The following is a 53,398-nucleotide window of genomic DNA, read 5'->3' as shown; positions in this document are numbered from 1 at the left end:
CGATGCGGGAACATCGCCAAGCCTGACGTAAGGTGCGCGGTCTCTAGCAAACCAATTTTCGTTCGACAACTTCCCGTTAAGATTCCTATTTGCGCGATTGATGGAAGAAACGGCAGCCTTTGACCGAATAGGAAGCAGCGGCCAAGCCCCCGAACGCCTTCCATGAGGGGCGCCGAGAAACCATATGACCGTGAAGAGCCTTGTCCTCGGCAGCAAAAGCATGGAAGAGGCTAATCCGAAATATCATGTTGAAGTCTCAGGCCTCTCCCGATTCAGCCATCACAGGCGCCAGTGGTCCCGATGCCCTTCTCTTCCGGGAGGGCATGAGCCGGGTCGCGGCGGCCGTGCACGTGGTCACGACTGACGGTACGGCAGGCCGGGCCGGGTTCACGGCGACGGCGGTGACCCCGGTGACGGACAGCCCGGCCTCGCTTCTCGTCTGCGTGAATACGGCCTCCCGGTCGGCACAGGCGCTGCTGGCGAACCGCGTCTTTTGCGTAAACGCCCTGAGCGCCGCGGACCGCGCCCTCGCGGACATCTTCTCGGGGCGCACGGGAGTTCAGGGGCAGGAGCGCTTTCTCGCAGGCGCATGGGAGCGGCTCGAAACCGGCTCTCCGGCCCTGACCACAAGCCTTGTTTCCTTCGATTGCCGGATCAGCGATGCCAGGGTGGTGGCGACCCATCATGTGATCATCGGCGAGATCGTCAGGATCCGCCTCGGTGAAGCGCAGCCGGCCCTGATCTACCAGGGACGGCATTACCAGGAACTCTGAGTCGGGAGACGCCCCTCGCCAATTGCAGCTTGGCGGGAACGCCATCGGGCAAGAAAAAGCCCTCCACCGAGGGTGAAGGGCTTTGAGGGTCTCGAAGACCTGGGGGCATTGGCCTTCGTGATACTCCAATGCCGTTGCGAGAGCTTGGTTCCCGACGAGTTTGCATAATCGCCCCGGACATCAGGGTCACTTGCGAACAGGAGCCTTGGCCTCGTTCCCTTGATCGCGCTCCCTCGCGCCTTATGCTCTTGTGCCACATCGAAACGCGATCAGCCGATCCAAGAGGCACGGAATGTCTGGCAGACCGAACAGATCCATGGCTATCTTGGCTTTATTCCTGAACATTGGCGACGCGGCGGGAACTCGTCCGCGGATGCCCGTGCGATGAACGAGATCGCCTTGAAGGACGCGCCGGACCGGCATCAGGGATTTCCAAGGGGAGCCTCCGAAGCCGCGCCCGAGACGGTGAAATGCCATCCTGATGCTCCCTGTCGCGCGATCCTCGAGGTGATCGACCAGGGTTTCTGCGTCGTCGATGTCGTTCTCGATGATGACGGCAGGGCGATCGACTACGTTTTCGTTGAGGTCAATCCGGCCTTCGAGGCCCAGACCGGCCTGCATGAGCCGGTCGGCAGGAGCATGCGCTCCCTCCATCCCGAGCACGAAAATCATTGGTTCGATGCCTATGGTCACGTCGCATTGACCGGCGAGTCGATGCGGTTCGAGCATGAGGCCGCGGCGCTCGGGCGCTGGTACAACGTCTTCGCCTGCCGCGTCGGTGCGCCTGAACACCGCCGGGTGGCGATCCTTTTCAGCGACATCACCGCCAGCAAGCGCGCCGAGGCGGCGAGCCGCGAAAGCGAGGAACGGCTCCGGCAGGTGCAGGAGGCGGCGAGGATCGGCAGCTTCGAATTCGACCGCGCCAGCAATACGGCGATCACATCGCCGGAATACCTGGAGCTCTACGGATTGCCGGAAGACATGTCCGGCTTCTTCTCCTACGACGACTGGGTCGCCCTGGTGCACCCGGAGGATCGGCACAGGATCGAGGCCGAGACGCGGGCCGCCGTCGCGAACCCGGACCGCGCGCAGCTCGATTACGAGTTCCGGATCGTTCGTGCCGACAACGGCGAGATTCGGTGGATAACGGCGCGCACCAAGCTGATCCGCAGCGACAAGGGCCGCTTCCTCCGCTCCCTCGGCGCGCAGTGGGACGTCACCGCGGAAAAGCATGCGGAGGCGGCGCTGCGGAAAAGCGAGGAGCGTTACCGCTCCTTCATCGCGCACAGCACCGAGGGTATCTGGCTCCTGGAATTCGATCCGCCGCTCGACACCTCGCTGCCGGTGGACGAGCAGGTCGAGCAGGCCTACCGAAACGGCCGCTTCGTCGAATGCAACGACGCCATGGCCGAAATGTACGGGCTTGCCCGCGCGGAAGACCTGATCGGCAAGACTCTCGAATTTCCGCTGCCGTCGTCCGATCCCGAGGCGCGCGCCTATCTCGCCGAGGTCGTCCGCAGCGGATACAACCAGGCAGGCGTGGAATCGGCCGAACAGGATTTTGCCGGAAACCGCAAATACTTCGACAACAGCATGACCGGTCTCGTCGAAGGCGGCGTGCTGCGCCGTCTATGGGGCATTCAGCGCGACGTCACCGAGCGCAAGCAGGCGGAAGAGCAGCGCACGCTGCTCATTCACGAGCTGAATCATCGGGTGAAGAACACCCTCGCCACGGTCCAGTCCCTCGCGACGCAGACCCTGCGCACGGCGCCGACCATGCGCGACGCGAAGGACGCGCTGGAGGGCCGGTTGATTGCGCTTGCGCGCGCCCATGACGTGCTGACGAGGGAAAGCTGGGAAGGGGCGGAACTGAGAGAGATCGTCACGCAGACCCTCGCTCCGTATTCGGTGCGGGGAGAGGACCGACTACGGATGCACGGGCCCGAGGTCCGGCTGTCGCCGCGCATGGCGCTTGCCCTGTCGATGGCGCTTCAGGAGCTTGCAACAAATGCCGTGAAATATGGTGCCCTGTCGAATGCGACAGGAACCGTCGACATCGTTTGGGACGTCAAAGCGGCGGAGCCTTCGGACATGCTGCTTCTGCGCTGGGAGGAGCGCGACGGACCGGTCGTGCATCCGCCGGCACGTCGCGGTTTCGGCTCGCGGCTGATCGAGCGCAGCCTCGCCCGTGAACTGAACGGTTCGGCGCATATCGAATTCGGGCCGTCCGGCGTCGTGTGCAGCCTTGAAGCGCCGCTCGCCTGAGCGATTGTTTAGAGCTGTTTCCACTGGCGTGGAATCACCTCTCTTCTTTGCTTTGCCGCATTTTTTGACGGCGAACCGGATCCACTTCGCCGAAAAATGCTCTAGCGTCCCCGCGCCGGTCCCGGTGCATAGGGGCTCCATCCGGTGATCTGGACGAAGCCGTCGCGGGCCGCGACCACCATGTGCTTGCGATGTCTGTGGACGAGAGCGCCGGGATGGAAGCCGTGCGGCTCTTCCCAGCCGCTGGCCTCCCAGACATAGAGATAGCGCGATTCCACCTGGGCGAAGGCCTCGATGGAGCCGAAGGCGCGGATGGTGCGCAGCGCGTCGCGGACGCTTCCGGTCCAGTCGACCGTTCGCTGCGCCTGCGTCACCCGCGGCCAGTAGGTGCCGTTTCCCTGTGGCCGTGCATCGGCATAGAGGCAGGGCAGGTCGGCAGCGAGGTTAGCGGCGACCGCCTTCGCCGCCATCTGACACTTGGCGAGCAGGGTGTCGTGCGTTTCCGCGCCGCTGAGCGGGAAGAGTTCCTGCGCCACGATGGCGCCGGTATCGAAGGATGGTTCGAGGATGTGGGCGGTCATGCCCCATTGCGAAACGTCGTCCAGGACCGCCTGGAAGAGCGGGTAGGGACCGCGTCCGAGGGGCAGGGGGGAGGGATGGAAGTTGACGGCGTAGGGCAGGTGCCGTTCCCAGCCCGTGATCAGCCAGGGATAACCGGCCACGATCAAGGCCTCGCAACCTTGCGCCTTCAGGCCCGCAAGATCGGCGGGGAGGATGCGCGCCATCTGCACCGGCAGGCGCAGGGAGCGGGCGCGTGCGATCGTCGCTTCGTTGAAATCGTAGATCCCGTCGCAGGGCCGGCTGAAGAGCTTGACCGGCTCCCAGCCCCTGGCGAGAAGCGTCTCGAAGACATCTCCGAGAAAGTCGATTCCGGCGAAGGCAAAGCGCATTCCCGGCGATCCCCTTGCTCGATGTTCCGCTGAAAGCTTTCCTGCGAGCAATCAACGCAAGATCGCCCGGATGCGCAACCCCGCGCTTTCGTCTTTCATCCGGAAAAGTGACCTGATGCCTCGCCCGGCGCGCTTGCCGGAACCGGCGGATACCCGCAAGATTTAGCTTCGAGCATAGGGCAGGAAACCGCCTGTGCCATTGGGGCGAACACCTGCCTTCAAACTCGTCCGAGCTTGAGAGAAGGAGTTCGCATGGCATCCAGGGATTTCATCCGGCAGATGGAAGGCTACGGGCTGACGACCGCCAAGATTCTCTACCGGATGCCGGACTATCCAGCCTTCCTGCAGACCTATATCTGGCAGGAATACGATCTCGCGCCCCGATTTCCCGTGCTGATCGACTTCCTCGATTTCTGGAAGCGCGAGCTCGCCGGGCCGCTGCACTCGGTCACGGTGACCCACGCACGGCTGATCAAGCCGGCGGAATTCCGCGCCGTTCAGGGTGAGATCAACATTCATTGAAGCGCGGCGCCGCAAAGCCTTGGCCCGAGCCCCTAACTCGGGTAGAGAGGGCGCCCTGAGCATCCCCGAACCCACCAGGGCTCCTTGTTTTCCAACGCGCGCACCTCCCAGATCCTGCTCGCCCTTGCCTCCCAGCCCGGCGAGCGCCTGACCGTGCGCCAGATCATGGCGGTGCTCCAGGACCGGGCCTTCGCGCTGCTCATCGTCCTGCTCGGGCTGCCGAACTGCCTGCCCATGCCGCCGCCGATCCCGCTCGTCTGCGGTCTGCTTCTGGCCCTTGTCGCCATCCAGATCGCCTCCGGCCGGGACGCGCCCTGGCTGCCGCGCCAGCTCCTGAACCGCTCGGTGGCGCGCACGGATGTGGAGCGGGCCGTGGGACGGGCGATCCCGGCCTTCCGCCGCCTGGAGCGCATTTCCCGCCCGCGGATGACCTTTCTCGACACCCCGCTCTCCATGCGGCTCATGGGCGTGGTGATCCTCGTTCTTTCCCTCGGGCTGCTCTTCGCGCCGCCCTTCGTCGGGCAGATCCCGCTGGGGCTCGCCGTATGCCTCGTCGGCCTGGGGCTGGTCGAGCGCGATGGTCTCGTGATCATCGGCGGCATGGTCATCGGTGCGATGGGCATGACACTCAGCCTCGGCTTCGTCTACGCGATATTTGCCGGGCTTGAGTCGCTGATCTAGATCAGCCGTAGGCCTTTCAGGCTCGCATGGCCCTCGCGGCCGACGATGATGTGGTCGTGGACGGCGATCCCCAAGGGCTTGGCCACCTCGATGATCTCGCGGGTCATCTTCACGTCGGCGGAAGACGGCGTCGGGTCGCCGGACGGGTGATTGTGCACCAGAATGAGCGCCGAGGCCGAGAGTTCGAGGGCCCGCTTGACCACCTCGCGCGGGTAGACCGGCGTATGGTCGATCGTTCCGGATTGCTGCACCTCGTCGGCGATGAGGGCGTTGCGCTTGTCGAGGAAGAGCAGCCGGAACTGCTCCTTGTCCATGAACGCCATGGCGGTCCGGCAATAATCGATCACCGAGGTCCAGGAGGACAGGACCGGCCGCTTGGCCACCTCGCCCTTGGCCAGGCGCCGGGCCGAGGCTTCCAGGATCTTGAGGTCCGTGATCACGCTCTCGCCGATGCCGTCCACTTCCGCCAGCCGGGCCGGGGAGGCTGCCAGAACTTCGGCGAAGGTTCCGAAGCGCTTCAAAAGCTCCTTGGCGATGGGCTTCACGTCCCGACGCGGGATCGAGCGGAAGAGGGCGAGTTCGAGAAGCTCGTAATCGGGCAGCGCCTCGCCGCCCACCTCCATGAAGCGGGCGCGCAGCCTGTCGCGATGGCCGTGATAATGGGGATTGTCGTCGCTCATGCCGGCCCGCCGCCCGTCGCCCGTGACAAAGCTTCGGATCGATCCCGAAGCATCATTGTTACGTTGTAGGCTTGAAGCGGCGCGTTAGGCTAGTGTCAAGCCGCCGCGTAGGGCGGCTTGTCCAGGCCCATCGGCGAGAAGGTGAAGACCTCGACGCCGGTCTCGGTCACGCCGACCGTATGCTCGAACTGTGCCGAGAGGGAGCGGTCGCGGGTCACGGCGGTCCAGCCGTCGGCGAGCACCTTTACCTGCGGGCGGCCGAGATTGATCATGGGCTCGATGGTGAAGAGCATGCCGGGCTTCAGCTCGACGTTGTAGGCGGGCTCCACGTAATGGAGGATCGTCGGCGAATCGTGGAACACGCGCCCGAGGCCGTGGCCGCAGAAGTCCCGCACCACCGAGCAGCGCTCCGCCTCGGCATAGGACTGGATCGCCGCGCCGATGTCGTTGGTGGTGGCGCCGGGCTTCACCGCGGCGATGCCGCGCATCAGGCATTCATAGGTGATTTCGCACAGGCGCTGGGCCCGACGGGGCACTTCGCCCACATAGTACATGCGGCTCGAATCCCCGTGCCACCCGTCGAGGATCAGGGTGACGTCGATGTTCATGATGTCCCCGTCGCGCAGGGGCTTGTCGTTCGGGATGCCGTGACAGACCACGTGGTTGATCGAGGTGCAGATCGTCTTGGTGTAGCCGCGATAATTCAGGCACGCCGGATAGGCGCCATGGTCGCGGATGAAATCGAAGGCGAGCTTGTCCAGAAATTCCGTCGTGACCCCGGGCTTCACGTAGTCGGTCAGCATGTCGAGGCATTCGGCGGTCATGCGGCACACACGGCGCATGGCCTCGAAGGCCTCCGGCCCGTGAAGCGGGATCTCCGCTGCGCGCTTGCGCTCGACGATGTCGGTTTCGGTCATTGTCCGTCCTTGATCTGATGCCCGGAATGTAAGGATCGCCGCGCCTGACGCAAGCAAAGACCTCATGCCCCGCTTGCGATTGGCGCCCGAGGGTGTCATGAGCAACCCTGTTCATCCAATTCGCGGGTTCGGATTCCTCGGTAATGAATGATTCTCGCCCCTTCGGGGACTTTGCGCCTTCAGGCCTCACCCGCTGGGTGATCGACCGCACGCGCGGGTTGCCCGAGGGGTGGGCGGGCCGCCGGGTAGCCCTGATGCTGCGTCACCTGGCGATGAAGATGCTCAACGGCCTGCCGCTCGACCTGGAAACCTTCGGCGTGCGCATGCGGCTCTATCCGTACAAGAACGTATGCGAGCGGCGCATCCTGTTCACGCCGCAATATTTCGACGCCGACGAGCTCAAGGTTCTGACCGACCGGGTCCGCCCGGGCTTCACCTTCATCGATGTGGGCTCGAATGTAGGCTGGTATGCCCTGTTCCTGGCGAAGGAGGCAGGCCCCACGGTCGCCACCCAAATTCTGGCCGTGGAACCGCAGCCGGAGATCTTCGACCGCCTGATCTACAATATCCGCCAGAACCCCTCGAGCACGATCAAGGCGGTTGACTGCGCTATCGCCGACAAGACCGGCGAGCTCACCCTGTTCCTCGATCCGCGCAACCGCGGCGAGGCGAGCCTGAAGATCGTCAATTCGAGCCAGACCGACGCGATCCGCGTGCCGGCCGTGACCCTGATCGAGCTCCTGAATCGGGAGGGGCTCACCCATGTGGATGCCATCAAGCTCGACGTGGAAGGGGCGGAGGATCTGGTGCTCGATCCCTTTTTCCGAGATGCTCCGGCCACGCTTTATCCCACTCTCTTCATCGTCGCCAACGTGCCCGAGCGCTGGCAGATCGACGTCATCGCCCTGCTCACCGGCAAGGGCTACCGGCAGGTGCTCGAGACCAAGATGAACCTTGTGTTCGAGCGGCCCTGACAGGCGGTCATCGCGGGGTCACGATCTCCACCGGCCGATCGATGACGACCTCTTCGGGCGTGATGCGGCAGACGTAAGCGTAGGACTCGACCCCGGCGGCGAGGGCATGCCGGAAGGCCTTGTCGTAGGCCGGATCGATGTCGCGGGCCACGTCGAACCGTTCAGCGTCCATCTGGATCACGTAGACGAGGGCTGCTCTCGCACCCGCCGCCACCATGTCCGCGAGCTCATAGAGATGCTTGGCGCTTCTCGCCGCGACGCAGTCCGGAAACTCGGCGAAGCCTGCCTCGCGCATGAGGTGGCAGTTCTTCACCTCGAGATAGCAGGGCCTTTCCCCATCCGTTTCGAGCAGGAAGTCGACCCGGCTGTTCCGGCCGTATTTCACCTCCGGCCGCACCCGGTCAAAACCGGCGAAAGGGGCGAGCCGCCCCTCGCGCAGGGCCTCGGCGACTAGGAGATTGGGGCGGGAGGTGTTGATCCCGATGAGCTGGAGCGGACCTCCGCCCGCAGGCACCTCCACGAATTCCCAATTGTACTTGAGCTTGCGGTTGGGGTTCGTGGCCCGGGAGAGAAAGACCCGGCTGCCGGGGTCCTTCAATCCGAGCATGGCTCCGGGATTGGCGCAATGGGCGGTGACCACCTCTCCCGTATCGAGCTCGATATCGGCCAGAAATCGCTTGTAGCGCTCGATGAGACGGCCCTCGAGCAGGGTTTCCTGAAAACGCATTCACATCCCGAAAGATTGCAAAAATCCCTGGTAGCAGGCGAGGAGGCTGGGGTTCAACCCGATGCAAATTCCGCGTCATCACCTCCCCGGACTTGGTCCGGGGATCGGTGCCGGTGATCTCGATGAAGAGAAGCGCCGCGCTTCACAGGACCGGGATGGCCGGACGAGCCCGGCCATGACGTGGGAGGGTGTCATCCCCGGCGGCCGCAGGCCGGAAAGGGGATCCAGCAGTGAGGCTCCGCGGTTATTGGATTCCCTTCCCCTCCGCTGCGCTCCGGCCGGGAATGACAAACGGACCCCCTTGCTTGCGCTTGAGAATTGCCGTCCCAGAGGCTAAAGGCCGTGAAAAGGATCGCTGCATGGCCATTTCCGTCACAGCCGCTCTTCTCATCATCGGCGATGAGATCCTCACGGGCCGCACCAAGGACAAGAACATCGGCTACATCGCCGAATACCTGACCGGGATCGGCATCGACCTGCGCGAGGTCCGCGTCGTGCCGGATGTCGAGGAGGAGATCGTGGCGGCGGTCAATGCCCTGCGCAGCCGCTACACCTATCTTTTCACCACCGGCGGCATCGGCCCGACCCATGACGACATCACGGCGGATTCCGTCGCCAAGGCGCTCGGGGTTCCCATCGGCGTCGATCCGAGGGCCGTCGCCCTGCTGCGGGAGCGCTATCAGCCGCACGAGCTGAACGAGGCGCGCCTGCGCATGGCGCGCATTCCCGAAGGGGCGGACCTGATCGAGAACCAGATCTCCAAGGCGCCCGGCTTCCGCATCGGCAATGTCTTCGTCATGGCCGGCGTGCCCTCGATCATGCAGGCCATGCTCGACAACATCGCGTCGGGCCTGCAGACCGGCGCGCGCATGATCATCGAGACCATCGAGGCGGAAGGGCTGGCCGAGGGTATCTATGCCGAGGGTCTGGGCCAGATCGCGTCGTCTTTCCCAAACGTTTCCATCGGCTCCTACCCGTCCTTCTCGACAAGCGGCTTCCGCAACCAGATCGTCGTGCGCGGCAAGGACCCGGAGGCCGTCGCCAGCGCCTCCGCCGCCGTCCGCGATCTTCTCGGCCGCCTCAAGGGCGACCGGGCACCCTTGTAAGTGTTATCCTCGCACCTCGAGCCTCAAGAAGAGCAAGCCCATGTCTCCGACCTCTCCCAAAGCCTTCCCCGTCTCCTGGGATCAGTTCCATCGCGATTGCCGTGCGCTCGCCTGGCGGCTTGCCTCCGCCGGTCCCTTCGAGGCGATCGTCTGCATCACCCGCGGCGGTCTCGTACCGGCCGCCATCGTGGCCCGCGAGCTTGATCTGCGCCTCATCGAGAGCGTCTGCATCGCGAGCTATCATGACTACAAGAACCAGGGCGATCTCCAGGTCCTCAAGGACATCGCTCCGTCGATCAAGGCCATCGGCGACGGCCAGGGCAAGGGCGTGCTGGTAATCGACGACCTGACCGATACAGGCAAGACCGCGAAGATCGTGCGCGACATGCTGCCGAACGCGCATTTCGCGGCCGTCTACGCCAAGCCCGCGGGCCGGCCCCTGATCGATACCTTCGTGACGGAAGTCAGCCAGGACACCTGGATCTATTTCCCCTGGGATATGGGCTTGGCCTATCAGGCGCCGATCCGCGAGGGATCGGCCGGCTAACGAAACAGGGGGCGCCCGTGGCGGAGTTCGATATCGCGCGGACGCGCAAGACGCTCTTCGGGGCGCTTCTCGACGCAAGGGACAGGTTCGGCCGCAACAAGGAGGCGCTCGAGGATCTGGAGCGCCAGCCGATCACCTTCGGGCGCCTCGTCCTCGGCTCCCTGGTGCTGGGCCGCAAGCTGGCGAGCCTGACGCAGGAGCGCGAATATGTCGGCGTGCTGCTCCCGAACGTGCAGGCCATCGCGGTGACGCTGTTCGGGCTCAACGCCTTCGGCCGCGTGCCGGCCTTCCTGAACTTCACCGCCGGCCTCAAGAACCTGAAGGCCGCCTGCGATCTCGCCGAGATGCGGACGATCGTCACTTCCCGCCGCTTCGTCGAGCAGGGCAAGCTCGACGAGATCGTCGAGGCCTTAGGCGAGGGGCGGCGGATCCTGTGGCTCGAGGATGTGCGCGGCGACCTGACGAGCTTCGACAAGCTGCGCGGGCTGTTGGATTCCTGGTTCGCGCGGCGCGTCCATGCCGGGGCGAAGGTCCAGCCCGACGATCCGGCCGTTCTGCTCTTCACCTCGGGGTCCGAGGGCGTGCCGAAAGGCGTCGCCCTGTCGAATGCCAATCTCGTCGCCAACGCCTATCAGGTCAAAGCCCTCGCCGGCGATGTGCTGCGCGACGACGACGTGTTCTTCGATCCGCTGCCGATCTTCCATTCCTTCGGCCTGACGGCAGGGCTCCTGACGGCCGTTCTCAACGGCATGAAGTCGGTGCTCTATCCGAGCCCGCTGCATTACCGGCAGATCCCGAAGCTCGTTGCCGGCACGCGCGCCACGATCATGCTCGCGACGGACACCTTCCTGCAGGGCTATGCCCGCGCCGCCGGCGAGAACGATCTCGCGAGCGTCCGCTACGTGATCGCCGGGGCGGAGCGGGTGAAGGACGAAACCCGCAAGCTCTGGGCGAAATACGGTACGGTGATCCTGGAAGGCTATGGCGCCACCGAATGCTCGCCGGTGATCGCCGTCAGCCTGCCGGACCGCAACAGGCCCGGTTCCGTCGGGCCGCTCCTGCCGGGAATCGAGTGGCGGCTCGAACCGGTCGAGGGCATTCCTGAGGGCGGGCGCCTTCATGTGCGCGGCCCGAACGTCATGAAGGGCTATCTCGATCCCTCGGCGCCGGGCCACATCAGCCCGCCGCCGGACGGCTGGCACGACACGGGCGACATCGTGACCGTCGAGGACGGGATCGTCACCATCCGCGGGCGGGCCAAGCGCTTCGCCAAGATCGGCGGCGAGATGGTGTCGCTCGCCGCCATCGAGGCGACGGTGCAGGCGCTCTGGCCGGACAACAGCCATGTGGTCGTCGCGATTCCGGATTCGCGCAAGGGCGAGCAGATCGTGCTCATCACCGATCGTGCGGAGGCAGACCGGGAGGTGCTGCTGGCGCATGCCCAGAATCAGGGCTTTCCTGAGCTCTGGGTGCCGCGTTCCATCCTGGTTTCGGGCATCCCCGTGCTGGGCTCCGGCAAGACCGATTATGCCGGCGCCGTCGAAATGGCCCGTCGCCTGCAGCCGATGCTTTAGACTTCGAGACGAGGCCCCGGTTCTCTCAATTCTTTGAAGGACGTATCCAGCCAGCGCCCGTAACCAAGCTCGGCTTTCCACGTTGTCTCCAGGTGCCTGACGGAGGAATCGGAAGGTGAAGAAGGCTGCTCTTGTTCTGTTCGCGTGCGCCTTCACGACAAGTGTACAGGCTCAGTCCCGGCCCTCGACGCCCAGCATGACCTGCAATCAGGCTCGGCAGATCGTCGCCTCGCGCGGCGCGGTCGTGCTCGGAACGGGCACCTATACCTATGACCGCTATGTCCGGGACCGCGCATATTGCGAGATCAACGAGACCATACAGGTCGGTGTCGTGCCAACGCGGGATACGTCGCAATGCCCGGTCGGATATCTCTGCCGCGACGCCGACTTCTTGTTCGGCGATTGAGCCGTACGAGCCGAGTCGAGCGGCTTGAAAACATGACGTTTCGTAACGCGTGCACTGCCGTATGGAGAGGGGCCATCAGCGCTGTTGGAATTTTGTCACACTGTCCCAAATTATCCGATGCTGCTCCTGAAAATGCTTATCTTTTCAGCAGATTGCGCACCGGTTGAGCGTGCTGTGCGTTTGCTGCGGTTGCGTGAAACTTCGGCCTGACTATGGTCACGTTTGTACACGGGTCCTCGTCGGACTCAGGCATTTTTGGAGACAACCATGAAGCTCGTTAAGAGCCTCTTCCTCGGATCGGTCGCGGGTCTCGCGGCTGCCGCAGGGGCACAGGCCGCCGACCTTCCCGCGAAGAAGGCCGCTGCCGTCGAATACGTTCGCGTCTGCTCCACCTACGGTTCAGGCTTCTTCTACGTCCCCGGCACTGAAACCTGCCTCCGCATCGGCGGCCGTGTTCGCGCCGAGTTCCAGTACCTCGAGCCGAACACCCGCTTGGACGACGCGATCGGCTTTCGCGCTCGCGGCCGCATCCAGCTCGACGCTCGTACGGCGACTGCTTACGGTCTGCTCCGCACCTTCGTGCGCTTCGAGTTGACCCGCAACACCGGCGTCTACGGCTTCAGCTCGACGAGCCCGGACGTTGCCCAGGCCTTCATCCAGTTCGGCGGCCTCACCGCCGGCCGCGTCACCTCGTTCTTCATGAACAGCGATCTCCCGAATGAGAACTGGGGCACGCTCCGCTTCTACGACGCTCCCGACGTCAACCTGTTCGCCTACACCTTCTCGTTCGGCAACGGCTTCTCGGCCACCCTGTCGCTCGAAGAGGGCGTCTTCCTCGGCACGGAATTCGACGGCGCATCGGCTTTCGTAAACGCCGGCCAGACGATGCCTGACATTGTCGGCAACGTGAAGTACGCAGGCACCTGGGGTTCGGTGCAGCTCGGCGGTGCCCTGCACCAGCTGCGCAGCGCGAACCTCTTCCAGGTCGCCCCTGGCGTCTTCGAGTATCCGGACACCGAGCTCGGCTGGGCTGCGACGGCTCAGGGCACCTTCTCCCTGCCGATGCTGGCCGAGGGTGATGCCCTCTGGCTTGCCGCGACCTATGCCGACGGCGCTCTTGGCTATCTCGGCTTCGATCCGAATGTCACGGGCGGCGCGACCAGCCGTGACGTCGTCGATGCCTTCATCGGTCCCGATGGCGACATCGAGACCGGCCGCGGTTGGTCCATCGCCGGTGGTCTGAACCACTACTGGACCCCGACGATCCGCCAGAGCGTGTTCGGTTCGTATGCCCGCGTCGAATACGGCTCCGGCATCCCGTCCCTCTTCGACTTCACCGAATGGCGCGCCGGTTCGAACCTGATCTGGTCGCCGGTGTCCGGTCTCGACATCGGTGTCGAGGTTCTCTACTCGAACCTCGATCCGCGCGGCCCCAATCTCGGCCTCGACAACGACACGATCGAAGGCCGTCTGCGCGTTCAGCGCGACTTCTAATCGGTCGACCGATCGAAACGGAAAACCCCGGTGGCGACACCGGGGTTTTTCTTTTGCGCCATACCTTATCGTTCGCGTCATACCTTGGCCTGATTGGCTTGCGAGGCGCATATCAACCTGGGTGATCGAGAGGTAGCGATGCAGAGAAAATGCAGAAGGATGGTGGCCCTCGCGCTGCTGGCTCCGTGGCTTGGCGGTTGCGTCGGCACGGCCGGCGTTTCCACCTGGCAGTACCAGTCCGGCCCTGGCTACGAAACCGAGCGCGTCTCCGGGGGCAGCGTCCAAGCCGATACCGAGCAGGGGCTCAGCAGCGAAGCGTGCACAAGCGTCGTCAGACGACAGGTCGAAGCACGCGGCAGCGTTTCAAGTCAGGAGACGACATCCTGCGGGCCCAATTAGCCGCTCGCAGCTTGACGGGAGGAACGAAGGCTCACCTTGACCGTTGGCATGAGGTCAAATCCACGTCAGGAGAGCAACATCATGAATAACATCATCTGGCTGATCGGAGCGATCGTCGTCGTCCTCGCGATCCTGTCCTTCCTCGGCTTGAGGTAAGGACTGTCGGAGAACCTGCAGGGCTTTGCGCTTGAGATGCGCTGCCCTGCAGTTCACCGTCCCGGCAGGTCGGGACGTGGGTCAGAACTCTATCAGAGCGAGCACGACCGACGCGACATTCAGCGCGGCCAAAGCGCCGAGCAGCGTCGGAAAGAACGGAATACAGAACCGACGCGCCGCCCCCAGCTCGGCTTCGGCGCGCGTTCTCGACTGAGAAGCATTCATCGCCATAGCGCATCCTCTTTTCAGATGACCTTACGTCATGCACGCACCATGAACCTGATATGCGTTTTATGAGGTGCGCTTTCACACACGGACCGGCACACGCGGCAATTTCCATGTGAATCCGCTTGGTGATCGCCCTGAGTCAGTGTCGCGTCGCAGTCTTCTGGATCTGCAGCAACTGTCCCTCGATCGCGCGCATTCGCGTCATCAGACGGTCGAGTTCCGTCAGAAGCTGCCGTTCATCCTGCCGGGCTTGTTCGACCAGATCTTCGGAGGAACCATGACGGATCCGGTGGAGAGCGTCCGACAGCCGCCTGTCGAGGAGCCTCATATGCTGCTCCAGATCCAAGAATTCCTGGTGAAGCTGGGTCTCCTTGAACACGGGAGGGGATCTCACTTCAGAACAGCGGTTCTTGCCTAAGCTACAGCCTCCGAAGGGGTTCCACCAAGGTAAAAAATGGAGCTTGGAAAAATTTCTGAATGGCCAAGCTGAAACACAGACCCGTGTTCACCGTTCTGTGATGAGGGCCTCCGCACATTTTGTCGCGGGTCCGTGAGTTTTGCACCGCCGCCGAGCGAAGGATCCCGAGAGACGGCGGTGTTTTTCTGTTTCGTCGCGCTGGCTCGTTTTGCGTCTTCGAGCCGGCTTTCAACTCAGCCGAGCCTTGATCGCCACCGCGCTACTGCAGGGGCTCAAAAGCCGTAAAGGTAAAGGGAGACGACCGAATGGGACAGAAGATGGAGCCTTATCGTGTAGCCCTGATCGTCGAGGATGATTTCGAAGTCAGAGGCTTAGCGGCCGCTCTCCTCGAGGAGACCGATCTCAAGGTCGTAGAGACCTCCAGCGCGGAAGAAGCCTTGGATTATCTGCGGCACCATTCGGAGGAGGTTGCCTTCCTGTTCGCCGATGTCCGCTTGCCCTGCCTGATGGACGGTCTCGATCTCGTCAGGACGGTGCGCCTGAAATGGCCCTGGGTGCGCACGGTGCTCACATCCGGCCGGCCGCTCGAGCAGCAATTTGTCGACGTCCCTCGCGAGGTCCGTTTCATGCCGAAGCCGTGGCGGGCTCTCGACGTCCTGATGGAGGCGGAGAAGGCGGCTCAAGCCTATCGGCGCAATTGAGCGGGGCGATCTCGCTTCGTCCGCCAATGCTGCGCGCGGTTCATTGGAACCTTGGCGCTTGCCGGGAATTGGCCTCAGCAGTTTCACGAGGATTGACTGATGCCAAACAGCTCTATCGCCACAGGATCGTTTCCGTCTCGCAAGGAGGCCAACCTCGCCGTTCAGCGCCTGCTCGCCAACGGCTTCGCCCGTAACAGCATCGAGCTGCACAGAGATGAGGATGGCGACGGGTACGCGGTCGAAATCCATACCCGCCGGGAGAATCTGCGGCGCGCGGAACGGCTGATCCATGCGGGCGAACCGCTCTATGTGGTGAAGCAGACTGCCTCGGGCGCATTTGAAACGGCGAAGTCGTATCCGCTCGTCCTGCTCGGTGCCGGCATTCTGGCAGGGTTCCTGATCTACAATCTGCTCCCGCGGGAAGACGTTCGCTCCTCGCATCATCGGACCCGCGGACGCTGATAACCAGCCGTAGATATCTGGCGATCACAAGGAGCCTTCGTCTTCGGGACGTTGGCTCCTTTCCAGCTTTTCCAGCAACTGCTTGATGCGGTCCGTCGCGGGTTCCTTCAGAACGTCGCCGTAGCTTTGCTGCAATTGCCGCCCGAGATCCTTGAGCAGTTCGGAGCGTCCCGCCGCTGTCAGATTGTTGGAGCCGATGCTCCAATTTCCATGGCTGCCTGCGGCGTGCGGATGGTGGTGCCGCTTTGGCATCCTCACGGTCCCTCCATTGCTTCCCCCTGAGCCGAAGAACGGGCGAGGCGGCGATGAGTTGCGGTCAAGTTTGTAGAAAAGAACCTGGCCTCATCCATCGCCGAACTCCGCTATCGGTCGTTTTTCCCACCACCGCTGCACGTCCCATCGCCCTGTGAGGCGACCGCCGGTCGCATTGGATTTGTCTGGGGCTTGGTCCAAAGCTCGACGTTGGTGGAGGCTGGGCCGGGTGATGCGTGAAGTTTTGATGGTCTATCTGTGTGGTGTCATCCTGCTGCTGGCGGTCTCGACCATGATCGATGGGGAGGAGGACGTCGGCCTGGACCACATCCTGATCGCCGGTTTCGGCTGGCCGATCCTGACCCCGATCCTCGCCCTGCGGGCCTGGAACAGCCGCTGAACCGCCGGCGGTCCTTCGGGCATTCCCTGTCGCGGCCTTCATTGCTAACGTGAAGGACAAAATTCGCCGGATGACTCCATGGCCCGATCGATCCTAACCGCTGCCATTCTCCTCGCAGGTCTCGGCGCAGCCCAGGCTCAGACAACCTGCTACCCCCGCATCGGCGCGTTCAGCGGCCAATATGAGGGGCAATGCCCGAATTCGAGTCTGAAGTGGACCGCGTTCGAGAACACGGTCGGAGCGTTCGGCCGCAATTGCAGCGATGAGCCCTGGTCCTTCAACCGGACCGAGAAGGTGTTCTACAATCCGAAGGCCAACGATAGCTTCGCCATGCAGGATTGCTACGTCGTCGGCCGCGATCAGAATACGAACGCGCTGAAAGCCGGCCTCGGGTCGGAAGCGGTACGCCGGTTCCATGAAAACAGGATCCAGCGTCCGGAGACGGCAGCTCGCTGAGGCCGGTTTTGCGGCAAGCCTTCAGTTCCGTGACGGGAAGTTGCGGGAGGCGCAGCGATAGCCGATCGGGCACTGGGCCGAATCCGCGGTCGGGACCCAGGCCGGCTCTATCACTTCGCCGAGTGCACAGGCGCTGCTCGTTCTCACATAGCGGTCATAGGTGAGGGGGCCGGTGCTGAGCACGATCGCTCCTTGCGCGGCCACCAACCCTTTGGCCTGTGAACAGGACATCCTCGTGGTCAGGGGACGGCTTTGAGCGAAAGCTTCCGCACTCAGGGTGACGAAGGCGACCGCCGTGAACAGGCTGATCCAGTATAAGACGAACGAACCGGACGTCATTAGCCTCTCCTCGATCGTGCAATGGACGTCATCGAGACTATGCACAAATCCTGTCGAACGAGGTGCGTCGCTGCACATCGACTTCAGCCGTCGCGGTCCCGAACAATGCTCCGATCTCTAAAGAGCGCATCGTTCGGAGCGACCCGAAGGGCCGCGTCAGCGAATAACCCGATCCACTCTTCGTACGATGCGCTAGACGATCTGGAAATCGGCGTGCGTCATGCGCAAACCGGCTGCGATCTTCGTGAAGGCAACCTGTTCTATCGCACCGGTACCGTCCTGATCGTAATAGAGAATGCCGTCGGCGCGATCGTAGACGATGCGGTCCGTCGCGTCATGCGCCGTGGTTCCCGTCCAGAAGGCCGACGATTTCAGCAGGCCCGCCGACCCCAGCGCCGTGAAGACCTTGTTCTCCATCCAGATCGTGTCGTCGCGAACGGAGAAATCGCGGATCGTGTCGATGTTGGTGCTGCTCGGGTTCGAATAGAACACGAAAGCGTCCTTGCCTGAGCCTCCGCGCAGAATGTCATTGCCCCAGCCGCTATAGAGCCGGTCGTTCCCGTTCCCTCCGGACAAGTTGTCGTCGCCGGAGCTGCCCCAGAGAATGTCGTTGCCGTCTTCGCCGTAGATCGAGTCATTCTGTAGCCCACTCCTGATCGTATCGTTGCCGACGCCGCCGAGAATGCGATCGGCATTTGCCGTTCCCGACAGCTTGTCGTCCACATCCATGAACTGAAGCTGGCCGTAGAGCGGCGCCTCGGAGCGGCTGACGCCGACCGGAAGGCTCGTGGCAAGGCTGAGGCCTGCGGTGTGAAGCACCGACGCGATGACGGAATTGCTGTTCAGATCGTCGCCCGGGGCCTGCCGGAAGATGTCGATGCTGTATTGAAGATCTGCTCTATCGATGTTGACGGCGTGCTGAACCATCACCTTCCAGACGTCGTCGGCACTTCTCGCGCCGAGGTCGAGAACGGTACGGTGCCGTTCCTCCGGCGTGTCCGAGCCGCGCCTGTCGGGAGAGGATGCCAGACTTCCGCCGGCAAGCGTGCCGAGGTCGCCACCGCCCTCCAACGATCCCCGGATCACCTTTTCCGAGATCACCTTTCCGTTGTCATCGGTCTGCGTCTTGACGAGATAGAGATGAAAGAAGCCGCTGTTGATATCTTCAAATTCCAGAGGCTTGGCCTCAATGGCAATCACGGTCGGCATGGACATCTCCTCGCGCAGGTCGGGCAGACCCGACGGCGTCGTTGTGGTGTCCGTCAACTGCGCTGCCGGCTTTGCTGTTCCACGGGATGTCGAAAGATCGGGACTATGCGTCCCCGTGCCAGGTATTGGAAAAATGATCCTATGCTGGCCTTTCATCCAAAAGAGGTATTTGGCTCAGCAAAATCAATGACTTGATAGGGCACCCAATGCAGTACCTCCAAAGAGAAGGGAACCAATACCTGTCCCGGCACGTATCCGGCACGAGGATGCAGGGAGACTTGCATGACGCCGGATCAGGTTGAACTTGTCGCCGAGGCCTTTTACGCCGCGGAGTATTCAGGCTTCTGGAAGGACGCTCCGGAGCCGCTCCGAGCCCGGTTCAGGAATTTGGCACGCCTGGCGATCGCGCTGCTTGGGGAGCAGATGGCCCAATGCCGTTCGTCGGCCGTAGCCGCGCCGACGGTCTCGTCGCAACGCGAGCACTGGGAGAAAGCGGTTGCGGCGATCGGAATTCACTGAGGACCGGCGCGAAGGCTTGAATCGGCCTTCGATGCTGCCGAGAATTCCAAGCAGCTGTGATCGACCAAACCTGGATTCGAGGGCGTCTCATGCCGCGCTACTTCTTCAACGTCCATATCGGAGGCGACGTCGTCCGCGATCCTGACGGTCAGGACCTGCGAGACCCCGATCGCGCCTGGGAAACCGCCCGCGCCATGGCTCGAAGCCTCATGTCGACCCGCTTCGAGAAGCCCGTCGACTGGACGGCGTCCCATATCGAGGTGTCGGACGACGCCGGCGACATCGTCCTCGAGTTTCCGTTTGTCGAGGCAATGCTCGACGATGAGGGAGGCGAGCGGGCCTAAGATCGCCTGCGGGACATCGTCATCCCTGGATCGCCGCAAGCAACGACAGGATGGTCGCCGTGACGTTGATCCCCACAATGACGAGCAGCAGGGCAACTGACGTGGGAAAGGAGCGTACCTTCGGTTCGCGTTCGGAGAAGTAATCCATCTTCTTCATTGCACCCTCTCGGTGACCGCATTGGATAGGGCACAGGATGGTGCAATCGCGCCGCGAGCGCTGTGAAATGCGTCACAGGCGTCTCGTCGGTCGGTGGTGATCAAATGCCCAAGCTTGCACAGCTAAGCTGTCAGGAATTTGAAGGTTGGAACTGACGATGCCTCATGAACCCTCATGATCGCGGGTTCTTGACTGTCCGCCCGCCGAAGCCAATTCAACCTAGGCGCAGCCTCCTCTTCCGCCGCTCTAGCGCACCGTGCGGACCCAGAGGGCCGCGTCAGCGAAAAGTTGATCCGGTTTTCCGCGCTCAACGATGCGCTCTTCAAGGAGCTCTAGGATGTGGTGATCAGTATGAACAGGTTGGTCCTGATCTTCGTCGCCTCAACCGTGATCGCTACAGGAGCGCTGGGGCAGCCGAGACCTCAAACACCGACGATGAGTTGCGGACAGGCGAGGCATCTGGTTGCCACCCGAGGATCCATCGTTCTGGGGACTGGGCGCTACACCTACGACCGATATGTCAGCGGCCAAGAATTCTGCCTGGTCGGTGAATGGGTTTGGCCAGCCTGGGTGCCGTCTGCCGACACTCCACAATGCCCTGTCGGATATACGTGCAAAACCGATCCGCCTTGGTTCTTCTTCGATGATGATTGAGGCCCAGGGCATTCGGGATGGCATATTGAGAGGAATGGATAATCCTCAAGCCGCCAGCAGCGAGAAGACCGTGGCTGCGACATTGATGGATCCGACGACCAGAAAGAGGGCGAACGGCAGAGAAATGGGCGGCGCCTCACGTCCGTGGTCTTTCTGAAAGTGATGGTCCGGTGCCCTCATGACATCCTCCTTGCGTCCGAGAGGGCTGCAAGATGGCGTAGGCTGGCACGGGATTCTGTGAATTGCGTCACAGCACCAGCCATAATCCGCGGCGCCTATAGGGCCCCCCAAGATATGAGGGTATCGCTCAGGTCAACTCACCCGCCGCGGCTGACGCCGACGCAGCGAGAGCCGACCTGGCATCGAGGAACATCCTTGGTGGGAGCCCATCCGGGCGCCGGCACTTCACCCATCCCGCATTGGGTGCTGTTTGCCACAAATCGTTCGTAGGCTGTGGCACTTGTGCTGAGAACGACAGAGCCCTGACTGGCGACAAGGCCTCGCGCCTGATTGCAAGACATCGTCGTGGTCACTGGGCGGCTTTGCGCCAATGCGGCAGAACTGATGCCGATGAAGCCGATGGCAGCGCACACCCGTTTGACGTGTTTCATAAACATCTCCACGGATCATACAGGGTCCATGGTGACACGATCTGACGATGTCTTCTGTGACATGCGTCACAGTCGGCTTTTAATCGGCCGGGTTCCGGGCTCACGATGTCGTTTTGGGGATGGGAATGGCCGTTAGTCGTGGTGCGGACGGCGGGGATCGAACCCGCACGGGCATAGCCCGAGGGATTTTAAGTCCCTTGCGTCTACCAGTTTCGCCACGTCCGCGTCAGTTTGAAGGGTTATCGGGCCCCGAGGCAGAGTGCAAGTCAAAGAGTCCGGACCGGCTCCGCGGTCATTCGGGCGTGCGGAAGCCGTAGAGCCAGTCGTATCGCTTCGTCATGCCCTCGGGCCCGAGATGGCGCATGACCCGATCGCGCCCGAAGCCGATCAGTGCGCCGGCATGGTAGATGCGCCCGTTCCTGCGCGCCTCGTCCTGGACCCTGCGCGCCCGGTCGAGGCGCTGTTTCTCGTAAGCTACGAGGGTTTGCGGGACGTCGGACCGGTTTTCCGTCAACAGGAAGGCGAGGGTGGCGGCGTCCTCGATGGCGAGCGCGGCCCCCTGGGCGAGAAACGGCAGGACGGGGTGGGCGGCGTCGCCGAGCAGGGCGATGCGTCCCTTGGCGAAACGCTGGGTGGGATGGTCGAACAGCGACCAGCGCAGCCATTCCTGCGGCTGAGCGAGCAACTGGCGCAGGGCGGGGGCGGCCGATCCATAGCGGGCCAGCAGCTCGTCGCGATGGCCAGGCGCGGCCCAGCCCTCGACAGGTGTCGGGCTTCTCTCGATGGCAACGACGTTGACCAGTCTTCCGCCGGCTATGGGATAGTGCACCACGTGCCCGTGCGGGCCGAGCCACAGGCCTGTCTCGTCGCCCGCCAATTCGGCGGGGGCCGCATTCCGATCGAAGGTCGCGCGCCAGGCGATGTAACCACGATAGGTGGGAGGCGGCGCGTCGCCGAGAGCCTGCCTGACCTGGGACCAGACGCCGTCGGCGCCGACGACCAGGTCCGCCTTGATCGTCTCGCGCGCACCGCCGGCCGATACCCAGGTGAGGCTGGCCTCCGCCGGCCCGTCTTCGACCGTTTCCACCGTTCGGCCCATGACGAGGCGGATCGACGGCTCGGAGCGCACGGCATCGAGGAGGATCGTCTGAAGGTCCGCCCGGTGCACGACCCAATAGGGCGCCTCGAAGCGCTGGCGCATGAAGGGACCGAGCGCGACCTGCCCGATGGCCTTGCCGGAGCGGATCGATCGCACGACGACGCGCTGGGGCTCCGTCGCGACGCGCCGCAGGGCGGGCGCGAGCCCGAGCCACGTCAGGATGCGGCTGGCATTGGGAGAGAGCTGCAGACCGGCTCCGACTTCGCTGAAGCCGGTGCGGCGCTCGACGAGGATGATCTCGTGGCCCCCTCGTGCGAGGGCCAGGGCTGTCGTCAGGCCGCCGATGCCGGCGCCGACGATGGCAATCGACAGGCGGGACACTTAAAGCATCGGACCCAAAAGTGGACTTGCACTTTTGGGATCAATCCGATGCTTTCTCCTTGAATGAGAGCATCGGTCGAGACAGAAAACCGGATCCACTTTTCCGTCCGATGCTCTAGCGCGCGTCGGCCGCCGCGGCGTAGTCGGGCTCCCAGACGCACTCGGCCGGGCGGGCCTCATAGGCCTTCAGGGACGGGTCGTACTTGAACAGGGTCGAGCAATAGGAGCAGACGGTCTCGGTGTCGGAACCCATGTCGATGAAGATGTGAGGGTGATCGAAGGGGGGCGTCGCGCCGATGCACATGAACTCCTTCGCGCCCACGTGAATGACGGGGACGCCAGGATCGTTGTGAAAATGCGGAGTGCCTTTGTCAGCCATGATCAATGCTCTGAAGCGATGAAATTTGCGCGCACCATAATGGCCGAAGGGGCATGCGCCTAGAGCATTTTTCGGCGAAGTGGATCCGGTCCGCCGTCAAAAAATGCGGCAAACCAAAGCAGAGAGGTGATTCCACGCGAGTGGAAACAGTTCTCGAGCAAAAATATGCGCCCGTCACAGCCGGGCGTGACCGGCCTTCGAGGCGTCGAAAGACTGCTGGGCGAGGCGCACGGAATCGAAATTCTCTTCCGCCCAATGGGTGAGGGCTGCCACGGTCTGGGTCAGCGTGCGGCCCAAAGGAGTCAGCGAATATTCCACCGTCACCGGAACGGTCGGAAAGACCTCGCGGGCGACCAGCCCGTCCCGTTCGAGGTTCCGGAGGGTCTGGGTCAGCACCTTCTGCGACACGCCTTCGATGTCCCGGCGCAGCCGGTTGAAGCGCACCGGCTCATCGGTCAGGCGGTTGAGGACGAGCAGGGCCCATTTGTCCGCGAGCCGGTCGAGGACCAGCCGGGTCGGGCAGTTCTTCGCGTAAACGTCGTAGCTGGACATCCCTGCCGATGCTCCTCGTTCCGGTGCCCCATCGGGTCCACGGTTACCTTCAGGTGACCATCGCACTTAAAGGTGCGTTCTTTACAGCAGCATATCGATATGGGTTCAATAATCAATATAGATGCTTGGTATCTATTGGAAACTATATCTGGAGATTGCAATGGCTGGAAAGATCCTGGTTCTGGGCGCGACGGGGAATGTGGGCAAGCCGCTGGTGGGCGAGCTGCTGGCGAAAGGTGAGCAGGTCAAGGCGGCGTCCCGCTCGGGCAAGGCGGCCGGCCGTGCCGAGGGAGTGAGGTTCGACTTTACGGACGAGACGACCTTCGCGCCGGCGCTCGATGGCGTCGACCGCGCCTATGTCCTGGCACCGACCGGCACGCTCGACGTTCTCGGCACCGTGCTTCCCTTCGTCAGGCTCGCTGCCGAGCGCAAGGTGAAGATCGTCTTCCAGTCCGTGTCGGGCGCCGATGCCAATGACGATATCCCTTACCGCCAGATCGAGATCTTCATCGAGCGGTCCGGCACGCCTTACGTGATCCTGCGGCCGAACTGGTTCACGGACAATTTCGAGATCTTCTGGCTTCAGGGAATCAAGCATGGCGTGATCTCGGTTCCGGCAGGCGAGGGCAAGTCCGCCTTCATCGATGTGCGCGACATTGCGGCCTCCGCCGCCGCCGCCCTCACGACGGACAAGTTCGACGGGCAGGCCTTCAATCTCACGGGGCCGGAGGCGCTGAGCTATGGAGACGCGGCAGAAATCCTCTCGCAGGCATCGGGACGCGCCATCGCCTACAAGCCCGCGACAGACGGCGAATTCGTCTCGACGCTCGTGAGCGCCGGCGTTCCGAAGGCCTATGCTGAGTTTCTCGCCGCGATCTTCCATCCCGTCCGCGAAGGATGGACGGCGTCCGTCTCCAATGCGGTGCAGACTCTGACCGGCAAGGCGCCGCGTTCCGTCGAGACCTATGCGCGCGACTACGCAGGTGTCTTCGCCGCCTAGCGCATAGTGCGACGCTTGTCGGACATGCATCCGACGGCGTTGCAATCGGCAGGGCGGGTGCGTAGGTTTGCGCCCGTCCTCCGATTTCGATCACATCCGGGTCCATGCGCTATTTCAATTCCGAGGGCGTGAACATCGCCTATATCGATGTCCCGCCGCACGAGGGTGAGGGCGATCCCATCCTCCTGATCCACGGCTTCGCCTCGACCCACGCGGTCAACTGGGTGAACACGCTCTGGGTGAAGACCCTCACGCGGGCGGGATACCGGGTCGTTGCCTTCGACAATCGCGGCCATGGCCAGAGCGAGAAGCTCTACGATCCGGTGGCCTACGATTCCTACAAGATGGCGGAGGACGGGCGCCGGCTTCTCGATCATCTCGGAATCGAGAAGGCCGATGTGATGGGCTATTCCATGGGTGCGCGCATCACCGCCCATATGGCGATCGCCTCGCCTGAGCGCATGCGCTCCATGCTTCTCGGCGGCCTCGGAATCCATCTCGTCGAAGGCGTCGGGCTGCCGCTCGGCATCGCCGATGCGATGGAAGCGCGCTCCCTCGATGATCTCACCGATCCCATGCAGCGCATGTTTCGCGCCTTCGCCGAACAGAATGGAAGCGATCTCAAGGCGCTCGCCGCCTGCATCCGCGGTTCGCGGCAGGTGCTGACGAAGCAGGAGGTCGCCTCCATCACGCTGCCGACCCTGGTCTCCGTCGGCACCAACGACGACGTCTCGGGCTCAGGCCCGGAACTCGCGAAGCTGATCCCGAACGCGAAGGCGCTCGACATTCCCGGCCGCGACCACAATCTCGCCGTGGGCGACAAGGTTCACAAGCAGGGGGTTCTCGACTTCCTCGCCAGCCGCCCCTGAAGCTTGGCTGCTTGACTTAACGTCACCCCTCCCAATCTGTCTGGGAGGAGATGTAAATGACCAGGCTCGACAGTGCCATCCGACGCTTGTCCGCTCAGCGCGCCCTGCTCGATTGGGGTTCGCGGGAGGCCAGTCCCGAAGGGCTGGTTCTGGAGATCGGCCTCGGTAACGGGCGCACCTACGATCATCTGAGGGATCGGCTGCCGGGCCGCGAGATCTACGCCTTCGAGCGCTCTCCGGCCGCCCATCCCGACTGCTATCCGCCGGAAGGCTATCTGATCGTCGGCGATCTCTTCGATACCCTGGAGCCCTTCATCGAGCGGCACGGAACCGGATCGGCTGCCCTGATCCATATCGATATCGGCTCGGGCGACGAGGAGGCGAACCGCAATCTCGCCCGGCGCCTGTCACCCTTTCTCGAAACCCTGCTCCAGCCGGGCGGACTCCTCCTGGGAGACCGCGCCTTCGACATGCCGTCGTGCCGGGACGTCTCGGCCGAAACGGATGTGCCGGAGGGGCGCTATTTCGTCTATCGGAAGGCGGCCTGAGCTATCGGCCGGTGAAGACCGGCTGGCGCTTCTCCAGGAAGGCCTTGCGCCCCTCGACCGCATCGGCGCTGTCGAAGCACCGGTCGGCGAGGGCGACCGGATCGACGGCTGGATGGGCATTGCCTACGGATTCGTCGATGGCCGCCTTGGCGGCCTTTATCGTGAGCGGCGCATTGGCCGCGATCGACCGGGCCAATTCGAGAACGGACGCTTCCAGGATCTCGTCGGCCACCACCCGCTGCACGACCCCGAGGCGTGCGGCCTCATGGGCATCGATCCGCCTTGCGGTGAAGAACAGGTCCTTGGCGGCCGGGGCGCCGACGGCCGCGGTCACGAGCTTCATGGCGCCAGGCGGATATCCGATTCCGAGCCGGGCGGCCGGGATGCCGAAGATCGCGTTCTGCGATGCCACGCGCAGGTCGCAGGAGAGGGCGAGGCCGAAGCCGCCGCCGAGGCAGAAACGGCGGATCATCGCGATGACGGGCTTGGAGCAATGAGCGACCGCCCAGAACGCCGCCTCGTTTATGGCTTCATAGAGCCGTCCGCCTTCCGCATCGGCGCGCACGGTTGCGAATTCGCCGATATCGGCGCCGGAGGCGAAGGATTCCGAGCCTGCGCCCCTCAGGATCACCACGCGCACCGCCGGGTCCCGGTCGAGGGCGGCCACGATCTCGGGGATCGCCTTCCACATCTCAAGATGGACGGCGTTGTGCTTGGCGGGGTTATCGACGGCGATCGTCGCAAGACCGTCGGATACCGAAACGACAAGCTTGGACGTCGAGGGCGAAAAGGAGTAAGTCATGGCGCGCCGGATCTGTGTTAGCGTTTAGAGAGTTCTTATCTATGTGAGAGCGCGTCACGCGGAAAAATTTCTACGCGCTGCGGATGGCGTGAAAAAGTTGAACCGATTTTGCGCATCACAATGCGCCATTACACCAAGCATCGATGGAGCCCGCAATTGGCCGTCTTTTCGGATTTGACCTCCAGTGAGGCGGGCAGGGAGACTATTATGACACAGACGCGCCTGAAGCCGGGGGTCTTGAACCCCGTCGCCGGGAAGGTCGATCCGATCTGGGATCGCCTGCGCGCGGAGGCCGAGGCCATCGTCCAGGCAGAGCCGGCCATCGCGGGCTTCGTGCTCAGTGCGATCCTGCATCAGCCGAGCCTCGAGGCTGCGGTCATCCACCGGGTCGCCTCGCGCCTCGGCCACGCGGCCGTCCCGGCCGACATCATCGAGCAGATCTTCCTCGAGGCGGTCGAGAACGACAGGACCATCGGCGCGGCGTTCCGGGCCGACATCAGCGCGGTCATCGACCGCGACCCCGCCGTGACCCGCGCCATCGAGCCGGTGCTCTACTTCAAGGGCTTCCACGCGATCCAGACCCATCGTCTCGCGCATTGGCTCTGGACGAGGGGGCGTCAGGATGTCGCCCTCTATCTGCAGAGCCGCTCCTCCGACACGTTCCAGACCGACATCCACCCGGCAGCCCGGATCGGACGCGGCATCTTCCTCGATCACGCCACCGGCCTCGTCGTCGGCGCCACCGCCGTCGTCGAGGACAATGTGTCCATGCTCCAGGACGTGACGCTCGGCGGCACCGGCAAGGAGCGCGGCGACCGGCATCCGAAGATCCGCCACGGCGTCCTGATCGGCGCCGGCGCCAAGATCCTCGGCAACATCGAAGTCGGCCATTGCGCCAGAATCGCCGCCGGCTCCGTCGTTCTCAAGCCCGTGCCCCATAATGCCACGGTGGCCGGCGTTCCCGCCAAGGTCATCGGCACGGCCGGATGCGAGGAACCGGCCCGCTCCATGGATCACTGCTTCTCGGATACCGACGGAATCTAGGGGGCGAGTTCCCATCCGGGACCCAACGCCGCTTGCTCGCGTTTGCCGGGCGTGGCAAGTGCTGCTTCCGTGATTTCAAGAAAGGACCTGTAGTGGACAAACCCGAGATGGCTAAAGTCGAGCGCTACCTGCGCCAGACCTTTGCGAACCACTCGATCCGCGTGGTCGGTCGGCCCAAGAAGACCGACTCGGCCGAAGTTTACATCGGTGAGGAATTCGTCGGCGTGCTGTTCGTCGATGACGAGGACGGGGACCGCTCCTACAACTTCACCATGGCGATTCTCGATACGGATCTCGAGGATTAGGCCGCGTTCCGCAGCAGAGCTTATTTCCAAGGCTCTGCTGCCTTTTCATTCCGGGCTCGCGATGCCGATCTATAGCCTCGACGACATTTCCCCGATCCTGCCCGAACAGGACCGCTTCTGGATCGCTCCGGACGCGCATGTGATCGGCCGGGTCCGGCTCGGCCGGGACGTGGGGATCTGGTTCGGCGCCGTTCTGCGCGGCGACAACGAGCTGATCGATGTCGGCGAAGGCACCAATATCCAGGAGGGGGCTCTGCTCCACACGGATATGGGAGCGCCGTTGAGCATCGGGGCCGGCTGCACCATCGGCCACAAGGCCATCCTGCACGGCTGCACGATCGGCGAGAATTCCCTCGTCGGCATGGGCGCTACGATCCTGAACCACGCACGGATCGGTGCGAACTGCCTCGTAGGCGCCAACGCGCTCGTCACCGAGGGCAAGGTTTTTCCCGACAATTCGCTCATCGTCGGCGCGCCCGCCAAGGCGATCCGGGTGCTCGACGAACACGCCGCCGAACAGCTTCGCCTGTCCGCGATCAGCTACGTGGAAAACTGGAAGCTCTTTTCCAAAAAATTAAGGCGGATCGACTGATCCGCCCGACATATTCGACCCGATGAGAGATCCGGCCCGTGAGGGCCGGTTTCGTTTTGGAGCATTTTTCGGCGAAGTGGATCCGGTTAGCCGTCAAAAAATGCGGCGAACCAAAGAAGGGAGATGTTTCCACGCAAGTGGAAACGGCTCTAGCGGTTCGCGGTGGTGGTCGGCGACGACATGATGCCGCCCAGCGACACCCAGCCGATCGTGTCCTGGCTCTCGCGCTTGATGTAGACGTAGCCCGTGCGGTGCCACGGCAGGATCGACGACGTCTTGTTGTCGAGGACGAAGTCGCCGCGGTTGGTGCGAACCATCAGCACCGCATGACCTTCGCCCAGTTCGTCGATCACGACGGTCATGCGCATGGCGCGGCGGGGCAGGCCGGCCTCGGCGAGAAGGCGGCGCTTCAGGAGCTGGAAATCCTCGCAGTCGCCGCGGCCGTCATCGGGAAAGCCCCAGACGTCGACGACGCCCCAGTGATCCGCATCCGTCACGGCCTTGACGCTGGAGTTCACGCGCTGGTTCACGGACACGATGGTCTTCCAGACCTGCGGCGTCAGATCGATGGTCGTATCCTCGGTCACGTCGACGGCGCATTCGGACCGGAATGTCTCGCAGAACTGGGACCAGCCCTGCAGGGGCTTGGCCGTTCCGACCGCCGAAATGGGAGCGCTGGAAACGGGCAGGGAGGCCATGGTCTGAGCCTGCGCAGCTGCACCGACGAACATGAGGGACAACCCGAGGACGGCTGTTTTGACGAACCGGCCTGAAATGGCCAACTTCTCATTTACGCCACAGAAAAGGCTGTTCTTGAAAGAAACCTTCCGCATGCCCCACCAGCCGGTTAACGTTCTTTTAACCAAACTGACATGGTTGAATTATCCGCTCAAGCGGAAAGTAAAAGGTGAGTTAACGCGTCGCGCTGAATTGGGTTCCGTTATGGTTAACAAAAAATTCAACGCCTGGACCCGAGGAGGGAAGTCCTTTCCTCTAAAAGAAGCTTGGCCATTGCTAACCCGTTGGTTTTGCTCGACTGGAAGCCCGGTTAAGGGTTAAGTCGCCGCAACCCGTCGAATGTCGCCTGCATCGGAATTCCTAACCCGCTGCCCCAGAACAAAAGCGTTTCATGCCCCCACAGACGCCCCGCATCCGCGAGCCGATCCTCAACCTTCCGGCCACGATCACCCTTTGCCTGGCCGTCCTGATCGGCATTCACGCCGTCCGGATGCTTCTGTCCGACGAATCGGATTTCTCGCTGATCATCGACTGGTCGGTCATCCCCGTACGCTGGTCCGTGGCCTTCGGCGGAGTTCAGGCGAGCGAGGTGATGAGCGCGCTTCGCGAAGGGGTGCCCGATGACAGCGTGACGCCGCTCATGGGGCTGGCGCAGTATGTGCTTGCGAACGACGAAGGGCGCCCCTGGACGGCGCTGACTTATGCTTTCCTTCACGGCTCCTGGGCTCATGTGCTCATCAACAGCGTCTGGCTCGCGGCCTTCGGCACGCCTCTCGTCCGACGCTGCGGAGCCGGGCGGTTCTTCACCCTGTCCGCGGCCTCCGCCATCGGCGGGGCGGTTTTCTATGCCGTCATGAATCCCCTGCAGGTCCTGCCGATGATCGGTGCGTCGGGCGCCGTATCCGGAATGATGGCCGCCGCCTCGTGGTTCATGTTCGCCCCGGCGGCCTGGCATTGGGAGGGGCGCCTGACCCAGCCGCACGAGAAGCCGCGGGAGACCCTGTGGCACATGGTGCGCAACAGGCAGGTCCTGATCTTTCTCGGGATCTGGTTCGCCACGAACTACGTCTTCGCTTTCGTGGAACCCCTGGGGCTCGCGGATGCCAGCATCGCCTGGGAGGCGCATATCGGCGGCTTCCTGGTCGGCCTCGCCATTTTTCCGTTTCTGGATCCGCTTCCGGCCCGGCCGAAACGCATCTCGGCTTGAAACCGACGCCGTTTGCCCCAATCATCCTTAGACTGACGTAGGGTCCTTACCCTCGGTCATGGGTCCGGGACTCTTGGTTCAGCCTTGCGGATGCGGGGCCTGACGGTCCTCGCCGTTCGCACAACGGGAGGAATAAATGATCGTCAATCGAATCCTTTCGCTCAAAGGCCGTGACGTCGCCACCATCGACCCGGGTCAGACCTTGAGTGAGGCAGCCAGGGTTCTCGCAGAGCGCAGAATAGGTGCCCTTCTCATTGTGGATGGTCACCGTCCCGTCGCCGGCATCATTACTGAGCGCGATATCGTGCGGGCGATCGCTTTGCACGGTGCCAAGGCCCTGGAGGAACCCGTCTCCCGTTACATGACCGAGAAGGTGCTGACCTGCACGAGCGAAACCACCATCAATCATGTGATGGAGCTCATGACGCAGCAGAAATTCCGGCATGTTCCCGTCGTCGAGAGCGGTCGGCTCTCCGGCATCATCTCGATCGGCGACGTGGTGAAACTGCGCCTCGAGGAGGTCGAGGCGGAGACGCAGGCCATCAAGGAATATATCGCGACCGCCTAGCGCATCGTGCGAAAGGCGGACCCGGTTTTTAGTCGTGACTTAAGTGTGCCCTTGGTCATTCCGGGGCGCCGCAGGCGAGCCCGGAACCCATAACCGCCGACGGTTCAGAAGAGCGCGAAACGCTTGCCGCCTCTTTGTTGCATCCTCAGCGGTTATAGGTTCCGGGTTCGGCCTTTGGCCGCCCCGGAATGACAGGGGGCAAACTTAAGTCACGACCCGGTTTTACGCGTCCAACGATGGGCTCTTCAAAGAGTGGAGCATCGGTCCGATGCTTTGCTCATTCGAGCTGCGTCTCCTGCAGCAATTCGAGAATGTCCGGCAGGGCACGCTCCGTGGCCTGCCGGCCGAGCGCGATGCATTCCTGCGCCCTGTGGAACTCGAACAGCCCCATCTTGGCGAGCTTGGGCGCAACCATGATGTCGGGCGGATCGCCCGCGAGACGCGAGCGGGCGATGCGGTCCTGGGTGATGTTGAAGGCATCGACCATGACGGTCGCGAGGCCGGGGGCGTTCGGCTTGCGCGATTTCTCCGCTTTCGCGCCGGGGAAGAAGCCCCAGCGCCGAGGCGCTTCCTCGATGACCTCTTCGATCTCCTGCTGGTCGCTGGTCTCCGCGTCGTAGGACTGGATGACCGTTCCGCGCACGCGCACTTCACCGTTGAGGTTGACGCAGATCACGATGTCGGCCCCGAGCGCCCTGGCCGCCGTGATCGGAATCGGATTGACGAGGGCGCCGTCCATGAGCCAGCGCCCGCCGATCATCACCGGGTCGAAGACGCCGGGGAGGGCGTAGGAGGCCCGCATGGCCTGGACGAGCGGACCGCGCGTCAGCCAGATCTCGTGGCCGCTCACCAGCTCCGTGGCGATGGTGCAGAACTTGATCGGCAGGGTCTCGACCCGCCTGTCCGTCAGATCCTGATCGAGCAGGCGCTGGAGGCGTCCGCCGGCGATCAGGCCCGCTCCGCTGAAATGGAAATCGAGCAGCCCCATGACGCGGCGTTTGGTCAGGGAGAGGGAAAAGGCCTCCAATTCGTCGAGCTTGCCGGCCGCGTAGCAGCCGCCGACCACGGCTCCGATGGAGCTTCCGGCGATGACGTCGGGAACGATCCCGGCTTCCTCCAGAACCCTGATCACCCCGATATGGGACCAGCCGCGCGCTGCGCCGCCCCCCAGAGCCAGGCCGATCCGTGCCTTCGCCCGGGGACTGCGTTCAACCGGTGCCCTGGTCTCCGTCACGCCCCCGCCGCCCCCTGACCCGGCGCTGCGCCGGGCAATCCCGTCCCACAACATTGGTTACTCCAAGGCATCCTTGCTCATTCATGCCCATCTCTCGTGAAAGGTGCATGAACTGGTGCCCTCAAGATTCAAGTAGGACTGGTTCAGGAAAACTGAACAGTGGAGCGCTGCAATGCCCTCTGCGACAAAATGATGATGATGAAGGAGAAGGCGATCAGCACGCCGAGCATCGCCCTCAGGCCGAAGAGCGCGCTCCCGAACCCGATCAGCGGCGGGCCGAGCAGCAGGCCGCCATAGCCGAGCGTCGCCACCATGGCGACGCCCATGCTGGGCGGGATTTCCTTCATCTGCCCGGCGGTGCTGAACAGAACCGGCACCACATTGGCGAGGCCGATGCCGACGAGGGCGAAGCCGAGAGAGGCGATCAGGGGGTGCGGAATCAGCATGGCCAGGGCCAGGCCGAAGGCCGCGAGGAGCCCGCCGAACTGGAGCGTCCGGGCGCGGCCAAGATGGCGTACGACGAAATCTCCCATGAAACGGCACACGGTCATGGCGAGCGAGAAGGCGGCAAAGCCGGTAACCGCAGTCTCAAGGCTCGCTCCCGCGACGGTCTGGAGATAGATCGCCGACCAGTCCACCATGGCGCCCTCGACCATGAAGCAGAACATGGCGAGCACCGCCAGCAGAATGACGGCGCCGCGCGGCCAGGCGAAGCCGTGGCCTTCGCCCATCTTCTCCCGCTCACCCAAGGTCCAGAAGGCCGCGACCACGAACAGAAGGCCCATGGCGAGGCAGGAGATCACCAGGGTCGGCACGATCCCGACATCGAGGGCGATCAGCAGGCCCGAAGTGCCCGCGCCGGCGAGGCCGCCGAGGCTGTAGAAGGCATGGAAAGACGACATGATGGCAGCCCCCCAGCTCCGCTCGACCACGGTGGCATTGGTGTTCATGGCAACATCCATGGTGCCGTTGCAGGCGCCGGCAATGAGGGAGGCGGCGACGAACAGGCTCAGGTTCGGGGCCAGGCCCGGAAGCAGCAGGGCACCTGCGAAGGCGAAAGCGGAAGCAAGCGTCATGGTCCGGCTGCCGACCACGGCGACTGCCCAGCCGATGACCGGCATGAGGGCGACCGCGCCGAGAGAGAATGCCAGGAGCCCGAGGCTGAGCTGGCCGTCCGAGAGCCCGAGAGAGACCTTGAAGCGGGGAAGCTGAGCGGCCCAGGTGCCGATGCCGAAGCCGTTGCCGAAGAAGACGGCGCTTGCCGCCACCCGCGCCAGGAAAAGATCGCGTCGTGTCATACGGCCTTCCTAGCGCGGAAAGCCGGGGATGTGCACCCGTTTAGGAGACGATGGCAGCCCTGCATCTCAGAAGCTGGCTCATAAATCTCAACTTCATCCTGAGAGGCTGGCTCATAAAAAGCTTTGCGCCCCCTAGCCCTCATCCTGAGGAGGTGCGCAGCACCGTCTCGAAGGACGAGGGCGTCTCCAGCGCATGCTGGATGCTCCTTCGAGACGCCACTTCGTGGCTCCTCAGGATGAGGGAAGAGATTTATGAGCCAGCCTCTCAGGATGAGGGCTCGGGGGTGGAATCCCTCTATGATTCAGATTTTCAGGAGGGCTGCCGGAGGATCAGTCCGCAATGAGGCGGATTTCGCCGTTCGCGCTCTCCACCTTGCGGTAGAAGCACGAGCGCCGCCCCGTATGGCAGCAGCCGCCGTCGCCGGCGACCTGCACTTTCAGGAGAAGGGCGTCCTGGTCGCAATCGGTCCGGATCTCCCTCACCGTCTGGATCTGGCCGCTCGTCGCGCCCTTGTGCCAGAGTTCGCTGCGGGAGCGCGACCAGTACCAGGCTTCGCCCGTCTCGATCGTACGGGCGAGGGCCTCGGCATTCATATGGGCGACCATGAGGATCTCGCCGCTCGCCGCATCCGTGGTGACGCAGGTGATCAGCCCGTCGGGGCCGAACCGGGGCGTGAGCACGCTTCCCTCCTCAAGCTCGGTCTTCGAGCCCGGAGCGGGAAAGGAGTTGGAGGCAGGGAGGCTCATGGAAGGCCTCAGCCCCTGTTCCGCACCAGGGTGAGGAAGCGCACCTGCTCGGCCGGATCGTCCTTGAACACGCCGGTGAACTGAGTGGTCAGGGTGAGGGCGCCTGCCTTCTGGATGCCGCGCATGGACATGCACATGTGCTCGGCCTCGATCATCACGGCCACGCCGCGGGGATCGAGCGCATCGACCATCGCATTCGCGATCTGGGAGGTCATGGTCTCCTGAGTCTGGAGCCGGCGGGCATAGGCATCGACGAGGCGCGCAAGCTTCGAGAGCCCGACCACGCCTTTGGTGGGGTAATAGGCCACATGCGCCACGCCGTAGAACGGCACCAGGTGGTGTTCGCAATGCGAGTAGAAGGGGATATCGCGCACCAGCACGATGTTGTCGTAGCCTTCCACTTCGCTGAAGATCTTGTCGAGGATGTCCGACGGATCTTCGTCATAGCCGGAATAAAATTCCTTGAACGCCTTGGCCACGCGCTTGGGCGTGTCGTGCAGGCCCTCGCGGGTCGGATCATCTCCGGCCCAGCGGATCAGGGTGCGAACGGCGGCTTCGGCTTCTTCTCGGGACGGTGCCGCGGACATATCGACGGCTGCCGTCAGACGCGTAGGCAGGGACTTAACCACATCACTCACGTGGAGCCTCTTTCTCAACTTGTAAACCGAGGAAGCTTTGCCGCCCGGCAGTTTCTATTTTCTTTCCGAGCAACGCCGACGAAGGCCGTCGCGAAGCGCGGACACAGTGCTTATATAGGTATGTGAGCACATTCCCAAACGTTATGTCATAGACCGTTATGCTAAACGACATTTACAGCAGACGCATACTCGAACTCGCGGCCGAAATCCCATGTCTTGGACGGCTGGCCGCGCCCGATGCGTCCGCCACGGCCCGCTCCAAGCTCTGCGGCTCGACCGTGACGGTCGATGTGAAGCTTGACGGCAATATCGTGACGGCGTTCGCCCATGACGTCAGGGCCTGCGCTCTCGGTCAGGCCTCTTCATCCATCATGGCACGGAATATAATCGGCGCGACCATAGAGGAGCTTCGTGAGGTTCGCGATGCGGCAAGTCGTCTGCTGAAAGCCGACGGAGATCCGCCCCAGGGCAAATGGGAGGACCTTAAGGTGTTGGAGCCCCTTAAAGATTATAAGGCGCGCCATGCCTCCATCCTCCTCACCTTCGACGCCGTCGTGGACGCGCTCGATCAGGTCGAGGCCCGGCGAGCCGCGCGTGGGATAAATGCCTAGTCCCGTCCAGCAGGCCGCCCATTGGGCAATCAGAGGATACCAGTTGAGCCTGTCTGGTCTTATCGGCCGCCAGTGCCGGCATCTGCCCTCCTGCTCGGAATATACGGACGAGGCGATCCAGCGGCACGGGTTCTGGCCGGGGGGCTGGATGGGCGTCGCCCGCATCTGCCGCTGCGGCCCCTTCGGCACCCACGGCATCGACCTGGTGCCGGAAGCGTTGCCCGGGAGCGCCGCCTGGTATAAGCCCTGGGCCTATGGTCGCTGGCGGGGCGTGAACGCGCCTCAAAATGCCTCCGCGATCACCTGCGATTCAGTCGAACCTGACGGCGACTGAACTCGCCCTCCGATCCAACAGACCGTCGGCCCCCGCTTACCTGCTCCGTTGGCAGGAGTGAGCCAGGAGAAATATTCGATGATTACCCTGACATTCCCCGATGGCGCCCAGCGCCAGTACGATTCCGGCATCACCGGCCGGGAGATCGTGGACGGCATCGCCAAGTCGCTTGCCAAGCGCACGGTCGCCATGGCGCTCGACGGCACCGTGACGGACCTCGCCGATCCGATCGCCCAGGATGCCAAGATCGAGTTCCTCAACCGCGAGGACCCGCGCGCGCTGGAGTTGATCCGGCACGACGCCGCACACGTTCTGGCAGAGGCGGTGCAGGAGCTCTTTCCGGGAACGCAGGTGACCATCGGTCCGGTGATCGAGAACGGCTTCTATTACGACTTCGCCCGCAACGAGCCCTTCACCCCGGAGGACTTCCCGGCCATCGAGGCGAAGATGCGCGAGATCATCGCGCGCGACAAACCCTTCACGAAGGACGTGTGGAGCCGCGACAAGGCCAGGCAGGTCTTCAAGGACAAGGGCGAGACCTACAAGGTCGAGCTGGTCGATGCGATTCCCGAAGGCCAGGATCTCAAGATCTATTCCCAGGGCGACTGGTTCGATCTCTGCCGCGGTCCGCACATGACCTCCACGGGCAAGATCGGCAATGCCTTCAAGCTCATGAAGGTGGCGGGCGCCTATTGGCGCGGCGATTCCAACAACGCGATGCTCACCCGCATCTATGCGACCGCATGGGCGTCCCAGGAAGACCTCGACAACTACCTCAAGCAGCTCGAGGAGGCCGAGAAGCGCGACCACCGTCGCCTGGGCCGCGAGATGGACCTGTTCCATTTCCAGGAGGAGGGGCCGGGCGTCGTCTTCTGGCATTCCAAGGGCTGGACGATCTTCCAGGAGCTGATCGCCTATATGCGCCGCCGTCTGAAGGCGGACTACAAGGAGGTCAACGCGCCTCAGGTGCTCGACGCATCGCTGTGGGAGACCTCGGGCCACTGGGGCTGGTATCGCGAGAACATGTTCGCGGTGCAGTCGGCGGGCGACGAGGCGGAGGACAAGCGCGTCTTCGCACTCAAGCCGATGAACTGCCCCGGCCACGTGCAGATCTTCAAGCACGGGCTGAAGTCCTATCGCGATCTGCCGCTGCGCCTCGCGGAGTTCGGCGCCGTGCATCGCTACGAGCCGTCGGGCGCGATGCATGGACTGATGCGCGTGCGCGGCTTCACGCAGGACGACGCGCATATCTTCTGCACGGAAGATCAGATGGCCGAGGAGTGCCTGAAGATCAACGACCTGATTCTGTCGACCTATGCCGATTTCGGCTTCGACGAGATCATCGTGAAGCTCTCGACAAGGCCCGACAAGCGCGTCGGCACGGACGAGATGTGGGATCATGCGGAAGACGTGATGACCCGCGTCCTGAAGCAGATCGAGGAACAGTCAGGCGGACGCATCAAGACCTCGATCAATCCGGGCGAGGGCGCGTTCTACGGACCGAAATTCGAGTACGTGCTGCGCGACGCCATCGGCCGCGACTGGCAATGCGGCACCACGCAGGTGGACTTCAACCTGCCTGAGCGGTTCGGCGCATTCTATGTCGATGCGGACGGGCAGAAGAAGACGCCGGTCATGGTGCACCGTGCGATCTGCGGTTCCATGGAGCGCTTCACCGGCATCCTGATCGAGCATTTCGCCGGCCACTTCCCGCTCTGGCTCGCGCCGACCCAGGTCGTCGTGGCCACCATCACCTCGGAGGGTGACGAATACGCCATGGAGGTGGTGCGCGCGGCAGAGGCCGCCGGTCTTCGCGTGGAGGCCGATCTGCGCAACGAGAAGATCAACTACAAGGTCCGCGAGCATTCGCTCGTGAAGGTGCCGGTGCTTCTCGTCGTCGGCCGCAAGGAGGCTGCGGAACGGACGGTGTCCATTCGCCGTCTGGGAAGCCCGAACCAGCAGACCATGACGCTCGAGGAAGCGCTGAAGGCTCTCGCGGCCGAAGCCGTCACGCCAGACCGCCGCCGCGCTGCGAAGGCCGTGTCGGAGCCGGAAGGCCACGTGACCCTCGACGGGCATCACGTGGTCGAGCGGACGATTGCGTAGTTTTCATCTAATCAAATAAGCCGGCGTCTCCAGAGAGACGCCGGCTTATTTTATCCACTGGACCTCATCCTGAGGAGCAGCTGAAAGCTGCGTCTCGAAGGAGCCTTCAGTGTACTCTGGATCCTCCTTCGAGACGGTCACTGCGTGACCTCCTCAGGATGAGGGTTCAGGGTGTAATTGACCAAATCAACTCGTCTGCCGCTGACGACCCGTCGTTCGGCCGCCGGGTGTCGTACCCGAGGCGTTGCCGGCCGTCCCGCTGCCTGAGTTGCCCGCAGCTGCCGTGGCATCGCCTGCTTCCGCCCCCGCCGCGCGCGGGCCCTGACGCTCACCGATGCGCAGGTTGTTCTGCACGTTGCTCACTCCGGAGACCGACTCGGCAAGGTCTTCGGTCCGGCGCTTCTCGTTGCGGTTGCGCACGGTGCCGGTGAGCGTGACCTCCCGGTTCTGGACCTGCACTTCGATCTCGGACGCATCGATCATCGCATCGTCGGTAAGGCGCTCGTTGATGTCCTCGCGGATGCGCTCGTCGGAACGCTGGTAGCCCTTTGGCCCACGACCCTGATGCTCGCCTCGGCGCACCTCGCCCCGGCTCGCGGTGGCGTCGTTGCCGAAACGCGTATTGCCGGGACCGGCGCCGTAATTGCTGTGATCGCGCCGCTCGTTCACGAGGCTCCAGGTGCGCTCCCGATCCTGCATCACGCGATCGTTCTCGCTGCTGTCGTCGCCGGGACGGGCGCGTTCGCCCGTGATGGTCGAGGCGCCGTAGCGCTTCGGGCGGTAGCCCCTCCCGGCCGAGCCGCTTCCCGCATATTCGTCGCCGTAGTTCCGGTAGCCCTCGCCGCCATAACCGCCGCGCATGCGCGCATTGCGGGCGCCTTCCTCACCCGGATGGCCGAAGCTTCCGAAAGCCGCGCGCACGTCGTCCTCGTCGCGGAAGCGGAACTGTCCGCGGCCGCGGTTGCGCGAGCCTTCCTCACGGCCCCGCCGATGCTCATGATAATCGTATGGCCGATGGCGCCAGTCGTCATCCTCGCTCCTCGATCGACGGTCGAGTTCGCGGCGCTCGTCGTCGCTCAGCCGGGATTGTCCGCCGCGGCTCCGATCGGCGCGCGCCGTCGACGGCGTGCCGCTCCGGTCCGGTTCCGAGGGAGTGGAGATGCGGTGCAGGGCACGGGACGCATCGCCTTCGCTGTCGGTCGCAAGATCGCCGAGGGCGACGATGCCGACGAGATGCTTGTCGTGATCGACCACGGGCAGGCGGCGGATCTGATGCTCGCTCATCAGCTCGACGATGTGATCGACGTCGTCGTCGTCGAAGCACCACCAGACATTGTCCGACATGATGTCGCGCACGCGTGTGGTATCGGGAGCAAGGCCCGCTGCCGTCGCCCGGACGGTGATGTCGCGGTCGGTCACCACACCGCGCAGACGCCGCCCGTCGCAGACGGGAAGGGAGCCGACATTCATCTCGTCCATGAGACGCGCCGCATCCTGGATCGACCGGTCCGGAGCGACCACGCGCACGTTGCGGGTCATGATCTCTGCGATTTTCATGAGCTTCCTCTCCAGCAAGGTCACGCCTTTGGGAGTGGGGCTCATGCGCGGCGCGACCGTTAAGTAGCCACCGGTCAATGCCGCGAAGGCTGAAAGGTTCAGCCGTCCTCGGAGGCTTGCTCATAAAGCGCGAGTTACCCTCCTCCCCATAAAGGGGAGGGAGAATGCAGCTTGGTCTCTCAATGAACTATGAGGAAGACTCTCAGTGTCTGGCTCGTAAAGGATTTTTGCCCCCTAGCCCTCATCCTGAGGGCCGCCGGAGGCGGCGTCTCGAAGGACGAGGGCGTCTCCAGAGAGCACTGGATGATCCTTCGAGACGCCACTTCGTGGCTCCTCAGGATGAGGTGGGAGATTTACGAGCCAGACTTTCAGGGCGTGGTGATGATCTCGACGTCCCGGTCGAGCCCGCTCTCGATTTTGAACTCGCGGGTATAGACCTTGCCCTCATGGCGCGCGATCAGGACATATTCGCCCTCGGCCAGCGTCACCGAGGGAAACGCGCCGATGGCCTCGCGGATCACGTCGCCGCCGGGGGTGAGCACGCTGAAGGCTGTGCCGGCGAAGGCCTCGCCGCCCGCCGATCCCACGAGCTTGAGGGTCACGGTCGCGGCGCGGTGATTGAGGGTCGCCTCGGTCACCCGGCCCGATTCCACCTTCAGGTCGCTGCGCATGATGGCGTTGGCGTCGCCATAGGTGGAGACCACGTGATAGGTGCCCTCCGGCAGCCGGATCATGTCGTTCGCCTTCGCGTCGGCGATGACGAGCCGCCCTTCGGAATTCTGCGCCTCGGGCACATAGACGGAGAAGGTGAGGCGGTTGGCCGGGATCGGGCTGCCGCTCACCGCGCCCTTGAGCTGAAGGGCGCCGGCATTGATGGCGAGCCGCTCGTTCAGGTTGCCGCGCTGGACGCTGATGCGCTTCGAGGCGCTGGCAAACCCGTAGGCGACGTGGATGATGTAGTTGCCGGGCGAAAGGGTGAAGCTCGGCGTCGGGCCGGTCGAGCGGGCGACGATGGTGGGCTGGGAGGCGTCGCCGCGATCCTCGTAGATCCGCCAGATGAGGCCGGAGCGGATCGGCTCGTTGCTGCCGGCAAAGGTCGCGGCCGCATTCAGCATCACCTGTCCGAGTGTGATCGGCGGCAGGCTCTGCGACATGGACGGAACGGCAGGCGACTGCGCCGACGCTGCTGAGACAGCGGCACAGGCGAAAAGGGCGGCGAGGGTAAACGGCTTCTTCAAAGCAAAATCATCGGTTGAAAGAATGGCTCCTCACTGGAGCGGGGAGGCGATGGCCGTCCGGATCGGCTTCTCCTCGCTCTTCACGAGATTGGAGGCGGCCGCAACCAGATTCTCAAAAGACATCGGACGGAAATGAAATTCAACCCTGTGCTTGCCCGGCCCGATCTCGACGCCCCGGAAAAGGAGGTTGGCGCGCAGGATCGGGCGGCGCTCGCCATCCACCCAGGCCTCCCAGCCCGGATAGTCGATGTCGTGCAGGACGAGCACGCCGTTGTCGCTGCTCTCGACCTCCAGCGTAACCGAATTCCGCTGATAGGCGATGATCCGGGCCGTTCCCTTTGCCTTGCTCTGATCGGCGCCTGCCGGCGCGTAGGCGCCCTTGAGCATGCGCATGCCGTCTTCGTCGATGAGGGCTTCCGTCTCGCGGTTGAATTCGGGCAATTCCTCCTGGCCGAGCACGGCCTCGGAATCCACCGGCGTCACGTGATGCGCCACATAGGCGCGGGGGACGGAGGTGTTGAGGCGATAGATCCACATCCGCCCGGTGCCGTAGACGACCTCCGCATCGGTCAGGCGCGGGAAATGGCGCGGCAGCTGGCGGGCCGGGCGATCGAGGACGATGTAGTCGAGCCCGAGAAGGCTCGCGAGCTCGCATTCATAGCCCCGGAAGCTGGTTGGGAAACGGCGCAGGTTGGGATCCTCGGCGTTCTCGCCGGGACCGATGGCGCGCTCGTAATCGGCGAGGCGCAGGGGGTTGTAGCCGATGATGTCCTCGATCCCGAGGACCATGGAGGCATTCTGCCAGGCGCCCTTGAGGCCGAGGATCTCGACGCGCGGATACTCGCCGCGCGCGTTGCGCTCCGCGAGCTCACGCTTGAGGATCTGTATGCCCTGAAGCTGCTCGGGCGGCAGCTTGGTATAGACCGTATAGCGTTCGGCCGGCTCCGCATTCAGAGCCGAGGCGGCATGGCGGCCGATCAGCTCCGCACCGGTGAGTGTGACCAGCACCATCGCGACGGCGCCGCGCCATTGGGCGGTGGCGCTCGTCTTTGCGATCGCGATCATGGCCAGCATGGCGGCGGCAAGCCCGATGCCGATCTCCGTCAGCGCGGAGGAAACGTGGCCGCCGCGGATGGCGAAGACGAGGGCGCTGGCGACGGCGGCCACCAGGAGGCCGAGAGCCAGCAGCGGCAGCATGGCCCGCAGCGGCCCGAGAGACGCCCGGTTCCACCGGGGCAGCCCGTCCGTCGCATAGCGGTGAACGAGATAGCCGGCCGCGAAGGCGAGGGCGATGTTGATCACGAAAGTGGCGTCCGCCGGCCGGCGATAGAGGTTCACGCCCGGCAGGTGATCGAAGATCACTTCGAAGCCTGGGGTGTAGCGGCCGAGGGCATAGAACAGGGCGATGAGGCCCAGCACCAGGAAGAACCGGAACTCGCGGGCGAACAGGCGCCCGCCGGCAACCCCGTGCCAGAGGAGAAGGAGAGCGGGGATCGTGCCGACGAACAGGTAGTTCGTCGCCCGATCGGTCCAGGTGCCCTCCGACAGGCTATGCCAGTCAGGGCCCCAGTAATCGTAGGTCCAGCGCAGGGATCCGAAGACGTTGCCGAACAGGATCGTCGCCAGGCTCTCGGGCGGCAGGGACCCCATCGCCGCCACGCCGAAGCCGAAGGAGGGCCGGGTCGAGGTGGCGAGGAATTGCATGGTCAGAATGACCGGCACGGCGAGAAGGGCGCCGCCGATCAGGCCCATGGACAGAAGAAGGCCGAGGCGCGACTTGAAATAGGCGAGGGGTTGCGGCGCGCACCAGATCCGCTGCGCCGCGAGCGCGATGAGCGTCAGCGCGCAGAGGAAAGCGACCTGGTCGCGCCCGATCACCATCATCGCTGCGCTCAGCGCGAACAGCACGCCGTAGCGATAGGAGCGGCGGTCCATCGCCTCTTCCAGCAGCCAGAAGGCGAGGGGGAAGAAGCCGTAGCTGAAGATCATGCCCGTGTGCTGGAGCCGGGCCGTGGCCGAGCCGCCGAGCATGAAGACGAGGGCGGCTGCCACGGCGCCTGCCGGATGCCAGCCCCTGCGGCGGAACAGCGGCACGAAGGCCAGCGCGCCGGGCAGGAAATGGGCGAAGACGACCACGTCGAAAGCCTGCATCGACGGCTCCGGGACGAGCCAGCCGAAGAACAGCATGGTGGGGGTGAACAGGAGGGATTGCGGATCGGCCGCCGAGGGGTGGCCGCCGAAATGGTAGGGATTCCAGAGGGGGAGTTCCCCGCTGGCGAGGGCCGTGCCGAGATAGCGCAGGGTGGGATAGAACTGGTTCTTGGAATCCCAGGGCACCACGGACCCCGTCAGGGGCCAGATCGAGACCGCGATCGCCCAGGCCGCCAGGATGAGCGCAAAGGCGGTCAGCGTCTGGCGCTGCGACCAGACCGGCTGGGATAGTGGGCCGTCAGGCCCTGAAATGGATGTCTGCATTGCCCTTGAGCGGTGCCCCCGCCTGCTCACGCCTTCCCAACGACCCCTCCCGCCTGCAGAAGCATGCCGGTTAGCCATGAGTGAAACCTGCTTGGCGTCTGACCGCACTCCCCCTATACATCCGCTGCTGTTTCTTCTGTGGCAGCGGCCCGCCCTTGGTACGCCCGCGCTCCCTCAAGCGCAGCAAGACGGCGAGACGATGGCAAGTCGTTGCCTGCCTTGCCCGCCGCCTTCATAAGCGTCCGATCCCATTGTTCCACATAATTCAAGCCGGATGAAGATCCCATGAATGACAGCCTTTCCCGTCTCCTGCAGCGCCGTTCCGTCCCCCCGCGCTGGCTCGGCGAGCCGGGACCGGGCGAGCAGGAGATCGAGACCCTCCTGAAGGTCGCCTCCCGGGTGCCGGACCACGGCAAGCTGGTGCCCTGGCGCTTCATCCTGATCGAGGGCGAGGCGCGCGGGCGTCTCGGCGAGGCGCTCGCGGCCGCCTTTCAGGCCGACAACCCCAACGCCACCGCGGAGCAGCTCGCCGCCGAGCGGCAGCGCTTCACGCATGCTCCCCTGGTGATCGCCGTCGTGTCCCGCGTCGTGCCCCATGTGAAGATCCCCGACTGGGAACAAGTTTTATCAGCCGGGGCCGTTTGCATGAACCTGCTCAATGGAGCTAATGCCCTTGGCTACGGCGCCTCATGGCTCTCCGGCTGGGCGGCTTTCGACCGGAGAATACTGGATACGCTGGGGCTCAAGGCGGACGAGCGGATCGCCGGCTTCGTCCATGTCGGCACGGCGCGGGAGACGCCGACCGACCGGGACCGGCCGAGCCTCAGCGACATCGTGACACGGTTCTGACCCCATGTTCTACGAAACCGCGACAAACGCCCACGGCCTGCCGCACGATCCGTTCAAGGCCATCGTCACGCCCCGTCCCATCGGCTGGATCACGGCGATGAGCGCGAAGGGGGAGGTGAACCTCTCTCCCTATTCGTTCTTCAACGCGGTCTCCGAGCGCCCGCCCATGGTGGCGTTCTCCTCCGCGGGCAAGAAGGACGCGCTCACCTTCATCGAGGAGACGGGCGAGTTCGTCTGCAATCTCGCAACCTACGATCTGCGGGAGAAGATGAACGCCACCTCCGCGGTTCTGCCGCGCGGGGTGAACGAGATGGAGCATGCGGGTTTGGCGCCGGCTTCCTCCCGGCTGGTCAAGCCGCCGCGGGTGGCCGATGCGCTCGCCGCCCTCGAATGCAAGTGGCTGCAGACCGTGCCGCTCGAGCCCCTGGGCGGCGGCGAGCCGTCCTATCATCTCGTGATCGGTCAGGTGGTCGGCATCCATATCGACGACCGCTACCTCGTGAACGGGCTCGTCGATACCGCCGCCATGCGTCCCATCGCCCGCGCCGGCTACCGGGATTATTTCGTCGCGACGCCGGAGACCAAGTTCTCGATCACGCGGCCGGGGGGTTAGGCTTCTCCACTCGGAAACGAAAAAACGGCCCGCAAGGATCCTCGCGGGCCGTTTCGTTCGTGCAGGTCAGCCTAAGGCAACGACCGTTAGATGACGAAGAAGTCCTTGTAGGTCATCTTCAGGTTCTTGGTGAGCTGAGCGAATTCCACCGCCTTGCCGTTGCCCGAACCGTCGGCGTCGTACGAGAGAACACCGGTCTTGTTGTTGTAGACGATGTAGTCGTTCTTATCCTTCGCCTTGTCGCCGATGGTGAAGAACGAGCTCTTGAGCTGCTTCGGGCTTGTGGCCGTTCCTGCTCCCAGCTTCTTGAAGATGGCGTTGTCGAGATACAGGCTGTCGTCCTTGACCGAGAAGTCCTTGATCGAGTCGAAGTTGACCTTTCTGTCGGTGCTCGACGTTCCGAGCTTCGAGTCGAACACGAAGACGTCCTTGCCCTTGCCGCCGGTCAGCACGTCGTTGCCGAGGCCGCCCGAGAGCTTGTCGTCGCCGAGGCCGCCGTTGAACACGTCCTTGCCGGTGCCGCCGACGAGAACATCCTTGCCCGCCGTACCGGTGACAGTCTCGTTCGCGACGTCCGTGAGGCCGATGGTGAGCGTCTTCTCGAAGGTCGCGCCGGCCGAGTCCTTCACGCGGATCTTGACCGTGTGCGACGTGGCCTGCTCGTAATCGAGCTTGGTGCCGTCAGCAACATTCAGGGTGCCGGTCGCCGTATCGATGACGAAGCGGCCGCCAGCATTGTCCACCAGCTCGAAGGTGAACGTTCCGCCGTCCGGATCGGAGACGACGAGTTTGCCGATCTCCGTTCCAGCCGCCGCGTTTTCGACCACTTTGTCCTTCGAGAGCGAAATATCCCACGGCGTGTCGTTGACCGGATTGATGGTCAGGGTGAACGTCCGAGGCTCGCTCTTTTCGCCGTGCTCATCGATGGCACGATACTCGAAGGTCACGACACCGTTGAAGTCCGCCGCCGGAACGTAGCGATAGGTGCCATCTGCATTGAGCGTGAGGCCCGCGACCGGATTCACGAGCTCGTAAGTGATGTCGTCTCCATCCACATCTGTCGCGGCGGGAAGCTCGCCGACGACGGCCTTGTCCTCGTCGCCAGAGGCGCTGTTGCCGGTGGCCGAAGCGACAGGCGCGTCATTGACGGGCGTAATCGTGACGGTGACCACCTGTTCGACTGAATGCTCGCCGTCCGAGATCACGATGGTGAAGGTATCGGTGCCGTTCCCGTTTTCATCCGGAGTGTAGGTGAACTTGCCATCGGCGAAGGTGACGGTTCCCTTCTGCGGCCCTTCTCCGCTCTTCACGGAATAAGCGAGAGGATCGCCATTCGGATCGGTCGCGCCGATGTCATGCGTGATCACGGCGTCCTCGTCCGTCGTCACGCTCTGAGTGGCGGGCGCTACCGGCGAGTCGAGTGCCACATCGGCCGCCTTGAGGGCGGTGACGAGGGCGCCCACACCAAAGAACTGCTCGGAACCCAGGATGGCCTCGGCGAGCCCGGCCATGTAGGTCGCGTCGTCGAAGTGAGAAACGATCTCGGCCAGAACGAGTGTATACTCTTCCGCGGACAGTTCCTCCGCACGGGCCTGTGCGTCGGGATCGGCGGACATCGACCATTTCTCTATCAGTTCCTGACGGTGGTCATTGAGGTTGGCGATGTGCTCCTTCAGCACCGCGACCATGTTCTCCTCAGTGGCTGCGTTGATCGCATTGAGTGCAGCGAACTTGGCATGCTCGACCTCGATCTGATACCGCACCTCGGTGATGAGCGTCTCAAGCGATGCGAAGTCACCGAAAAGCGTCCTGATCTCAAGGACGCCCAAGCCGATGGCTTGCTCGCGGCCCCCATCCTCGGGAAGGTCATCGAGCATGTCTTGATGTTCTTGATCGAGGAGCGCTGAAGCGTTGTCCTTGATGGCGGCGAGTGCCTCTTGCCAGGAGCCGGCGTCGTTAAACGCTTCCAGTAGACGATCTGTAGCGATTGCCCGATCTGCGTTGTCGAGAGCAGCGACGAGAGTGCCTACTCCATAGAAGGGGCCGGTCTCCGCACGCGCCACCATCATCTTTTCCGCCAGACGATTGAGATAGTCTCCGTTGTTGAGCTCCGCTGCAAGCCGCTTCAGAACGACGGTATATTCCTCCACCTCCAGCGCTGCAGCGCGAGCCTGTGCATCGGGATCAGTGCTGTTGGACCATGCCTCGATAAGATCCTGTCGGTGTGTGTTCAGCGTTTCGACAATTTCGAGAGCCGTTTTCATCTCGCCGACACCTTGGGCAGTCCCAACAGCCCCGATGATCCGGAATTTCTCGTGTTCGACCTCAATCTGCAGCTGCACAGCAGCTTTAATCTCTTCGACGGTGGTATAGTCCCCGAACAGAGTCTTGATCTCCAGGACACCGAGGCCGATGGCCTGTTCGCGGCCCCCATCGTCCGGAAGGTCTGTGAGTTTGTTGCGATGGCTCTCCTCAAGCAGGAGGGCTGCATATTCTTCGTTTTTGATGGCAGCCAGAGCCGCCTGCCAAGTGGTGGCGGCATTAAAAGCTGCAATGAGAGCATCAGACATAAAATTCCCCCAATCGCCCGACTTGAGCGAGATTGTCGCGCCGAAGCCGCTCGAGCGGCTTCGGCGATTTGTGAGTTTTCATTTGCCCTGCCGCTTCCAACCACGCGGGGATAGGGCGATTTGTGGTGTTATATCGGATAAAAACACACGGCTTGGGGCTGTACACTACCCAATCGGGTAGTTTATAACATTTACATTCCTGGCAGGCAGGCGTGTTCGGGGCGGGTTGCTCTTCCGCAACACCTTCGCGCCCTGCTGCAGCGTGAGTGAAGATGCCGGCGACCGAAGCGTTCTACGAGGCTGCCATCCTCCCCGAATTGTGGGGGAGGGCCCTCAACCTGGCCTGTTCCGTATGGGGTGCCGACGGGGGCGTGCTCTCATCCTATGTGGACAGGCTCGGCGGCTATATCCCCTCCGAAAGCGTCGAGGAATTCTGCGCCCGGTTTCTTGAGGGTGGATGGGAGGCGCGGGATGTCCGCTCGCGGCGTGGCATTCCCTTGGCCCGCAAGGAAAAGGACATCGTCACCGATGCCGATTTCGTCACCTCGGACGAGCGGCGGCATTTGCCCCTTTATACCGACTTCCTGCCGTCGGTCGGCTTCGGCTCGTTCGCAGGGACGATCCTGGCGGAAGCCGGTGGCGCCAAGATTGTTCTCTCGCTTCATCGCAAGGCTCACCGGGAGCCTTTCTCGAGCGACGATCTCGCTCGTATCCGCCACGACCTGACGCATGTGAGGCGAGCGGCGCGCCTCGCCTCGAAAGTTCGCATGTCCTACGCGGAAGGGCTCGTCGACAGCCTGGAGCGCTTCACCTGCGGAGCCATCCTAGTCGATTGGCTCGGCCGGGTCATTCGCCTCAACGGGCGGGCCGAGGCCGCCCTCGGCGATCATCTGCAGATCGTCGCGTCGCGCCTGCGCTCGCCGCAGCGGGAAACCAACAAGGCCCTGCAGGATCTCGTCGACGCCAGCATCCGCCCGCTGACCTCACAGCAGGATTCCTGCCCGGGTTCCGTTCTGCTGCAGCGGTCCGAGGGGCTTCCGCTGTTGCTGCAAGCCTATCCGATCGCGCTCTCGGTCTGCGACGTCTTCCAGGGAGCGCGCGGCCTGCTGCTGATCGGCGATCCCGGTGAGGACCGCTCGCTTTCACTGAATGCTCTGCAGGAGATCTTTCGGCTGACGCCGGCGGAGCTGCGCGTGTCGTCCGCGCTTCTCAAGGGCTTCGATACCAGACAGATCGCAGAGGATCACCGGATCGGCGCGGAGACGGTCCGCTATCACCTCAAGTCCATCTTCGCGAAGACGGGAACGAGCCATCAGGCGCAGCTCGTGAGCCTGCTGTCGCGCTTTGTGGAGCGGGGCTGAGGCTCACAATCCGGCTCATAAAGCTGTGACGGGTGTTTCCCTCCCCCTTGCGGGGAGGGCTAGGGTGGGGTGTTGGCGATCACTTATGAAGGTGATGCGCGGGTTCACCTCTCATTGAGGGAGAGGTCGCGCCGGAGGCGCGGGTGAGGGGTTGCGCCCTCTCCGAATGGACCTGTGCCCCCTCACCCTCGCTGCGCTCGACCTCTCCCCACCGGGGAGAGGTGATGCCTGCGGCTGAGGAACCGGACTCTCAGGATCGTCCGGCCCGGCGCAGCAGGCGCTCGGCCCGCAGCAGGTGCGGACGGTCCAGCATCTCGCCCTCGACGCCGACGACGCCGGCTTCCGGGTTGGCCTTGAAGGCGTCGAGCACGGCCTGCGCGCGGGCGATGGCCTCGGGTGAGGGCGTGAAGGCCTCGTTGATCACGGGTACCTGGGCCGGATGGATCGCCATCTTCGCCACGAATCCGTCGCGGCGCGCCATGCGGCATTCGGCTTCGAGGCCGGCCATGTCGCGGAAATTCGTGTAGACGGAATCGATGGCATCGATGCCCGCGGCCGCTGCACCGAAGAGCGTGAGGGACCGCGCGAGACGATAGGGCTCCGTGTAGGCTCCGTTCTCGTCCCGGTTCGCCTCGGCTCCGAGATCGGCGGACAAATCCTCGCCGCCCCATGTCAGTCCCATGAGCCGGTGGCTGGCGCCGGCAAAGGTGCCGAGCGCGAAGATGCCGGCGGCATTCTCGGTCGCGATCGCGAGAATGCGGGTCGCTCCGTCGTCGAGGCCGTATTCAGCCTCGCGCACGGCGAGTTTCGCCCCGAGATGGGCCACGTCCGCTCCGCCAACTGCTTTGGGCAGCACGATGCCGTCGGGAGCGGCGTTCATGACACCGTCGAGATCGGCATCGATCATCCCGGTGGTCAGCCCATTCACGCGCACGTACAGGCGGGGCCTGCCCGCCGTCGCGCGCTGCTCCGCCAGGAAGGCGGCCGTGACACGGCGCGCTTCCTGCTTGGCGGAGAGGGCAACCGAATCCTCGAGATCGATGAGGAGAATATCGGCGCCCGAGTTCAAGCCTTTCTCGAGTTTCTTCGGACTGTCGCCCGGCACGAAGAGCAGCGAGCGCATCACGCGGCCCTCTTGCGCATGAAGGCCTGGCGGCGGCATTCGGCGACGAGCGCCCCGTCCTGCTTGTAGGCACGATGGATGAAGTCGACGATGCCGGCATCGGGACGCGACTTGGATTCTCGCTTGGCGACGATCTCCGTCGTCGCATTCACGGTGTCGCCCTCGAACAGCGGCGCGGGAAATTTCACGTCCGTCATGCCGAGATTGGCGATGGTGGTGCCGACCGTGGTGTCGTTGACGGAGATGCCGATCATCAGGCCGAGCGTGAACAGGGAGTTCATGAGCGGCTTGCCCCATTCCGTCTCGGTTGCGCAGAAATGCGCATCGATGTGCAGCGGCTGCGGGTTCAGGGTCATGTTGGAGAACAGCATGTTGTCCATCTGCGTCACCGTCCGCGTCAGGCGGTGACGGATGGTGGTTCCGACGACGAAATCCTCGAAATAGAGACCGCCTCTGGGGTGCCTGTTCTCATCGTTCATGACGTGACCTCATCGTTGTGCTCGGCATGTTGGTTCCCATGCCTTTTGGTGTCCATGCCTTCGATGGCTTCAGTAGCCGAACTGCTCGCGCAGGATGCGCTCGTCCAGGCTGTGGCCGGGATCGTGCAGCATCACCAGATCGACGCTGCGATCCATGGAGACATGCACATGGGAGACATTGCGGAACTCGGTGTGGTCGGCGACCGCGCTGACCGGACGGTTCTCCGCTTCCAGAACCTCGATCTGGATCTTGGCGTAATCCGGCAGCAGCGCTCCGCGCCAGCGACGCGGTCGGAAGGCGGAGATCGGCGTCAGCGCCAGAAGGGGGGCGTTGAGCGGCAGGATCGTTCCGCCGACCGAGAGGTTGTAGGCGGTCGATCCGGCGGGGGTCGAGACCAGGATTCCATCGGCGATCAGCTCGGGAATCCGAACCTGCGAGTCGACGCTCACGCGCAGCTTGCCGGCCTGATAGGTCTGCCGGAACATGGCGACTTCGTTGATCGCGCGGGAGGTGTGAGCGACGCCGTGCACGTCCCAGGCCACCATCAGCAGCGGGTGCACCACGCTCCGTTCCGCCGCTTCCAGCCGCGCGATAAGGTCTTCCTCCCGGAAGTCGTTCATCAGGAAGCCGATCGTGCCCTTGTTCATGCCGTAGATCGGCTTGGCTGTGCCCATGAACCGATGCAGGCTCTGCAGCATCAGGCCGTCGCCGCCGAGCGCCACGATGGCATCGGCGGCTTCGGGGACAACATTAGGGTAGCGCTCCTGCAGGGTCTTCAGGGCGTCCTGGGCGTCGGGCGCGGCGCTGGCGACGAATGCGATGCTGTTGAATCGGCGGGCCATGCCCAGTTACCCTCGTGGCGTCCCATCGGATGCGGAGGACAGCCATAGCATGGATCGCCCACTTCTCGTCTATACGACCTTTCCCGATCTGGACACGGCGCTTTCGGTTGGGGAGGAACTCGTTCGCGACAGGCTGATCGCCTGCATCAATGTGCTGCCGGGCATGCAATCGGTCTATGCCTGGAAGGGCGGCATCGAGCGTGGGCAGGAGTCGGTCGCCATCCTGAAGACCCGGGCGGGCCTTCAGGACCAGGTGCATCGGGCGCTCAAGGAGCGGCATCCTTACGAGACGCCGGTCGTTCTCTTCATCGAGCCGACGGGTGGCGATGCGGCCACCCTGGAATGGCTGTTCTCGGAAACCTCCGAAAGTCCGCCTTAGAGGTGTTTCCACTTGCGCGGAAACACTTCTCTTCTTTGGTCTACCGCATTTTTGACGGCGAACCGGGTCCACTTCGCCGAAAAATGCTCTAGACCGCCGGGCTCCACTGCACCGGCACGAAGCGGAAGCCGTCGCCGTCCTTGGCGATATGGCCCGTTGCCGGGAAGGGCGCGTGATAGAACGCGACCTGCGCCCGCTCCGAGGCGGCCATGTCGAGCATCTTGCGGCGCGTAGCCCGAGCCACGTCGGCATCCATGTCGAACACCGCCGACCAGTCCGGGTTGCGCACGAAGAGGGCCGGGTGGTTTGCCGTATCCGACAGGATCAGCAGCTTGCCCGCGCCGGAGGCGAGCATGAAGGCCGTGTGGCCGGGCGTATGGCCCGGTGCTGCGATGCTCGTCAGGCCGGGCACGACCTCCTTGTCCATCGCGTATTGCTTCACGTCCTTGGCGATCGGGCCGAAGACACGGCGGGCGCCGAGGAAGCCGCCCCGCATGTTCTCGGGCACTTGGTTCATGCGGGCATCGTCCATCCAGAACGCCCATTCGGCGGCCGGAACCAGGATTTCGGCATTCGGGAACACGGCAGTGCCGTCCTTGCGGCGCAGGCCGTTGATGTGGTCGCCGTGGAAGTGGCTGATGACGACGGTATTGACCTGCGACGGGTCCAGGCCGGCGGCGCGGAAATTCTCCATCCAGCGGCCGGTCGTGGGCGCCCCGGAATCGCCGTTGCCGGTATCGATGAGGGTCAGCTTGCCGCCATTGTTCAGTACGAGGGCGGTGAAGGAGTTCTGGATCGTGTTCTGCGGCAGGAACGCATCGCTCGCGGCCTGCTGCACGGCGGACAGTTCCGCATTGCGGATAAATCCCTCGAGCGGACGGGGAGCGGAGCCGTCATTGATGGCGGTCACTTCGATGTCGCCGACCTTGTAGCGGTAGAAACCGGGGGCTTGTCGCGATGCGGCGCCCTGCGCCGGAGCGGGTGTGGAAGCGGTTTGGGCAAGCGCTGGCCCGGCGATAGGGGCAGCGGCGAGGGCGGTGCTGGCAAGAACGGTGCGGCGTGTGATCGTCATGGGCGTCTCCAGGGGCTTCTCCGGCGTGGGAACGGAAGCCTAGAACGGCCGCGCTTGGAGGCAAGGGAGAGAATTCTCACAAGTCAGCGAGTGAGCGCTCTTTCAACCGTTCTGCGACAGGTGATGCAGGACGATGCCGCTGGTGGTCGCGACATTCAGGGAATCGAAACCGCCGCTCATGGGAATGGAGACGGTCCTGGTCCGGGCGAGCAGATCGGCCGGAAGGCCAGGGCCCTCCGCACCCAGGAGCACGGCGGTCCGCCGGGCCGGTTTGACGCGGGAGAGGGTTTCCCTGCCTGACGGGGACAGCGCCATGACCTCGAAGGACGCCGCTTCAAGCTTCCCGATCATCGCTTCTGCAGACGATACCCGCGTGAAGGGAACCACGAGCGCTCCGCCGACGGAGACCCGGATGGCCTTGCGATAGAGGGGATCGCAGGTTTCCGGATCGAGCAGAACGGCGTTCGCGCCGAAAGCCGCCGCATTGCGGAAGATCCCTCCGACATTGTCGTGATTGGCCAGGCCGACCAACCCAATCACGAGGGCATTCCCCGGCATCCCGGAGAGCAGATCCTCCGCCGCCGGCATCGGCGTACGCTGTGCGATGGCGAGGATCCCTCGATGGATCGGAAAGCCGACGATGGCGTCCATGACCGCCCGGTTCGCCGCGTAGACCGGAACCTCGGCAGGAATCAGAGCCAGCGCATCGCTCAGGCTGTCCAGACGGCCTTCCGCCAGGAGGAGCGATTCGATCATGAAACGGGATTGTTGCAGCAGGACCCGGAGAACCACCTCGCCTTCCGCAACGAAACGATGCTGGCGCCCGACGAGATCGCGCTCGCGGACGGCGCGATAGGCCTCGATCC

60 protein-coding genes and 1 tRNA gene (1 of these 61 cut by a window edge) are annotated in these 53,398 nt (G+C 63.7%); 31 read left to right on the top strand and 30 right to left on the bottom strand.

Going from position 1 to position 53,398, the window contains the following annotated elements; translation table 11 throughout:
• Positions 1-245 precede the first annotated feature (245 nt).
• Together JKL46_RS08280 and JKL46_RS08275 are read left to right on the top strand one after the other, a co-directional pair.
• Positions 246-773, top strand: coding sequence for a flavin reductase family protein (locus JKL46_RS08280; protein ID WP_201831740.1), 528 nt, complete (start codon positions 246-248; stop codon positions 771-773).
• A gap of 384 nt (positions 774-1,157) precedes the next feature.
• The gene (locus JKL46_RS08275; RefSeq protein ID WP_201831732.1) at positions 1,158-3,038 is read left to right on the top strand and encodes a sensor histidine kinase; all 1,881 of its coding nucleotides are present in this window, start codon (positions 1,158-1,160) and stop codon (positions 3,036-3,038) included.
• A gap of 101 nt (positions 3,039-3,139) precedes the next feature.
• Here the strand turns inward: JKL46_RS08275 and JKL46_RS08270 are convergent, their stop codons facing one another.
• Entirely contained in the window at positions 3,140-3,988 is an 849-nt protein-coding gene (locus JKL46_RS08270) for a formyltransferase family protein (RefSeq protein ID WP_201831730.1), read from the bottom strand.
• Positions 3,989-4,240: 252 nt separating this feature from the next.
• On the opposite strand from JKL46_RS08270, the gene JKL46_RS08265 reads away from it, so the two are divergent.
• Positions 4,241-4,510, top strand: coding sequence for an usg protein (locus JKL46_RS08265; protein ID WP_201831729.1), 270 nt, complete (start codon positions 4,241-4,243; stop codon positions 4,508-4,510).
• Positions 4,511-4,594: 84 nt separating this feature from the next.
• On the top strand, positions 4,595-5,191 hold the full coding sequence (locus JKL46_RS08260; protein ID WP_201831728.1) for an exopolysaccharide biosynthesis protein: 597 nt from the start codon (positions 4,595-4,597) through the stop codon (positions 5,189-5,191).
• Here JKL46_RS08260 and radC read toward each other — a convergent pair.
• Positions 5,188-5,871: a RadC family protein gene (radC, locus tag JKL46_RS08255; protein ID WP_201831727.1), complete on the bottom strand. Its 684-nt coding sequence runs from the start codon at positions 5,869-5,871 to the stop codon at positions 5,188-5,190. The two genes, JKL46_RS08260 and radC, sit on opposite strands and share 4 nt — an antisense overlap.
• 95 nt (positions 5,872-5,966) lie before the next feature.
• Entirely contained in the window at positions 5,967-6,788 is an 822-nt protein-coding gene (gene map / locus JKL46_RS08250; RefSeq protein ID WP_201831725.1) for a type I methionyl aminopeptidase, read from the bottom strand.
• A 143-nt stretch (positions 6,789-6,931) separates the two neighbouring features.
• On the opposite strand from map, the gene JKL46_RS08245 reads away from it, so the two are divergent.
• Positions 6,932-7,762, top strand: a complete 831-nt coding sequence (locus tag JKL46_RS08245; protein ID WP_201831717.1) for an FkbM family methyltransferase — start codon at positions 6,932-6,934, stop codon at positions 7,760-7,762.
• Between the two features lie 7 nt (positions 7,763-7,769).
• Here JKL46_RS08245 and sfsA read toward each other — a convergent pair whose 3' ends face one another.
• The gene (gene sfsA / locus JKL46_RS08240) at positions 7,770-8,489 is read right to left on the bottom strand and encodes a DNA/RNA nuclease SfsA (RefSeq protein WP_201831715.1); all 720 of its coding nucleotides are present in this window, start codon (positions 8,487-8,489) and stop codon (positions 7,770-7,772) included.
• 359 nt (positions 8,490-8,848) lie between these two features.
• Between sfsA and JKL46_RS08235 the strand changes: the two genes are divergently transcribed.
• From JKL46_RS08235 to JKL46_RS08215, 5 genes are all read left to right on the top strand, one after another.
• Complete coding sequence (locus tag JKL46_RS08235; RefSeq protein WP_201831713.1) at positions 8,849-9,595, top strand: competence/damage-inducible protein A; 747 nt, start codon at positions 8,849-8,851, stop codon at positions 9,593-9,595.
• A 40-nt stretch (positions 9,596-9,635) separates the two neighbouring features.
• Positions 9,636-10,142, top strand: coding sequence for a xanthine phosphoribosyltransferase (gene gpt / locus JKL46_RS08230; protein WP_201831711.1), 507 nt, complete (start codon positions 9,636-9,638; stop codon positions 10,140-10,142).
• A gap of 17 nt (positions 10,143-10,159) precedes the next feature.
• Positions 10,160-11,716, top strand: a complete 1,557-nt coding sequence (locus JKL46_RS08225; RefSeq protein WP_201831709.1) for an AMP-binding protein — start codon at positions 10,160-10,162, stop codon at positions 11,714-11,716.
• Positions 11,717-11,831: 115 nt separating this feature from the next.
• Positions 11,832-12,122 carry a hypothetical protein gene (locus tag JKL46_RS08220; RefSeq protein WP_201831704.1) on the top strand — a complete coding sequence of 97 codons (291 nt, stop codon included), beginning with the start codon at positions 11,832-11,834 and terminating at the stop codon, positions 12,120-12,122.
• A 267-nt stretch (positions 12,123-12,389) separates the two neighbouring features.
• Entirely contained in the window at positions 12,390-13,616 is a 1,227-nt protein-coding gene (locus JKL46_RS08215) for a porin (RefSeq protein WP_201831702.1), read from the top strand.
• A gap of 636 nt (positions 13,617-14,252) precedes the next feature.
• On the opposite strand, the gene JKL46_RS08210 is transcribed toward JKL46_RS08215, so the two are convergent.
• Complete coding sequence (locus JKL46_RS08210) at positions 14,253-14,402, bottom strand: hypothetical protein (protein WP_201831700.1); 150 nt, start codon at positions 14,400-14,402, stop codon at positions 14,253-14,255.
• Positions 14,403-14,538: 136 nt separating this feature from the next.
• Positions 14,539-14,727, bottom strand: a complete 189-nt coding sequence (locus JKL46_RS08205; protein ID WP_201831693.1) for a hypothetical protein — start codon at positions 14,725-14,727, stop codon at positions 14,539-14,541.
• Positions 14,728-15,122: 395 nt separating this feature from the next.
• Here JKL46_RS08205 and JKL46_RS08200 point away from each other — a divergent pair, with 395 nt between their 5' ends.
• A complete protein-coding gene (locus JKL46_RS08200) occupies positions 15,123-15,518 on the top strand; it encodes a response regulator (RefSeq protein ID WP_201831691.1) in 396 nt (131 codons plus the stop codon).
• A 99-nt stretch (positions 15,519-15,617) separates the two neighbouring features.
• Positions 15,618-15,980 (top strand): hypothetical protein, encoded by a 363-nt coding sequence (locus JKL46_RS08195; RefSeq protein WP_201831688.1) that lies wholly within the window; start codon positions 15,618-15,620, stop codon positions 15,978-15,980.
• A gap of 24 nt (positions 15,981-16,004) precedes the next feature.
• Here the strand turns inward: JKL46_RS08195 and JKL46_RS08190 are convergent, their stop codons facing one another.
• Entirely contained in the window at positions 16,005-16,232 is a 228-nt protein-coding gene (locus JKL46_RS08190; protein WP_201831680.1) for a NepR family anti-sigma factor, read from the bottom strand.
• A 232-nt stretch (positions 16,233-16,464) separates the two neighbouring features.
• Between JKL46_RS08190 and JKL46_RS08185 the strand changes: the two genes are divergently transcribed.
• Together JKL46_RS08185 and JKL46_RS08180 are read left to right on the top strand one after the other, a co-directional pair.
• On the top strand, positions 16,465-16,632 hold the full coding sequence (locus JKL46_RS08185; RefSeq protein ID WP_201831679.1) for a hypothetical protein: 168 nt from the start codon (positions 16,465-16,467) through the stop codon (positions 16,630-16,632).
• 78 nt (positions 16,633-16,710) lie between these two features.
• Positions 16,711-17,088 carry a hypothetical protein gene (locus tag JKL46_RS08180; RefSeq protein WP_201831678.1) on the top strand — a complete coding sequence of 126 codons (378 nt, stop codon included), beginning with the start codon at positions 16,711-16,713 and terminating at the stop codon, positions 17,086-17,088.
• A gap of 21 nt (positions 17,089-17,109) precedes the next feature.
• Here JKL46_RS08180 and JKL46_RS08175 read toward each other — a convergent pair whose 3' ends face one another.
• Both JKL46_RS08175 and JKL46_RS08170 read right to left on the bottom strand, forming a co-directional pair.
• A complete protein-coding gene (locus tag JKL46_RS08175; protein ID WP_210381301.1) occupies positions 17,110-17,427 on the bottom strand; it encodes a hypothetical protein in 318 nt (105 codons plus the stop codon).
• A 192-nt stretch (positions 17,428-17,619) separates the two neighbouring features.
• The gene (locus tag JKL46_RS08170) at positions 17,620-18,693 is read right to left on the bottom strand and encodes a calcium-binding protein (protein WP_201831677.1); all 1,074 of its coding nucleotides are present in this window, start codon (positions 18,691-18,693) and stop codon (positions 17,620-17,622) included.
• 225 nt (positions 18,694-18,918) lie between these two features.
• Here JKL46_RS08170 and JKL46_RS08165 point away from each other — a divergent pair, with 225 nt between their 5' ends.
• Together JKL46_RS08165 and JKL46_RS08160 are read left to right on the top strand one after the other, a co-directional pair.
• Positions 18,919-19,155, top strand: a complete 237-nt coding sequence (locus JKL46_RS08165; protein ID WP_201831676.1) for a hypothetical protein — start codon at positions 18,919-18,921, stop codon at positions 19,153-19,155.
• Positions 19,156-19,244: 89 nt separating this feature from the next.
• Positions 19,245-19,499 carry a DUF6894 family protein gene (locus JKL46_RS08160; RefSeq protein ID WP_201831675.1) on the top strand — a complete coding sequence of 85 codons (255 nt, stop codon included), beginning with the start codon at positions 19,245-19,247 and terminating at the stop codon, positions 19,497-19,499.
• Positions 19,500-19,518: 19 nt separating this feature from the next.
• On the opposite strand, the gene JKL46_RS08155 is transcribed toward JKL46_RS08160, so the two are convergent.
• The 6 genes from JKL46_RS08155 to JKL46_RS08135 all read right to left on the bottom strand — a co-directional run bounded on the left by JKL46_RS08155 (position 19,519) and on the right by JKL46_RS08135 (position 23,332).
• Complete coding sequence (locus JKL46_RS08155) at positions 19,519-19,656, bottom strand: hypothetical protein (RefSeq protein ID WP_201831669.1); 138 nt, start codon at positions 19,654-19,656, stop codon at positions 19,519-19,521.
• A 699-nt stretch (positions 19,657-20,355) separates the two neighbouring features.
• On the bottom strand, positions 20,356-20,490 hold the full coding sequence (locus JKL46_RS36255) for a hypothetical protein (RefSeq protein WP_281399851.1): 135 nt from the start codon (positions 20,488-20,490) through the stop codon (positions 20,356-20,358).
• 570 nt (positions 20,491-21,060) lie between these two features.
• Positions 21,061-21,146, bottom strand: a tRNA-Leu gene (locus JKL46_RS08150).
• A gap of 67 nt (positions 21,147-21,213) precedes the next feature.
• Positions 21,214-22,401, bottom strand: coding sequence for an FAD-dependent monooxygenase (locus tag JKL46_RS08145; RefSeq protein ID WP_201831667.1), 1,188 nt, complete (start codon positions 22,399-22,401; stop codon positions 21,214-21,216).
• A gap of 115 nt (positions 22,402-22,516) precedes the next feature.
• Positions 22,517-22,780 (bottom strand): zinc-finger domain-containing protein, encoded by a 264-nt coding sequence (locus JKL46_RS08140; RefSeq protein WP_201831665.1) that lies wholly within the window; start codon positions 22,778-22,780, stop codon positions 22,517-22,519.
• 174 nt (positions 22,781-22,954) lie between these two features.
• Entirely contained in the window at positions 22,955-23,332 is a 378-nt protein-coding gene (locus tag JKL46_RS08135; RefSeq protein ID WP_201831663.1) for a winged helix-turn-helix transcriptional regulator, read from the bottom strand.
• Positions 23,333-23,492: 160 nt separating this feature from the next.
• Between JKL46_RS08135 and JKL46_RS08130 the strand changes: the two genes are divergently transcribed.
• The 3 genes from JKL46_RS08130 to JKL46_RS08120 all read left to right on the top strand — a co-directional run bounded on the left by JKL46_RS08130 (position 23,493) and on the right by JKL46_RS08120 (position 25,749).
• Positions 23,493-24,332 (top strand): SDR family oxidoreductase, encoded by an 840-nt coding sequence (locus JKL46_RS08130; RefSeq protein ID WP_201831661.1) that lies wholly within the window; start codon positions 23,493-23,495, stop codon positions 24,330-24,332.
• Between the two features lie 104 nt (positions 24,333-24,436).
• Entirely contained in the window at positions 24,437-25,201 is a 765-nt protein-coding gene (locus tag JKL46_RS08125; protein ID WP_201831660.1) for an alpha/beta fold hydrolase, read from the top strand.
• Positions 25,202-25,257: 56 nt separating this feature from the next.
• On the top strand, positions 25,258-25,749 hold the full coding sequence (locus tag JKL46_RS08120; RefSeq protein WP_201831659.1) for a class I SAM-dependent methyltransferase: 492 nt from the start codon (positions 25,258-25,260) through the stop codon (positions 25,747-25,749).
• Position 25,750: 1 nt separating this feature from the next.
• Here JKL46_RS08120 and JKL46_RS08115 read toward each other — a convergent pair whose 3' ends face one another.
• A complete protein-coding gene (locus tag JKL46_RS08115; protein ID WP_201831658.1) occupies positions 25,751-26,551 on the bottom strand; it encodes an enoyl-CoA hydratase in 801 nt (266 codons plus the stop codon).
• A 207-nt stretch (positions 26,552-26,758) separates the two neighbouring features.
• On the opposite strand from JKL46_RS08115, the gene cysE reads away from it, so the two are divergent.
• The 3 genes from cysE to JKL46_RS08100 all read left to right on the top strand — a co-directional run bounded on the left by cysE (position 26,759) and on the right by JKL46_RS08100 (position 28,492).
• The gene (gene cysE, locus JKL46_RS08110) at positions 26,759-27,595 is read left to right on the top strand and encodes a serine O-acetyltransferase (RefSeq protein WP_201831657.1); all 837 of its coding nucleotides are present in this window, start codon (positions 26,759-26,761) and stop codon (positions 27,593-27,595) included.
• Between the two features lie 107 nt (positions 27,596-27,702).
• The gene (locus JKL46_RS08105; protein ID WP_210381300.1) at positions 27,703-27,900 is read left to right on the top strand and encodes a DUF3126 family protein; all 198 of its coding nucleotides are present in this window, start codon (positions 27,703-27,705) and stop codon (positions 27,898-27,900) included.
• Positions 27,901-27,961: 61 nt separating this feature from the next.
• A complete protein-coding gene (locus tag JKL46_RS08100; protein ID WP_201831655.1) occupies positions 27,962-28,492 on the top strand; it encodes a gamma carbonic anhydrase family protein in 531 nt (176 codons plus the stop codon).
• Between the two features lie 149 nt (positions 28,493-28,641).
• On the opposite strand, the gene JKL46_RS08095 is transcribed toward JKL46_RS08100, so the two are convergent.
• Positions 28,642-29,223 carry a transglutaminase-like cysteine peptidase gene (locus tag JKL46_RS08095; RefSeq protein WP_246529204.1) on the bottom strand — a complete coding sequence of 194 codons (582 nt, stop codon included), beginning with the start codon at positions 29,221-29,223 and terminating at the stop codon, positions 28,642-28,644.
• Positions 29,224-29,621: 398 nt separating this feature from the next.
• Here JKL46_RS08095 and JKL46_RS08090 point away from each other — a divergent pair, with 398 nt between their 5' ends.
• Together JKL46_RS08090 and JKL46_RS08085 are read left to right on the top strand one after the other, a co-directional pair.
• Complete coding sequence (locus JKL46_RS08090) at positions 29,622-30,437, top strand: rhomboid family intramembrane serine protease (RefSeq protein WP_201831651.1); 816 nt, start codon at positions 29,622-29,624, stop codon at positions 30,435-30,437.
• A 136-nt stretch (positions 30,438-30,573) separates the two neighbouring features.
• Complete coding sequence (locus JKL46_RS08085; protein ID WP_201831649.1) at positions 30,574-31,005, top strand: CBS domain-containing protein; 432 nt, start codon at positions 30,574-30,576, stop codon at positions 31,003-31,005.
• Positions 31,006-31,282: 277 nt separating this feature from the next.
• Here the strand turns inward: JKL46_RS08085 and JKL46_RS08080 are convergent, their stop codons facing one another.
• From JKL46_RS08080 to folE, 4 genes are all read right to left on the bottom strand, one after another.
• Positions 31,283-32,293: a patatin-like phospholipase family protein gene (locus tag JKL46_RS08080; protein ID WP_201831647.1), complete on the bottom strand. Its 1,011-nt coding sequence runs from the start codon at positions 32,291-32,293 to the stop codon at positions 31,283-31,285.
• An 89-nt stretch (positions 32,294-32,382) separates the two neighbouring features.
• Entirely contained in the window at positions 32,383-33,537 is a 1,155-nt protein-coding gene (locus JKL46_RS08075) for an MFS transporter (RefSeq protein ID WP_201831639.1), read from the bottom strand.
• A gap of 330 nt (positions 33,538-33,867) precedes the next feature.
• Complete coding sequence (hisI, locus tag JKL46_RS08070) at positions 33,868-34,284, bottom strand: phosphoribosyl-AMP cyclohydrolase (RefSeq protein ID WP_201831637.1); 417 nt, start codon at positions 34,282-34,284, stop codon at positions 33,868-33,870.
• An 8-nt stretch (positions 34,285-34,292) separates the two neighbouring features.
• Entirely contained in the window at positions 34,293-34,922 is a 630-nt protein-coding gene (gene folE / locus JKL46_RS08065; RefSeq protein WP_425493243.1) for a GTP cyclohydrolase I FolE, read from the bottom strand.
• Positions 34,923-35,080: 158 nt separating this feature from the next.
• On the opposite strand from folE, the gene JKL46_RS08060 reads away from it, so the two are divergent.
• The 3 genes from JKL46_RS08060 to thrS all read left to right on the top strand — a co-directional run bounded on the left by JKL46_RS08060 (position 35,081) and on the right by thrS (position 37,973).
• A complete protein-coding gene (locus JKL46_RS08060) occupies positions 35,081-35,533 on the top strand; it encodes an iron-sulfur cluster assembly scaffold protein (RefSeq protein WP_201831631.1) in 453 nt (150 codons plus the stop codon).
• Positions 35,526-35,867: a membrane protein insertion efficiency factor YidD gene (gene yidD / locus JKL46_RS08055; RefSeq protein ID WP_201831630.1), complete on the top strand. Its 342-nt coding sequence runs from the start codon at positions 35,526-35,528 to the stop codon at positions 35,865-35,867. The genes JKL46_RS08060 and yidD overlap by 8 nt, the downstream gene beginning before the upstream one ends.
• Positions 35,868-35,945: 78 nt before the next feature.
• Positions 35,946-37,973, top strand: coding sequence for a threonine--tRNA ligase (thrS, locus tag JKL46_RS08050; RefSeq protein WP_201831629.1), 2,028 nt, complete (start codon positions 35,946-35,948; stop codon positions 37,971-37,973).
• A 186-nt stretch (positions 37,974-38,159) separates the two neighbouring features.
• On the opposite strand, the gene JKL46_RS35405 is transcribed toward thrS, so the two are convergent.
• From JKL46_RS35405 to JKL46_RS08030, 3 genes are all read right to left on the bottom strand, one after another.
• On the bottom strand, positions 38,160-39,530 hold the full coding sequence (locus JKL46_RS35405; protein ID WP_246529203.1) for a CBS domain-containing protein: 1,371 nt from the start codon (positions 39,528-39,530) through the stop codon (positions 38,160-38,162).
• A 368-nt stretch (positions 39,531-39,898) separates the two neighbouring features.
• Complete coding sequence (locus JKL46_RS08035; RefSeq protein WP_210381299.1) at positions 39,899-40,768, bottom strand: hypothetical protein; 870 nt, start codon at positions 40,766-40,768, stop codon at positions 39,899-39,901.
• A gap of 30 nt (positions 40,769-40,798) precedes the next feature.
• Complete coding sequence (locus JKL46_RS08030) at positions 40,799-43,243, bottom strand: YfhO family protein (protein ID WP_201831623.1); 2,445 nt, start codon at positions 43,241-43,243, stop codon at positions 40,799-40,801.
• Positions 43,244-43,528: 285 nt separating this feature from the next.
• Between JKL46_RS08030 and JKL46_RS08025 the strand changes: the two genes are divergently transcribed.
• Complete coding sequence (locus JKL46_RS08025; RefSeq protein ID WP_201831621.1) at positions 43,529-44,092, top strand: nitroreductase family protein; 564 nt, start codon at positions 43,529-43,531, stop codon at positions 44,090-44,092.
• A gap of 4 nt (positions 44,093-44,096) precedes the next feature.
• Positions 44,097-44,705, top strand: a complete 609-nt coding sequence (locus tag JKL46_RS08020) for a flavin reductase family protein (protein WP_201831619.1) — start codon at positions 44,097-44,099, stop codon at positions 44,703-44,705.
• Between the two features lie 86 nt (positions 44,706-44,791).
• On the opposite strand, the gene JKL46_RS08015 is transcribed toward JKL46_RS08020, so the two are convergent.
• Entirely contained in the window at positions 44,792-47,275 is a 2,484-nt protein-coding gene (locus JKL46_RS08015) for a tandem-95 repeat protein (RefSeq protein WP_201831618.1), read from the bottom strand.
• Between the two features lie 272 nt (positions 47,276-47,547).
• Between JKL46_RS08015 and JKL46_RS08010 the strand changes: the two genes are divergently transcribed.
• A complete protein-coding gene (locus JKL46_RS08010) occupies positions 47,548-48,636 on the top strand; it encodes a helix-turn-helix transcriptional regulator (protein WP_201831617.1) in 1,089 nt (362 codons plus the stop codon).
• A gap of 250 nt (positions 48,637-48,886) precedes the next feature.
• On the opposite strand, the gene JKL46_RS08005 is transcribed toward JKL46_RS08010, so the two are convergent.
• From JKL46_RS08005 to JKL46_RS07995, 3 genes are all read right to left on the bottom strand, one after another.
• Positions 48,887-49,759: an HpcH/HpaI aldolase/citrate lyase family protein gene (locus JKL46_RS08005; protein ID WP_201831799.1), complete on the bottom strand. Its 873-nt coding sequence runs from the start codon at positions 49,757-49,759 to the stop codon at positions 48,887-48,889.
• Entirely contained in the window at positions 49,759-50,238 is a 480-nt protein-coding gene (locus JKL46_RS08000) for a MaoC family dehydratase (protein WP_201831616.1), read from the bottom strand. The genes JKL46_RS08005 and JKL46_RS08000 overlap by 1 nt, the downstream gene beginning before the upstream one ends.
• A 69-nt stretch (positions 50,239-50,307) precedes the next feature.
• Positions 50,308-51,081, bottom strand: a complete 774-nt coding sequence (locus tag JKL46_RS07995) for an NAD kinase (RefSeq protein WP_201831615.1) — start codon at positions 51,079-51,081, stop codon at positions 50,308-50,310.
• A gap of 49 nt (positions 51,082-51,130) precedes the next feature.
• Between JKL46_RS07995 and cutA the strand changes: the two genes are divergently transcribed.
• A complete protein-coding gene (cutA, locus tag JKL46_RS07990; RefSeq protein WP_201831614.1) occupies positions 51,131-51,460 on the top strand; it encodes a divalent-cation tolerance protein CutA in 330 nt (109 codons plus the stop codon).
• A gap of 88 nt (positions 51,461-51,548) precedes the next feature.
• Here cutA and JKL46_RS07985 read toward each other — a convergent pair whose 3' ends face one another.
• Both JKL46_RS07985 and JKL46_RS07980 read right to left on the bottom strand, forming a co-directional pair.
• Positions 51,549-52,532 (bottom strand): MBL fold metallo-hydrolase, encoded by a 984-nt coding sequence (locus tag JKL46_RS07985; protein ID WP_201831612.1) that lies wholly within the window; start codon positions 52,530-52,532, stop codon positions 51,549-51,551.
• A gap of 102 nt (positions 52,533-52,634) precedes the next feature.
• Positions 52,635-53,398, bottom strand: partial view of a TrmH family RNA methyltransferase gene (locus tag JKL46_RS07980; protein ID WP_201831610.1) — the 3' portion only. It continues 34 nt past the right edge of the window; the window shows 764 of its 798 coding nt (coding positions 35-798); its start codon lies off the right edge, out of view; its stop codon occupies positions 52,635-52,637.

The sequence above is a fragment of the Microvirga zambiensis WSM3693 genome (assembly GCF_016735695.1).
Classification (GTDB): domain Bacteria; phylum Pseudomonadota; class Alphaproteobacteria; order Rhizobiales; family Beijerinckiaceae; genus Microvirga; species Microvirga zambiensis.
Note: the sequence above shows the minus strand (reverse complement) of the source record. Positions and strands in the feature narration are given on the sequence as shown.

Bases quoted from the DNA above. Each gene is read 5' to 3' on its own strand.
- JKL46_RS08280 (WP_201831740.1), top strand. From the start codon at position 246: ATGTTGAAGTCTCAGGCCTCTCCCGATTCAGCCATCACAGGCGCCAGT.
- JKL46_RS08275 (WP_201831732.1), top strand. From the start codon at position 1,158: ATGAACGAGATCGCCTTGAAGGACGCGCCGGACCGGCATCAGGGATTT.
- JKL46_RS08270 (WP_201831730.1), bottom strand. From the start codon at position 3,988: ATGCGCTTTGCCTTCGCCGGAATCGACTTTCTCGGAGATGTCTTCGAG.
- JKL46_RS08265 (WP_201831729.1), top strand. From the start codon at position 4,241: ATGGCATCCAGGGATTTCATCCGGCAGATGGAAGGCTACGGGCTGACG.
- radC (WP_201831727.1), bottom strand. From the start codon at position 5,871: ATGAGCGACGACAATCCCCATTATCACGGCCATCGCGACAGGCTGCGC.
- map (WP_201831725.1), bottom strand. From the start codon at position 6,788: ATGACCGAAACCGACATCGTCGAGCGCAAGCGCGCAGCGGAGATCCCG.
- JKL46_RS08245 (WP_201831717.1), top strand. From the start codon at position 6,932: ATGAATGATTCTCGCCCCTTCGGGGACTTTGCGCCTTCAGGCCTCACC.
- sfsA (WP_201831715.1), bottom strand. From the start codon at position 8,489: ATGCGTTTTCAGGAAACCCTGCTCGAGGGCCGTCTCATCGAGCGCTAC.
- JKL46_RS08235 (WP_201831713.1), top strand. From the start codon at position 8,849: ATGGCCATTTCCGTCACAGCCGCTCTTCTCATCATCGGCGATGAGATC.
- gpt (WP_201831711.1), top strand. From the start codon at position 9,636: ATGTCTCCGACCTCTCCCAAAGCCTTCCCCGTCTCCTGGGATCAGTTC.
- JKL46_RS08215 (WP_201831702.1), top strand. From the start codon at position 12,390: ATGAAGCTCGTTAAGAGCCTCTTCCTCGGATCGGTCGCGGGTCTCGCG.
- JKL46_RS08210 (WP_201831700.1), bottom strand. From the start codon at position 14,402: ATGGCGATGAATGCTTCTCAGTCGAGAACGCGCGCCGAAGCCGAGCTG.
- JKL46_RS08205 (WP_201831693.1), bottom strand. From the start codon at position 14,727: ATGAGGCTCCTCGACAGGCGGCTGTCGGACGCTCTCCACCGGATCCGT.
- JKL46_RS08200 (WP_201831691.1), top strand. From the start codon at position 15,123: ATGGGACAGAAGATGGAGCCTTATCGTGTAGCCCTGATCGTCGAGGAT.
- JKL46_RS08195 (WP_201831688.1), top strand. From the start codon at position 15,618: ATGCCAAACAGCTCTATCGCCACAGGATCGTTTCCGTCTCGCAAGGAG.
- JKL46_RS08190 (WP_201831680.1), bottom strand. From the start codon at position 16,232: ATGCCAAAGCGGCACCACCATCCGCACGCCGCAGGCAGCCATGGAAAT.
- JKL46_RS08185 (WP_201831679.1), top strand. From the start codon at position 16,465: ATGCGTGAAGTTTTGATGGTCTATCTGTGTGGTGTCATCCTGCTGCTG.
- JKL46_RS08180 (WP_201831678.1), top strand. From the start codon at position 16,711: ATGGCCCGATCGATCCTAACCGCTGCCATTCTCCTCGCAGGTCTCGGC.
- JKL46_RS08175 (WP_210381301.1), bottom strand. From the start codon at position 17,427: ATGACGTCCGGTTCGTTCGTCTTATACTGGATCAGCCTGTTCACGGCG.
- JKL46_RS08165 (WP_201831676.1), top strand. From the start codon at position 18,919: ATGACGCCGGATCAGGTTGAACTTGTCGCCGAGGCCTTTTACGCCGCG.
- JKL46_RS08160 (WP_201831675.1), top strand. From the start codon at position 19,245: ATGCCGCGCTACTTCTTCAACGTCCATATCGGAGGCGACGTCGTCCGC.
- JKL46_RS08155 (WP_201831669.1), bottom strand. From the start codon at position 19,656: ATGAAGAAGATGGATTACTTCTCCGAACGCGAACCGAAGGTACGCTCC.
- JKL46_RS36255 (WP_281399851.1), bottom strand. From the start codon at position 20,490: ATGAGGGCACCGGACCATCACTTTCAGAAAGACCACGGACGTGAGGCG.
- JKL46_RS08140 (WP_201831665.1), bottom strand. From the start codon at position 22,780: ATGGCTGACAAAGGCACTCCGCATTTTCACAACGATCCTGGCGTCCCC.
- JKL46_RS08135 (WP_201831663.1), bottom strand. From the start codon at position 23,332: ATGTCCAGCTACGACGTTTACGCGAAGAACTGCCCGACCCGGCTGGTC.
- JKL46_RS08130 (WP_201831661.1), top strand. From the start codon at position 23,493: ATGGCTGGAAAGATCCTGGTTCTGGGCGCGACGGGGAATGTGGGCAAG.
- JKL46_RS08125 (WP_201831660.1), top strand. From the start codon at position 24,437: ATGCGCTATTTCAATTCCGAGGGCGTGAACATCGCCTATATCGATGTC.
- JKL46_RS08120 (WP_201831659.1), top strand. From the start codon at position 25,258: ATGACCAGGCTCGACAGTGCCATCCGACGCTTGTCCGCTCAGCGCGCC.
- JKL46_RS08115 (WP_201831658.1), bottom strand. From the start codon at position 26,551: ATGACTTACTCCTTTTCGCCCTCGACGTCCAAGCTTGTCGTTTCGGTA.
- cysE (WP_201831657.1), top strand. From the start codon at position 26,759: ATGACACAGACGCGCCTGAAGCCGGGGGTCTTGAACCCCGTCGCCGGG.
- JKL46_RS08105 (WP_210381300.1), top strand. From the start codon at position 27,703: ATGGCTAAAGTCGAGCGCTACCTGCGCCAGACCTTTGCGAACCACTCG.
- JKL46_RS08100 (WP_201831655.1), top strand. From the start codon at position 27,962: ATGCCGATCTATAGCCTCGACGACATTTCCCCGATCCTGCCCGAACAG.
- JKL46_RS08095 (WP_246529204.1), bottom strand. From the start codon at position 29,223: ATGTTCGTCGGTGCAGCTGCGCAGGCTCAGACCATGGCCTCCCTGCCC.
- JKL46_RS08090 (WP_201831651.1), top strand. From the start codon at position 29,622: ATGCCCCCACAGACGCCCCGCATCCGCGAGCCGATCCTCAACCTTCCG.
- JKL46_RS08085 (WP_201831649.1), top strand. From the start codon at position 30,574: ATGATCGTCAATCGAATCCTTTCGCTCAAAGGCCGTGACGTCGCCACC.
- JKL46_RS08080 (WP_201831647.1), bottom strand. From the start codon at position 32,293: ATGTTGTGGGACGGGATTGCCCGGCGCAGCGCCGGGTCAGGGGGCGGC.
- JKL46_RS08075 (WP_201831639.1), bottom strand. From the start codon at position 33,537: ATGACACGACGCGATCTTTTCCTGGCGCGGGTGGCGGCAAGCGCCGTC.
- hisI (WP_201831637.1), bottom strand. From the start codon at position 34,284: ATGAGCCTCCCTGCCTCCAACTCCTTTCCCGCTCCGGGCTCGAAGACC.
- JKL46_RS08060 (WP_201831631.1), top strand. From the start codon at position 35,081: ATGCTAAACGACATTTACAGCAGACGCATACTCGAACTCGCGGCCGAA.
- yidD (WP_201831630.1), top strand. From the start codon at position 35,526: ATGCCTAGTCCCGTCCAGCAGGCCGCCCATTGGGCAATCAGAGGATAC.
- thrS (WP_201831629.1), top strand. From the start codon at position 35,946: ATGATTACCCTGACATTCCCCGATGGCGCCCAGCGCCAGTACGATTCC.
- JKL46_RS35405 (WP_246529203.1), bottom strand. From the start codon at position 39,530: ATGAAAATCGCAGAGATCATGACCCGCAACGTGCGCGTGGTCGCTCCG.
- JKL46_RS08030 (WP_201831623.1), bottom strand. From the start codon at position 43,243: ATGCAGACATCCATTTCAGGGCCTGACGGCCCACTATCCCAGCCGGTC.
- JKL46_RS08025 (WP_201831621.1), top strand. From the start codon at position 43,529: ATGAATGACAGCCTTTCCCGTCTCCTGCAGCGCCGTTCCGTCCCCCCG.
- JKL46_RS08020 (WP_201831619.1), top strand. From the start codon at position 44,097: ATGTTCTACGAAACCGCGACAAACGCCCACGGCCTGCCGCACGATCCG.
- JKL46_RS08015 (WP_201831618.1), bottom strand. From the start codon at position 47,275: ATGTCTGATGCTCTCATTGCAGCTTTTAATGCCGCCACCACTTGGCAG.
- JKL46_RS08010 (WP_201831617.1), top strand. From the start codon at position 47,548: ATGCCGGCGACCGAAGCGTTCTACGAGGCTGCCATCCTCCCCGAATTG.
- JKL46_RS08005 (WP_201831799.1), bottom strand. From the start codon at position 49,759: ATGCGCTCGCTGCTCTTCGTGCCGGGCGACAGTCCGAAGAAACTCGAG.
- JKL46_RS08000 (WP_201831616.1), bottom strand. From the start codon at position 50,238: ATGAACGATGAGAACAGGCACCCCAGAGGCGGTCTCTATTTCGAGGAT.
- JKL46_RS07995 (WP_201831615.1), bottom strand. From the start codon at position 51,081: ATGGCCCGCCGATTCAACAGCATCGCATTCGTCGCCAGCGCCGCGCCC.
- cutA (WP_201831614.1), top strand. From the start codon at position 51,131: ATGGATCGCCCACTTCTCGTCTATACGACCTTTCCCGATCTGGACACG.
- JKL46_RS07985 (WP_201831612.1), bottom strand. From the start codon at position 52,532: ATGACGATCACACGCCGCACCGTTCTTGCCAGCACCGCCCTCGCCGCT.